Genomic DNA, 57,428 nt, shown 5'->3' on the forward strand with positions numbered 1-57,428 from the left:
GCTGAGTATTTTGGATCCAAGGTTTGGCGGAACATACGTAGTCCGTAGTGTCCTTCTTTAAAAGCTGGCAGCGTATATAACTGGCTCTCGTAGGTGTTTCGAATAACGTCTGCGGATTCTTTGTAGCTTTGTGGCGGAGATGCCATGACTGAGTGAGACAATACGATAGCAAAACACAATCCAATTAACTTTCTACGCATCCTAATAGCCCAATAAAACCCAATGAATATAACCATTAAGGTTAACAGATATTTTCATGGTCGATGTTATCTCTCGGTCAAATGTTAGTTTGTATGAGAGCCTACAAGCCATTAACGTGAGCTAGAAGTTGTTATGTCATTTGCCATAAACGCACTTGAACGTGGAGTGTATTCGGCGATGTGTGCCAATTTTTCCGCCTTGTTCGATAAAAATACTCTTATTGTCGATAATTTTATCGATTACCAATGAAAAAAAGGCCGATTTATTGTAACTTTTATATAACCAATACAAATAATAACAATACGAATAACAGGCTTTCTTTCTCGGGTATTACCCGGTGTTTTGTTGCATGAGTAGTTGTGGGGGGCGGATGGCCTTGAGTTCAGGCAGGCATTTTTATCTTAATGCTGTATGTTTGTTGGTTTTTGTTATCTCTATCGGATTGGTTGAGTCACTCGACCGTAGCCAAAAATCTTTCTTGCGCGACAGTTTGTTAGCTAAGTCGAAAGAAGAACTCTCAATTGTACGTTCAGAACTCGAATCGGCGATTGTGTCTGATATTTATGTGGTCAATGGGCTATCGGCACTGGTTGCGGCAAATCCTGAATTTGAATTTTCGGGATGGGATCTGATTGCTTCAAGTGTGATTCGTAGGAGTAGTCATGTGCAATTGCTAGGCTTAGCGCCAAATGATGTAATCCAGTATGTCTACCCCTTAAAAGGGAATGAAAAAGCTTTGGGTTTGGATTACCGAACTATTCCAAGCCAGTGGCGTACAGTAAAGAAAGCTCAAGATCTACAAGAAATCTTTATTGCAGGTCCTGTCAACTTAGTGCAGGGAGGGTTAGCCCTAATTGCACGTGTTCCTATTTTCCAAGATCCGCCTTATAACTCGCGCTATTGGGGAGTATGTAGTGTTGTTATTTCATTAGAGTCCTTATTCTTAGATGCTGGCGTTTCTGCGTTTGAAAACACTTACAATATTGCAATTAGAGGCAGAGACAGTGCGGGACTTGAAGGCGATATTTTCTATGGTTTGCAATCTACATTTGACAACGCTTTCGCGATAGAATCTGTCCACTTTCCTTACGGTAGTTGGGTTATCGCGGCCTCAACTAAGAAAGACTTGCTTGCCAGCAAGTCTTGGTATCAAGTTCATGCGGTTAGACTATTAGGTTATCCGATGATACTTATATTGGTAGTGGCCTTTGCGCTTACTTATCGGCTTTATACTGAAGCAAGCAAACGCTCTTTGCAGGATGAGTTAACCTTGTTACCTAATCGACGATATTTCATGTATACGCTGCGTGAACACTTTGATGCTGTTCGAAAGCGCCATGAGCAAGATCGCTTTGCCATTTTGAATATTGATCTCGATAAATTTAAAGCGATCAATGACACCTTCGGTCACGCAGCTGGTGACAAAGTCTTAATAGCTACTGCTGAGCGATTAAAGAGCGTGTTGAGAACATCTGATGTGGTTGCAAGAATCGGTGGGGACGAGTTCTTAATCCTGTTGCCACGAATTGAAAACTCCAATGATATCGACGTAATTAACATCGAATTGCAGAAGGCGATTTGCCATACCCCGGTCATATACGAACAGCACTTGATCAATTTACAGGTGAGTGTTGGCTATGCGATCTATAAGCCTGAATTCAATGACATAGACGACATGCTCAAGTTAGCTGATTCACGTATGTATCAAGAAAAACGCCGCCAGTTGCAAAGAACTATCACAAATTAGTCTTTATTGACGGCAGGGGATGTAAAGCCATGCTATAGAAATAATAGGATGATTTTACAGGCGAAAGAGTATGAAGGATCTCACTCAATGGCTCACTGAATACGGTGAAAGCCACCAAAATCCGATCAATCAAAAGATTCATAAAGTTGCCGTGCCGGGGATTTTCTTATCAGTAGTTGGACTGATTTGGTCAATACCACCACTTGAGCTATTTGGCTTAACTCTCAACTGGGTATGGATCGCTGCGTTGCCAGTGATGGTGTTCTATTTCCGGCTGTCACTCAGCGTATTTATTATGATGCTGGGGTTTACTCTTGCGTGTATTTCTCTGGTTTGGTCTATCGAAGTTATGCAGCTGTCGGTTTTGCTTGTCTCTTTGGTGTTGTTTGCTGTGCTGTGGCTGTTTCAGTTTATCGGTCATAAAATTGAAGGGAAAAAGCCCTCATTTTTCGAAGATGTTCAGTTCCTACTTATTGGCCCGATCTGGGTATTCAGAAAACGATAACAGATTCTGTGATCTAGCTAAGCGAGACTTTGATCACAGAGTCTGCTCTCGATGTTAATTCTTTTGGGTTAGTAAATAACAAATGTGACAATAGTCATAGTAAAACGTTATCTGTTACCGGTAACATCAGTTCTAACGTTACCGGTAACATAAAAATTAGAACCGGTAGTTTACCTAGGTCATATCGGCTAGATTGGAAACTGAAACAAATAAAGGATACCCCTACTATGAAAGCGATGACTAAAACTCTGCTTGCTGCCACGATTACCGGTCTTTTCTCCGCCTCAGCGTTAGCTGCAGATTTTAATCTAAAGATTCAATCATCAGATCCGTCTGGCGATCTCAACTACAAGGTTCAACAAAACTGGGCAGAGCGTGTTGAGAAAATGTCTAGCGGCCGCATCGAGATTACCAGTAGGTGCTGTGGTTAAACACACTGAAACCCTAGGCGCGATCAAAATGGGTATCCTAGATGGTCAAGTGACAGCGACCGGTTACTTCTCAGGTAAAGATCCAGCGTTCGGCCTTATCGGCAACATGGTAGGTGCTTGGTCAGATACAACACAGTTACTGCAATACATGAACTATGGCGGCGGTAACGAATTGATGACTGAGCTGTATGCGCCTTACGGTGTTAAGTTTGTTGGCGCTTCAACCACAGGTGTTGAATCCTTTATTTCTAAGAAGCCGATTGATGGTGTTGATGATCTAAAAGGTTTGAAGCTTCGTGCACCAGAAGGTCTGGTTCAACAAGTGTTTGCCGCGGCAGGGGCGACGCCTGTTAACTTGCCAGGTTCAGAAGTATTTACCGGTCTTAGCAAAGGTGTTATTGACGCAGCAGACTACACGGTTTTCTCAACCAACCAGAAAGCGGGCATGAACGATATCGCAACGCATCCTGTTCAACCTGGCTTCCACTCTTTGCCGCTAATCGATATCTCTATCTCGCAAAAGAAATGGGACAAGATGCCGGAAGATTTGCAAACCATTCTTCAGACTTCGGTACGCGACTTCTCTTACGATATGACGACTCAGCTAAAAATGGCTGACCAAGCTGCAGTGAAGGAAGCGCAAGCAAACCCAAATATCACCATTCACAACTGGTCTGACGAAGAGCGTAAGAAATTCCGCGAAATTGCCAAGACTCAATGGAAAGTATTTGCAGAGCGTTCTCCAAATGCACAAAAAGTGTATGACTCAGTAACAACATTCTTAGAAACCAATGGTCTTCTTTAAGCTATCCGTCCTTGTTTAGCTTCTCTCGGGAGGGCTAGCGCCCTCCTAATTTTTTGGGAACATTTTTTATGACTGATAACACACCCCATACGCCACCAGAGCCTGATGAACAGCCAAGAAACTTTTTGGACAGAATCATTATAAAAATCAGCAACCTGTTGAGCTGGCTCTTTATCGCGACAGTACTTATCTCATTTTACGAAGTTGTGATGCGTTATGTATTTGATGCACCGACGACTTGGGTTCACGAAACGGCGTCATTTATTGGTGGGTCTCTGTTCATTGTTGGAGGGATATACGCATTCGCCGCCAATAAGCATGTTCGTGTGGTGTTGATCTATGATGCGGTATCTTCTCAAACTCGCAAGTATCTGAATCTCGTTCACCATATTGTAGGATTAGCTTTCGCCGGGATGCTGGCCTATGCCGCGTATTTTCTAGCGCAGGAAGCTTGGTTTACTCCTTGGGGTGAGCTCAGATTAGAAACGTCTGGCTCGGTCTTGAACGCCCCTTATCCTGCATTACTCAAAGGTTTGATCTTTGTTGTTCTCAGTATTCTTGTTGTCCAGTTTGTATTGCACCTAATCCAAGAGATTATGGGGCTAAGGAAGAATGACGATGTTTGATCTCTCTTCAATTGGCATCGCATGGGGCAGCGTACTCATGCTAGTGATGATGATTGGCTTGCTGCTTACTGGCATGCAGCTCGCTTTTGTGACAGGTTTTGTCGCCATCTTCTTCACCTTATGTTGGTTTGGGCCAGATGCTCTACCTCTCATCGCGAGTCGTACCTATAGCTTCGCCTCTGGTTACGTGTTCTTAGCGGTTCCGATGTTTGTCTTAATGGCGGCATTGCTTGATCGTTCTGGTATCGCTAAAGACCTGTTTGATGCGATGAAATCAGTCGGTCGAAAGGTGCGCGGTGGTGTTGCCGTTCAGACACTATTGGTTGCCGTATTACTTGCTTCTATGTCTGGTGTTATCGGTGGTGAAACCGTATTACTTGGTATTCTCGCACTGCCTCAAATGTTGCGTTTAGGCTACGACCGTAAACTCGCTATTGGTACTACTTGTGCTGGTGGAGCGTTGGGAACCATGCTGCCTCCGAGCATTGTATTGATCATCTACGGTATGACAGCGAGTGTATCAATTGGTGACTTGTTTAAGGCGTCATTTTTGCCCGCATTTATCTTAGCTGGCTGCTACATCGCATACGTGTTGATTCGCTGTAAGCTGAACCCTTCTCTGGCACCGATTCCTAGCGATAGTGACGAGGAGGATGAACCACAAGTCAGCTACTTTAAGGCGTTGTTTTTCCCTCTACTCTCAGTCGCGGTTGTATTAGGCAGTATTTATACCGGTGTCGCATCGGTGACAGAAGCGTCGGCATTAGGCGTAGTTGGTATCATGCTCTCTGCGATCATTCGTGGCGAAATGAACTTCAAAATGCTCAAGGAAAGTGCCATCGCAACAATGCGTACCTGCGGCATGATTATGTGGATTGGTATCGGTGCAAGTGCATTGGTCGGTATCTACAACCTAATGGGCGGCATTGATTTTGTCGAAGAGGTGATTCTTGGTCTAAGTGGTGGTAGCGCGATTGGTACTCTATTGATCATGATGGTGATTCTATTGGTTCTGGGTATGTTCCTTGACTGGGTTGGCGTCGCGCTACTAACCATGCCTATCTTTGTGCCAATTATTACTGGCTTAGGTTTTGACCCAGTATGGTTCGGTGTCGTGTTCTGCTTGAACATGCAGGTTTCTTTCTTGTCACCACCGTTTGGGCCTGCTGCGTTCTACTTAAAATCCGTGGCACCGAAGGACATTAGCCTTGGAGAAATCTTCACTTCACTGCTGCCATTTATTGCATTGCAGGTGTTTGTACTTAGCTTAGTGATTATTTTCCCGGAATTAGCGATGTGGTGGAAATAACCACCTCATAAGCGAACGATTACACATTTTGAATTGGTGCACAGCCTTCGGTGAGAGTTGAAGGCTAAGGATAGTATTGTCCAATGAAAGCAAAGAAAATATTAGTGATGGGCGTATCAGGCTGCGGTAAGAGCTTGATTGGCAGCGAGATTGCGAAGTCCCTTAATTTACCCTTTTATGATGGTGATGATTACCACCCGCTAGCCAACGTTGAGAAGATGCGTCAAGGTACGCCGCTCACCGATGATGACCGAATTGGTTGGTTGCATACTTTAAATCGTCTCTACGTCGAGAATGAAGCAGCGGTTATCGCTTGCTCCGCGTTAAAACCTGAGTACCGCGACATCTTAAGGCTAGAAAACCAAGATCTAGTGATCGTGTTTCTTAAAGGCGATTTCGAAACCATTTGGTCTCGCCATCAAAAACGTGATAACCACTACTTCAATGGTGAAAGTATGTTGAGGAGTCAATTTGAAGCACTTCGAGAGCCAACACAGGAGGAAGCGCTACATATTGATATTCGCCATTCAGTGGAAGAGGTCGTTGAACAAGCTTTACAGGCGATTGAGGAGTCATATTCATGATTCAGTCAAATATTGCCATGATTGGCCTTGGAGTGATGGGGAAAAGCCTCGCGCTTAACCTGCTTGATAATGGTTTCAATGTTACTGGTTTCGATATCAATAAACAAAACCGTGAACGTGCCAATGAGGAAGGTGAACAGCTATCAACGCAACCAAACAAAGGCCGCCTACGTATCGTAGAAAACTTAACAGAATTGCTAGAAAGCCTAGAGAGCCCGCGAGTCATTGCTCTCTCTGTTCCGGCAGGAGATATTGTTGACTCAGTCATCGAAGATTTACTTAATGCAGGCTTAAGCCGTGAAGATATCGTTATCGATACTGGCAACAGTTTATGGACCGACAGTGAACGTCGTGAACAGCAGTTCTCGGGTAATTTACGATTCTTCAGTACCGCCGTTTCAGGCGGTGAAGTTGGGGCGCGTACTGGACCGTCATTAATGGCAAGTGGAGACCGTGAAGCGTGGAACTATGTCAAACCGATGTGGGAAGCGATCGCAGCAAAGGTTGATGCAAAAGGTCTTCCGGTCGCTCAGTTTGAATCTGGAGAGGCTTGCGCAGCCTATCTAGGACGAGCGGGGGCAGGGCACTACGTTAAAATGGTGCATAACGGTATTGAGTATGCGGATATGCAGCTGATCTGCGAGGCATACCATTTCATGTCGAGCGCGTTAAACATGCCCGCTTACGAGATTGGCGATGTATTTGAGACGTGGAACCAAGGCGTACTCAATAGCTACTTAATGGAAATCAGTGCAGAAATCTTGCGCACAGATGATCCGGTAACGGGGCGACCGTTTGTTGAAATCGTGTTAGATAAAGCTGGTCAAAAAGGAACAGGGCTCTGGACGGCGGTAAATGCTTTGCAGCAAGGAGCACCGGCTCCCACCATCGCACAAGCGGTATTTTCTCGTGCTCAGAGCAGTCAAAAAGAGACGCGAGGTTTAGCGTCTAGCGTTTTCAAGTCAGAACCGAACTCCGAAACCGAGTGGGATAAAGCGTCACTGCTCGCAGAGCTACACGACGCGCTCTATTGCTCAAAGCTCACGGTTTATGCTCAGGGTTTTGAACTACTCAAGACAACCTCAGACAAAGAAGAGTGGGCACTAGATTTTGCTAACATCGCTAAGATATGGCGAGCGGGATGCATTATCCGAGCAATCTTTTTGCAAGATATTACGCACGCTTATCAAGAGAACAAACAACTGGAGAACTTGCTTCTCGATCCTAAGTTTGTTGAGCAGCTAAATAATCGTTCTTCAGGTTGGCGAGGGTGCATTGCAAAAGCAGCGCTAACCGGCGTTCCAGTGCCCGCAATGAGCTCAGCGCTGAGCTACTTTGATGGGCTTCGCAGTGCGGTTTTGCCAGCGAACTTACTCCAAGCTCAGCGAGATTACTTTGGTTCACACAGTTATGCGAGAATCGATGAACCGGAGGAAGCTCGCTATCACTTGACTTGGAGCCGCGGGCAAAAACAACAGATTTCGGTATAAATCAGAGCGTTCACATCAATGTGAGCGCTTTTTTGTTAGGTTCAACAATAAAAAAGATTCAAATACTCGGTACTATGTTACCAGTAACACAAATAGAACAACGCAAAGTAAATCTTCATGGCGAACAAGAAAAAAAGACCAACGCTTCAAGATATTGCCGACAGAGTCGGCGTAACGAAGATGACCGTGAGTCGTTGCTTACGAGATCCTTCCCAAGTCTCTGAAGCGATCAAAGATAAAATTAACCAGGCAGTAGAAGAGCTCGGCTATATTCCCAATCGCGCCCCTGACATACTCTCAAATGCTAAATCGAATGCCATTGGTGTCTTGGTGCCGTCTTTAACCAACCAAGTCTTTGCTGAAGTCATGCGAGGTATTGAATCTGTCACTACCCCGGCAGGCTATCAAACTATGATTGCTCACTATGGTTATAGTTCAGAGCTCGAAGAGAAAAGTATCGCGTCGTTACTGTCTTATAATGTGGATGCGATTATCTTGTCTGAAAATTTCCACACAGATAAAGCGCGCAAGATGCTTGAAACCGCTTCAATCCCCATCGTAGAGATTATGGACTGTTTTTCTCCTCGGATTGAACAAGCCGTCGGCTTCGATAACGCAAAAGCATCACAAGCAATGACAGAGGCCATTTTGGCCAAAGGGCGCAAACGGATCGCTTACTTTGCTGCGAGAATGGATGAGCGGACTCGGTTAAAAATGCAGGGTTATCAAAACGCAATGGAGAGAGCTGGTTTTGAACCTATCAGCTTGCAAACGGAAGAAGCGTCTTCATTTACCCTTGGCGCTAAGTTACTAGGTGAACTTAAAGAGCGCCATCCCGATGTAGACGGCATAGTGTGTACGAACGACGATTTAGCCATCGGGGCGCTCTATGAATGCCAAAGGAGAGGGATTTTGGTTCCCGAGCAAATGGCGATTGCTGGTTTCCATGGTCACGATATCAGCCAAGCGATGATTCCTAAACTGGCAACTGTGGTGACGCCGCGTGAGGAGATTGGACGTGTTGCGGCCACTCAGCTGATAGACAGGCTGAAAGGCAAAACATCATGGAATGATTGTATCGATCTGGGTTATCAAATCGAAACAGGTGAAAGTATATAATTGCATTTTGCAAAACTTACATTTCCTATAATGCACTAAATTGCAAAATGAAAACCTGTTATGCGCATTGTTTTTGTGAAATGGGTTATAAATTAGCCATATTTAAGGGTTTTGAATGGTTTTAAAAGTTGGCACGCTTAATGCTTTATTACTAGTGACCCTTCTTAAGCCGAGGGTCACCTAGCCAACTGACGTTGTTAGTGAACCTAATTTGTTCACACTTATATGTAGCCAATCACGATTGTTGTGATTGGCTTTTTTTCTATCTGGGCTAGATAAACCTAAATTTGAATCGACGCTTCCTGGCAACCGTTGTAACAACTTGGTTTGCGTGGGCACACTGCACCTCGTGAACAGATAACTCTTGCATCAGTCTGTATGCCACGTTCAATCCAGTTAATATTAAGAATCTTAGCAATGGTCGTGAACTCTTTTTGCATGTAGCGAGGTATAGCGGCGCTGCCCCCGTTACTCACACACAGAGATTTAAGCTCTTCTGCCAATTCAATCGAATTTCCCCCCTGAGCATCGATAGCTGGGTTTAAGTCGATCCCCGCACAAAGAACACGATTGTTTCCAGCCGGGTCAGTCATATTGACTGATTCACAACAGTATATCCTTGGCTCATCCCCGACATTCAATATCGATATCTGTGCCGAACTACCTTGCTGGGGCTCCGACAATCTTCTAAACACTGCCCAATGCTGACAAGGGTCATTTACCTTTCTCATGTTTCCCCAAGGTAAAGGAATACCATTGCCACGATATACGGCTTTGAGTTTATTTTGACCGTAGGCATCAAAGTAGTGCCAGTGGGGGTAAGGAGAAACAACGGTCATACGCCTCATGGCAACAGAAGGAGAGACACCGGCTTTAAGGTGAACATCGATTTCATATCCACTGCGATCGAGTAACTGCCTAAAAGGAACTTTAGGGCACAGCAGCGCACCCGCGAAAAAGCTCGATTCGAAGTCTCGCCATGCTTGTAAAATGTCTTGGGAATTAAGCTCAGATGTAGGAGAGGCTTGGCTATTTTCCTCCCAGCTATTCGCGTGTCCAACTGAAAGAACGCTTTTTAGTCCTTCTTTACTATGCAACACGCAGTGACCTATATAGACCGCCAGATCGTATTTAAGACGCGTTGGGTACTGTTTCAGTACCTCATTTAGGTAGATGCTACCGGGAGGCTCAAAGAATGAGGTGACAATCTGTTTTGCACTTACTCCTAATTCGTCCACGACATCTTTCGGTGGTCGAGAAATCCAGCGAATGGTTAGCCCTAAGCTTCGCGCAATATCCATCAAATCTTCTGCCGACAGATTCAGCCTTTTTAATCCAACTTCTTCAGCCGCTCGCTCTAAATCTGGAAAGTGGTTTTGGTTGCTTTCTTGGTGAGCACGAATAAGAAGGTGTGCAAACTGGCGGCCAGTAATGCCAGTTTGTGACAACATCTCGGGTATCGCTATCTGCAAAATGTCATTGGAGAACAAAAAGCTTGGTTCCAGTGCCATTCCACTGATGCCGCCTCTATTGCCTTTGTCTGGTGTGATGTCTGCTTGTTCTGGTTCATCATCCAAAAACCAAGCAGGATCTTTTTGGAACACCTCTGCAATGACCTCCAGCATATCAATGCTTGGAACGCGCTTTCCGCGCTCTATCATGGATAGATAAGAGACAGAAGGGGCATACTCTGGATTGACGCGAATACAGCGTGCAGAGAGATCCTCCATAGTTAAATGGTTGCGTTTCCTAAGGTTTCTAATCTTAGTACCTAAAAAATGAGACTGACGAATAAGGCTTTTTGACACTGGCATTTTGTAAAATTCACACTGTAAAATTTTTGTTGTGAAATTGTAGTCAAAAATTCACTAGTATACAAAGTAAGCAAAGTCACAAATTCGCAAATCAATGAAACGCCAGTTTGGAATATTTGCTCTAGGACATAAAAGTTGTGAAATATCCGCGAGGGAAACGCTATGAACATGCTGACATTCGATAAGACTGAAATCCAAAAACAAAATAAGCCATTTATCGCTGAAGCAGTCTTCGCGGTAGAAACTATCAACGCAAGCCAAGCCAGTGAGAAGCAAGTAAAAGCAAAACAGTTGCTTGACCGTCTGTTCCCACTAGAAAATGGTTCTCATAAAGAAGTGACCGCTTATGTTATCGATTACCGCCATGTGATGGCTTACTTTAAAGATGGTAGCCACAGTGGATTGAAGCATCCTAAACACTTTGTCGCTTACATGGGCGAAAAAGAAGACCCTACGTCAATTCTGTTTAGAGATGGTACAGGAAGCCACGTTGAGGTGACCTTTGGTAATCATAAAGGGACAGGTTGTATTGAACTGATAGATATCGAAGATATTCAGTTAGAGACTTGTACGACCTTCCCGCAAGAAATGGCAGAAATGGCGGCGATGCGCCACTGGATTAGCCTAGTGAAAGGCGATGAAAAAGGTAAGCCAAGAGCCAATACAGAAGAAAAAGAGTACACCGCTAAAAACGGCGATGACTATCAATTAGAGTGCTGCTATACAATGAAATAAGTGAGATTGTGTAAAACGAAAAAGGGATCGTGGGTATCCCTTTCTTTTTAAAGCAATCTATTGATTAAAAGTGCAATTGAATAACAGATGTCACAACAGCACCTGGGCGACGAACGCCTTCAATCTCGACTTTGATTTCCCGTTCGATTTCTAAGCCTTTACGGATTGGCGTTACCTTAGACAAGGTACTTACCGCACGCACTTTGTTATTTGCTTTAACAGGATAAGGGAAACGCACTTGGTTTAAGCCAATGTTGACGACCATCTTCGCTGTAGGGAAGAGGTTGTTGTCAGGATCAACGCTATCAGTCAGCTTTGGTAATAAAGCTAACGTCAGAAAGCCGTGAGCAATCGTCGTTTTGAATGGAGATTCTGCTTCTGCACGCTCTGGATCGGTATGGATCCACTGCATGTCTTCAGTTACTTGGCCAAACTGGTTAATTCGTTCTTGAGAAACGTCTAACCACTCACCAGTATGGATCACTTCACCTAGCTTTGCTTGCAGCTCTAGATAGAGTTTTTGCGCTTCAGGCTTTAACTCGATAGGTTTAGGCTGCTGAACCAGAGGCTGAACTGCATCATTAACAGCAGGAGCCTGAAAATCACGCAGACGAGTAAACAGGTGGCGGTTATGAGCCTTGTTAACAATCTCTCCCCAGTACTCTTTTACAGTTGGAGTCATCCACTGCATAAACTCAGAATGCTGCTTAGTAATTGTTTCACCACGATGTTTAAATAAGTCAGCGACTTTCATAAAAACCTCTGAAATAGACGATGTTACTCAGTTAATTCCGTAATTTTGAATTAGTTCACACTATTGTGCAATCACTTTCGGGCGTACACGTGTTGTGTCAAAGTGTGTTTTCTTATATTTATCAGTTAGATATAAATAAAACACTATTTTATTATCATTTATGATTTAGAGTACTTAACCCATTAAATGGTCACTCTATGAGCGTAAAGTCACGAAAATATATGAAATGGTTGTCTAGATTATCAACACTTGAAACATCGAAGGTAAATTAGTGCTTTACAAGCCAGAGACCAATACCTAATATACGCACCGCAACGGAGAGATGGCTGAGTGGTTGAAAGCACCGGTCTTGAAAACCGGCATACGTTAATAGCGTATCTAGGGTTCAAATCCCTATCTCTCCGCCACATTTGAAAAGCCCGCTGACTTCAGCGGGCTTTTTGCATTCTACGCCCCCTGATACTAACCTGTTGCTACACTCTATGCCTGTTCTGATCGAGTATTTGCGTGCAACATTCTGATTACCTATTTATTCGGATTGGTATTGAGCTAGCCAAGTTATCATTTCCGCCTCGTCTTTATCAGTTTCTTAATGCTAAAGGGATGTTTCTCTGTAGTATAATTGAAGTCAATGATTACGATTGTTGTGTAGTCACTCAATGTATACACCATGTCCTAGATAGTGATCTTGGGTACGAATAGAGGATCAGAGAGCTTGGCCGTATCAAATGTTAATTCTGTTCGCCAAAAGCTAACATTGTACGGTGTTTCCTTGCTCTGTCTGCTGTCTCCAATCTCATACAGCAAAGAAGAGCTGGTGGTAGCCCGAGGTGATGGTAACTGGCCGCCATACGAAATGGTTGTTAATGGTGAACTGACGGGCTTTCACATCGACTTGATTAAAGCGGTTGCTGAACATATTGACGTAGATGTCACTTTCAAGCCCTTTCCTTGGAAGCGGGCGGTGAAGATGGTTGCATCAGGCAAAGTCGACGCAATTAGCTATATAGCGAAATCTCCTGAACGCACAGAGTTCGTCTATTTCTCTGAAGACAATGTACTTTCTGGAACAGAACACTTCCTTGTAAAACACAAAGCGAGATCAGACATTCAATACGATGGCCTAATCGACAACCTAGCCCCGTATTCGATCGTTTATATCTCAGGTTACACTTTGGGTAAGTCGTTCGATGAAGCAAATCATATCGATAAGAATGGTGTTGAGTCTGGTGAGCTGGTGGTTCAATTGATAGCGAAACAAAGATATGACTTGGGAATAGTGAGCGATTCTGATCTCGAAGGAGTCGAGTTACCCAACCTGATGAACCAAATCGAGTATTTGTCTCCCGCTTTCTATTCAACCAAGGTGTATCTCGGATTTAGCAAGAATCATGAGTTAACCCCGGTTGTTGAAGAGTTTACTACCGCAATGAGACTGTTTAAGCAAACTGACCAATATAAATGGCTCAAGCAAAAATATGGATTGAAGTAAGCCGCGGTAGGTTAGCGATTTTGACGCGGTATTCAACTTCAGTGTAGAGCCAGTTAGGGATAGCACAGGTTTAGGTGAATGTGCTAATGAGCTCTGGTGGCTCGGGATATCCAGAAACAGCCAGCCAAATTGTACTGCCTACCGAAAGGTCAACATTGGTTGACTGTTCCCCCCTTTGTTGTCAATTGTTTGATAGTCGGCTATGAATACTTATCGCTTCTCATTGGCTTAGTATTTTCTAACCTTAGCAGCTTACTCTCTAGGACTTACAGTCATGTCAAAGTCGTTATTATCTGAGTTATAGGTTGTGCAACTAGAATCTGTTGCCGATCTTGACAGGTTGTCTTTCGTAGTGTGTCGCTAGCTACAATGTTATGCACCTAATTGGTATCAGACTGTTCGGTTAGATTGGAGTTAGTGCTTGGTTTAGAGGGATTGAAGTATCCGTTTTCATAATCGTAACAAGTGTTATTGTATAACTGAGATGTATAAGCACTCTGTCCCCAAAAGCAGATTTGGTTAGACGAGCCGCTAAATTTTAGTTTAAATTTCTCAACTTCAGAAGCACCTATAAAGTCATCGGGAAAAGCAACAAACTCTGAGCGTGATGAATCATAGATACTTCCACATATTGCGCCCCCTCCGCAGGGGTAAGTTAGGACAAAATCTTCAGAGTTGAAGTTAGGACCTTTTGCATAAACTTCACGAAAAGTACGTTCAAACTCGGGAGTAAAGCCTTGCCCTTCAAGGTTAGGAATTGAAGTCTCCGAATTCGCTAAACTACAACTGTTAAGGAAACTTACTAAAAGGCACTGATAGGCTAGTTTTTTCATTTGTTCAATTCCATCTTGGAGTTTATGAGTACAGCTTTCATTTTTTCAGGAGAAATGTGTGCTTTATTAAAGCCATCTCCCGAGTAATATGACTCACCACCTTGTGCCAAAGACCCATTACGCAATTTTTTGCCTTTTTCTACGCCAGCAGATGCAAATTCTTGTGCCCAAGCATAAAGTGCATGTTCTAAGGAGCCAGTAGACTCCAAGTATGAGACTATTTGTGGGCGCTTTCTACTAATAAGATAGCGATTGAAAATCATATCCTGTGTTTTTTTATCAAACAAATTTGATTTATCTAAAGACAGGAAGCGGACTGCGTCAGATAAAGTCGAGGGGATTACTTGAAATCGACCAACCGCAAATGCCTTTCGACTACGCTGTAGATTTTGAACCTCCTGAATCGTCATACTACTTAGCTCAGTGTTGTAAAATGCTTTTAGTCCACCTTTGGTTTTATTGTATGCAGAATAGTCGTTATTCGATTCTACTTGCCCAAGTAGTTTACCAAACTCGCTATCCGCCCAATTAACAGCCTTATTTTCATAAATCCAACCCTCAACAAGCGCCTCATCTAACCCTAATAGTGTGCCTTGCCCTACAATTCCATCAACGGAACCCACTTCATAAGCGAGGTGCGTTTTGTTTGTTTCTTTGTACTCTTTTTGGAACAGTTCGACTTGGCGTTTAGTCGTTGGACCGAAATCACCATCCGCACCTGCATTTCCAAGATCGAAGCCAAGTTTTATCAGAGCTTGCTGTATATATTCAACTTCTTCTCCACTTGAGCCACTTTTATATGCATGAGACTCACGATTCGCAAGTTTATCTAGAGTAAGAGATTGCTTGAGAAGTGGTGACTTTAATCTGAGTGCTTTGTCATCAGTTTGAGATTCCGATTCCGATTTCGACTCCGCTTCACCTGAACTTTTTGAAGTACTTGAGCTAGGAGCAGCTGTGGACGCGGAGTTGTTTGGAGAGGAGCTTTGTGTTTCGTAAACCATTTCTTCAGGTGCATTAAACTCGGTAATCACATTCGAGCTCGCGCTTTGTTGGTTGGCTGTAACACTGTTCTTTTCTAACTCTGCGACAGCTATTTCATTGTTTAAGATATTAGGTAGCTCAGCGACTTGCCCAGAATAACCACTGCCGCTTCCTGCGCTACCACCTGAGTTCAAGTTAACGCCTGCACCCACTAGGTGAACCCCTGCAGGGTCGACTTTCAGGAAGCTTCCTGCTGCTTTGAGGGTAATCTCGCTACCTGCTTCAATCACAACCTTGTTGCCAGCTTTGACGTGAATCTCCGAGCCAGAGTCGTTTACCCAAACACTTCCAGTCTTCACATGTAGTGAACCTTCTACAATCAGCGTTTTATCCTGGGTTACTTGGCTACGGCTCTCACCTTCAACGGTTTGGTTGGTATTGTTCTTAATATGAGTGAACTCGCTGTTCTCGATGACAACATGCTGGTCATGCTTTACATGCTCTATGTGGTCGTTGTTGATTTCTGAATCCCAGTCTTTTTGAGCGTGGATAAATATCTGTTCGTTCTGACTTTGATCTTCGAAACTGAGTTCGTTGTAACCTTCGCCCTGATGTGTTTCGCTGCGTATCACGGTTTTGGTTTTATGCTCAGGAAGCGAATAGGGTGGGGTATTGGTTGCGTGGTATGCTCTGCCTGTAATAATGGGCTGGTCGGGATCACCATTAAGGAACTCGACAATTACTTCATGTCCTATGCGCGGGATTGCTATTATACCATACTGGCTGCCTGCCCAACCTTGTGATACGCGCACCCAGCAAGAGCTGTGCTCATCTCCTTGTGAGTAGCGATCCCACGGAAATTGAATTTTAACTCGGCCAAACTCATCGCAGTAGATCTCTTCCCCTTCAGGACCAACCACGAGCGCAATCATAGGGCCATCAACAAGTGGTTTTAGTGATGGCTCTGGTTGCCAGTTATATTGACTAGGGATGACCTTAAACTTATTGGAGTAGGTGGTTGCGCCCGCCCCCGCTTCTTCCTCTAGGGCTTGAGGCTGTGTGCCTTGATGCTCAACAGAGACAATTAACCATTCTCTATTTAGCTCTTTGTCTAAGTGCTCGTCTAAGCAAAATTTTATGCCGGCTTGGAGGTAAGGAACGTCACTGTTCCCGGTAGCGACATGCGAGTCTCGTCTTAGATACTCTAATCGAACTTGGTTGATTGAGTTGCCAGTTTGATCGGATTTAAATCGCCCGGGAGCGTCAAAGTGTTGGTAGTCTTGGCGCTGATAATCAAGATCGGTACCCAAAGCATCTTGCTGAAAGTCATACGCTGGTTGCTTGAAGCTGTAATCTTTTAATGCCGCTTGATTTGGTTGAGTGGTAGTCACGACATTGAAAGCGGAAATATAACAGCGATTAGCATGACCACCACTAAGCGAGTTGTAGGGAATCGGTGATGGAAGGCTTGTTCGGTTAGCACTCGCATCACTGAAAATAAGTGTATGCGTACCTTTCTCGAAAGAGAAGCTATAGGTTAATCCTTCCTCAGCGGCGAGTCGATGGAGGAAGTCTAAGTCTGTTTCACGGTATTGAACGCAAAATTCTCGTTGAGCGTATTCGCGCTGAAGTGAAAAGGCGTAATCCTCGATATCCATTTCCTTTAGAAGGATAGAAATGATTTCAGGAACCGTTTTCAACTGAAAGATGCGGCTGTTGTGTCTTAGTGAAAGCCTCTCTAATGCAGGCACAAGCGTTAATGCATAGAAAGTGTGATGATGACCTGTATCTCCCTTACTAAACGAGCGTACGATGCCAGATATTGTCTGAACCCGCTCTTGGTTACGATAGATGTTGAGTTCGACAGATTTGTCGACGACATCTTCAGCGGAAACTCTTGCGCTTCGGCTCGCGAGTTGAATATCAAACTTGTAACCGTTGCAAAGCTTTCCCTGATCGTGTTCAAGTTGGGAGATAGACTCTTGCCCTTTAAACTCCCTGACAACAAAGGTATTGGATTCAAGCCCTTCGACAGTAAGTGTGAAGTTGAGAGTGGTCATAAATCTGGTCCTACTTAGTCGTTAAAACCCTAATCAAGAAACAGTCGTGACTATGTCTTGATTAGGGTTATAAATAGCCCACCTTTCGGTGGGCTAACGAAGAGCGTAATCTTACGCTTCGACAGGCTTACGCCAGTCGTCAGAACCTGAAGTACCAGCGTTAACGTGGTCCCAAGTGATCTTACGGTAAGACATTGATACAGTTAGGTTTTGAGTGAAATCAGACATCGCAGGATCTTGACAGTGTGGCATTTCACATTGAATGTCTACGATAGATGCGTTCTCTAGTTTTGTAGTGAAGAAGTTTTCTTGCTTGCCTTCAATAGACGTGCGGTACCATTTTAGTTCCACAGTCTTCATCTTTTCACCAGAAGATAGCGCGTTGTAAAGTAGAGGAACGGCTTTGTTTAGTGAAACAGTAAACTGGAATGGCTTGTGAACACGTTGACCAGAAGGCTGACCAGATTGAGGATCAGTTGGTACAGTTACAACGTGGTCGAACTTTTGAACTAGCATCTCATCTTCGTGACCTTCTACATAAGAATCACCGATAGAATCAGCAGTACATGCGCCAGCAGTGATTAGACCCTGAGTTTCGCCGTCAATTGAGATATAACATGGAGTTGGCATAACAATCCTTTCCTTTAGTGTGTTTGATTAACATGTGAATGTGTTTACTAAAGGGCAATTGTTATGCCTGTTTTATTATTCTATATAAAACAATGGCTTATGTTTTTTGGTTGAGCTGGCTGAGCAAATATTTACCTAGCGTAAGCAAAAAGCTGTTGAATCATGAGCAACATGTTGATTTTATCGGTTTGACGCCAATGGCTTCAGTAGCCGTTTACCGAAGACGTTAATCAGCGCTCCCGTAACGATCAAACTTCCCCCCAGATAAGTCCAAACGGAAGGAACTTCGTTAAATAGCCATACGCCAAGTAATGCGGAAAACACAATTTGGATGTAGGAGTAAGCAGACGCTTTTCCTGCAGCTTGTGTTTGCATAGCTTTAGTTAAACCGTATTGCCCGACTTGGGTAAATATTCCGACCAATACCAAAATCAGTGTGAGATAGAAACTTGGCCAAACAAACTCGTTCCATACCAAGAAAAGCGAAGTGGGCAGAGCGACGAGAGGAAAATAGAAAATGATAACGGAGCTATCCTCAGTTTGGCTTAGCTTTCTAACGATCACGTAAGCAATTGAACTGCCGAAAGCTCCAAGTAATGCCGTGACGACGCTAAACAAAGGTAAATCTGAGCTTTGTCCACCACTCATGGTGGGCTGAACCATGACCCACAACCCAGCCAAGCAAAAAGCAATACAGATCATCGTTGAGGTCTGAATGCGCTCTTTCAAGAACAGTACGCCGAGCAGGGCGGTAAACACTGGATGAACGTACTGTAAGATGGTTGCCTCGGCAAGAGGAAGCGTTGTAACCGCATAGTAAACACACATCAATGCCACGGTGCCGACAGTCCCTCGAACCAAGAGTAAGGGCCTGTTATTGCCCCAAACCGAGATCCCTTTTCGTTTGACATCTAGGTAGCTAATGACCAAAGAAACCAAAGCTCGCGCCGCAACGATCTCAAACACTGGAATCCCATGATTACTGACGTACTTTACGCACGCAGACATTAGAGCAAAGCCGAGTGCGGAAAGAAGCATGAAGCGAACCCCTACAGGGATTTGATTGAGTGTATTGTTTAGCATGGTATCTAGAATGGATGATTAAAATAAGGGTGACTAGCGCCACCCTTGGGTAAAATTAAAGTCGTTGCTTGAACTTACTTGTTAATGGCTAGATAAGTTCCTGCAGCAATCATAATACCGCCCGCACCGCGATTGAGTTTTTGTTGCGCTTTCGGCGTCTTGATCACTTTGGCTAACCTACCTGCTCCTATCGCGACACTCATTAACCCAGTCATCAAAGCAATCATTGTGAGTATAACGGCAAGGGTAATATCTTGGCTGCTGAGAGAAGTGAGATCCATAAATGTTGGCAGGAATGAAATGTAGAACAAAATCACTTTAGGGTTAGACGCTGAAATGAGAAACCCTTGTACAAAGCCAGACAAATTGGACTGCTTGTGAATTTCTGCACCTTGTTCAAGCGCTTCGCTCGCTTGGGGCAACGCTTTGATCATCTTATAACCTAAATAGATGAGGTAAGCGGCACCAACGTATCGGATCGCGACAAATAATGTCGCCCAGTTTTCGGCGATGGCGGCAAGGCCGAAACAAGCAAGAAGAAAGTAGATAACATCACTGACAACCATTCCCGCAGAAAGAGCAACGCAATTGCGCGCTCCTGACACCATAGCGCGAGCAATAATGGCAAAGACACCAGGACCAGGTGTAACGCTGAAGATCAGCATTGCAATAAAAAAGGTAATAGCACTTTCAAAACTCATACGCTGATGCTCCGGTTGTCATTGATTTATTGCACACTAACACCTTTTGCTGTGAGTGAAAATGACTAATGTTGTAGCGAGAAGTTTTGATTAGTGCCTGCTGGTAGCTGGCTATAAATTGGACGTGATAATGAAAAATGCACGTCACCGAGAGATTTAGGAAAGCGAATTCCAATTTCTTGTGGAGCCTGAAAAGGGTGCGTGGCTGAGAATCGAAATTCTACGACGTGGCTATGCTGTGATTCCGCAGTTCTAATTGGTGAAAGTGGAATTGTCTTTCCGTCTATAGTGAGTTCCACGCCATTCTCCAGAAGTTTGTAAAGTTCAACGTTCAGGCGGCTCGATGTAAGTTGTGGTGCAGTAAGTAGAACTTCGGTGTCTCCTAGTAACCAAGCTTGAGGGTCTTGTAAATTCATCAACCACTTATCTATATCAATATGAATACTGAGCTCCGCGTGACCCTCTTTAATAATTAGCTTAGAAGTGGTTTGGGACAGGGTGTGACTTGATACTATCGGTACCATTAGGTAAAGAACAATAGTTAAAACCAAGCGTTGAGTATTTATTGTCATGACCAAAACTTAACAATTATCGGTGAAACTGAACTCTGGTTTTACCAGACTAAAATAGAGCTCTGGCATGTGCTGAGACGTCCTATAAGAGTATATACCTCAAATAGTAGAAGGAGATCTTAGCTGTTCAAGGTAACCTGAGTTTAAATGCTACTTTGTTCATATTCTCAACGACTTAAACTACCGATATTCCGAAACTAACATCGCACGTGTATTCGGTTCTAATGCCTCAAAGACATGGGCTTGGTCACCCGGGTAGGTAATGTAGTCGCCTTCGCCTAGTTCATGCTGATCGGATAATAGGCCTAATCTAGCCCTGCCTTTAACAATGATCATGTGCTCAATCACCCCTCGATTGTGAGGTTCTGAATGAAAAGGTTCCCCAGGTTCGACTTCTAGCCAATAAATGTCGCGACTGACACTCGGAGGGCATGCCGCCAGCAAGGTTGCTTTGTAATCTTCATTCTTCGAGAAAACAGATACGCCTTCACCGTAACGGATCACCTTGGTTTTTGCGGACGGTTCTTCAATTAAACGAGAGAAGGGGATATCCAATACCACACAAATTGACCATAGGGTTTCGATACTTGGATTTCCAGAGCCATTTTCAAGCTGAGAAAGCGTAGATTTCGCGATATTGGCACGCCTTGCGACCTCAGCGATGCTTAAGCCTGAGCGCTGTCTTTCGGTATTGAGTGTGGCTGCGATCTGGGCAATCGGCGCTTTGTTCATAGTCATAGGGCGAAAGGATTCCTTTACTCTGTTTTGTTCATTATAAAAAACGAATGTACGGTTTGACAAACAATAATTGACTGTTCAATATATAATCTTATCGTTCAATAAATCGACTGTCTGATTGAGGGTTTGCTGTACGCAATTAAACCAGAACAAAAGAGGAAGTTTGTTGTGGAGTATCTACTATCTGTCGCCTTGTTCGCTATTTCGTCTTCGGTAACGCCAGGGCCTAACAATATTATGGTGATGACATCAGGAGTAAACTTTGGTGTTAAAAAATCCATGCCCCTGCTGCTTGGGATATGCGTAGGCTTTACCATTATGTTGCTATTGGTTGGGCTCGGGTTTGGCCAGCTGTTTAATCTGTTTCCCCAATTAGACGTTGTCATCAAAACACTCGGGACGGCTTATTTACTTTATCTTGCATGGCAAATTGCTCAGTCTGGCAACGTCTCAGCGTCAGGTGGTCAATCTAAACCGCTGAGCTTTATGAAAGGAGCACTGTTTCAATGGGTAAATGGCAAAGCTTGGGTGGTAGCGATTGGCGCTATCTCTGCCTTTACAACCGTCGGTGATACCTACATGTCGCAAAACCTAACGATTGCGATGACTTTCTTTGTCGCTTCTTTCCCCTGCGTTGGGCTTTGGTTGATGTTCGGCTCGTTACTTAGCCGTTACTTGCAAACAGCGATTTACCTAAGATTGTTTAATCTCACCATGGCGCTACTGCTGGTTGCTTCTGTGTTCCCCATTGTGAAAGAACTATTAACCCAACTGACTGGTTTTTGAAGAGACAATGATAACGAGCAGATACGGTTTAAATACTTGATTTGACGCGTTTACGCTTAAGGAAGAACAAGTTACATTGATGGAAAGCAGATTTAAGGATGGAATCATGAGTGCTCATCTAAAACAACTATGTCACATACACCTTCCAGGTAACAAAGAAGATTCACCCGCCGAGCATTTTAAAAAAATGGCTAAATGGTGCGAAGACAACCAAGTGAGCCATGATGTTTATGGTGAGGGGGAAACTATCCAAGCTTTCGAGCAGAAGGTGGCGGAGTTACTGGGTTACGAAGCCGGGTTGTTTGTTGTCACTGGTACCATGACACAACCTACAGTCTTGGAATTGGTGATAAAACAAAAACGAAACCCTAATGTCGGTATGCACCCATCGAGTCATATTTATGTTCATGAGAGACAAGGCTACCAACTTCAGAATCGATTCAACATCTTGCCAATAGGCAATCCATTCCAAACATGGAAGCTCGAAGATCTTAAAGCGTGGCCCGACGAATTGGCGGCGGTTTTGTATGAACTACCTATGCGTGAAATAGGTGGTCAGCTACCTTCTTGGCAAGAACTTGAAGAGATAAAAAGCTACTGCGCGGATAATAGTATTCATCTCCACATGGATGGGGCGCGATTATGGGAGGCGGCTGCTTACTACCAGAAAGAGTACAGAGAAATCGCGCAAGGTTTTGATACAACCTATGTATCCCTTTACAAAGGGATTAATGGGCTTGGCGGTTCTATGCTCCTTGGTTCTAAAGCGTTTATTGAGCTAGCCTCAATTTGGATGAAGCGCCAAGGGGGTAACCTCTATCATCGCACGCCATATATTGTCTCAGCTGCGATGCAGTTTGACCAAAGGCTGGCCATTTTGCCGACATTGTTTGAACGTACGCAGCAGATCTACAAAATTATTGAAGAGTTTCCTGCGTTGTCAGTGAACCCGACGCAACCTCAATCTAATATGCTGCACTTAATCCTGCCATTTAGCTGTGAAGAAGCAAAAGAGATACAGCAGGCTTTTGCGACCGAAAAGGGCATTTGGTTTGGCAATCCGCAAGTGACAGCCAACCCAAATCAGTCAGTGGTCGAGTGGTATGTCGGCGACAGCCTGCTCGATTTTGACGATCAAGAGCTAAGGTCTTTCTTCAGCGAGTTATTGAGATAGCTGAAAATAGTCGTCACGTATTGTTCAATCTGAGAGTGCGCTAACACGCCCAACGTTAAGCTTGATGTATTCTGGATGGAGTCAGGAAAGAGGAATCTATTAATGTCAAAAAGCTCCAAGCTTCACAATGAAGATAAACTAGTCAAGAAGGCACTAGAAATCGGTGAGAAAATGGCGAAGATGCAAGGCTTCGATTTGCCTAAATCGCCACAGCCTGTCAGAGTGAAAGCGGTTTATCTATTTTTGGTTGATGCCAAACAAATTACCCCGTTACCTGACAGTAAACTCGATGGTGCCAATATCAAACACAGACTCGCACTTTGGATTCATAGTGCACTGCCAGACAACGATCCTTTAAAGTAATCCCTTCAAAATAAAAAAGGCGAACCATTTGGTTCGCCTTTGACTTACTGTAAGGAAACTTAGTCTTCGTAGCTGTCGATGCTTGGGCAAGAACAGATTAGGTTACGGTCACCGTATACGTTGTCTACGCGGTTTACTGTTGGCCAGTACTTCCAAGACTTGGTAGCAGGTGATGGGAAGCAGCCTAGTTCGCGAGAGTATGGGCGATCCCATTCATCTTTCGCTAGGTCTACTTGCGTGTGCGGTGCGTTGACTAGAGGGTTGTTCTCTAGTGGCCACTCACCGTTCTTAACCTTGGTCATTTCCTCGCGGATAGCAATCATCGCATCGCAGAAACGATCGATCTCTTCTAGATCTTCAGATTCCGTTGGTTCAACCATCAGCGTGCCCGCAACTGGGAACGACATGGTTGGTGCGTGGAAACCATAGTCCATTAGACGCTTGGCGATATCTTCTTCGCTGATACCTGTTTCTTCTTTCAGTGGACGAATATCAATAATACATTCATGAGCCACACGGCCGTTAGTACCACGGTAAAGAACAGGGTAGTGAGGGCGTAGACGCTCCATCATGTAGTTGGCGTTCAGGATAGCGACTTTAGTTGCTTCTGTTAAACCCGCTTCACCCATCATTGCGATGTAAGCCCAAGAGATTGGCAGAATAGACGCACTACCAAGGTCTGCCGCTGATACCGCAAAGTCTTCACCTTCGACACCGTTTTCGATGTGACCTGGTAGGAAAGGCGCTAGGTGAGATTTAACACCGATAGGACCCATACCCGGACCGCCACCACCGTGTGGAATACAGAAGGTTTTGTGCAGGTTAAGGTGAGAAACGTCAGAACCAATCAGGCCAGGAGAGGTTAGACCAACCTGAGCGTTCATGTTCGCGCCGTCTAGGTAAACCTGACCGCCAGCCGCATGAACCATTTCACACACTTCTTTCACTTGCTCTTCGTATACGCCGTGCGTAGAAGGGTAAGTGATCATGATGCTTGAAAGATTGTCAGCATGCTTTTCAATCTTAGCTGCAAGGTCAGACATATCGATGTTACCGTCGTCGTCACACTTAACGACAACGACTTTCATTGACACCATAGATGCCGTCGCTGGGTTAGTGCCGTGTGCTGAGCTTGGGATCAGACAGACGTTACGGTGACCTTCGCCACGGCTATCGTGGTAGCGTTGAATCGCGATAAGACCTGCGTATTCACCAGATGCTCCAGAGTTAGGCTGTAGTGAGAAATCATCGTATCCCGTGATTTCACACAGCTTCTCTTTAAGATCTTTCGCTAGTGCAGAGTAACCTGCCGCTTGCTCGATTGGCGCGAATGGGTGGATAGAACCAAATTCTGGCCAAGTCACTGGGATCATTTCAGCGGCTGCGTTAAGTTTCATTGTACAGCTGCCTAGTGGGATCATACCGTGAGTCAGCGAGAAGTCTTTATTCTCAAGCTGTTTCAGGTAACGCATCATCTGCGTTTCACTGTGGTGAGTATTGAACACTGGGTGAGTAAGGTACTCAGAAGTGCGGCGAAGTGCTTCAGGAATCGCTGCAAACTCGTTGCCTGCAATCTCTGAAGATAGCGCGCTAACTTCTTCTTTCACACCAAAGACAGCGAATAGCGCTGCAATATCATCCGTTGTTGTTGTTTCGTCTAAGCTCACACCTAGTTTGCCTTGAAGTAGGCGTAGGTTGATATCAGCCGCTTGCGCTTTTGCGTATAGCGCTTCAGTATTATCAGCACTATTGATAGTGATGGTATCGAAGAAGCTGTTGTGAGCGAGCTCGAAACCAGACTTAGTTAAGCCTGCCGCTAAAATCGCAGTCATATGATGTGTGCGACGTGCAATCGTACGTAATCCTTCTGCGCCGTGGTAAACCGCGTAGAATGACGCCATGTTGGCTAATAGTGCCTGAGCAGTACAGATGTTAGATGTCGCTTTCTCGCGGCGGATGTGCTGCTCACGAGTCTGCATTGCCATACGCAGAGCTTGGTTACCGTTAGTATCGATAGAGACACCGATAACACGACCAGGCATAGTACGCTTGTGCTTATCGCGTGTTGCCATGAATGCAGCGTGTGGACCGCCGTAACCCATAGGAACGCCAAAGCGCTGAGCTGAGCCGATAACTACGTCTGCGCCCATTTCACCAGCAGGTTTCAGTAGCGCAGATGCAAGAAGATCAGTTGCTACAGTAACCAGTGTTTTGTTTGCTTGCGCTTTTGCAATGATATCCGTTAAGTCGCGAACTTCACCTGTTGTACCTGGGTACTGAACAAGTGCACCAAACACGTCTTGCTCAGGTAGAGACTCTAGCGAGCCGACTTGAACATCAAAGCCGATGTATTTAGCACGAGTTTTTACAACTTCCAGCGTTTGAGGGTGAACATCGTCTGCTACAAAGAAGACTTTACTCTTGCTCTTACCCGCACGCTTACATAGCGTCATCGCTTCGCCAGCCGCTGTTGCTTCGTCAAGAAGTGATGCGTTAGCAATGTCCATTGCTGTTAGATCCATCACCATCTGTTGGAAGTTAAGTAGCGCTTCTAGACGACCTTGAGAAATTTCTGGTTGGTAAGGCGTGTATGCGGTGTACCAACCTGGGTTTTCAAGTACGTTACGTAAGATAACGTTCGGCGTGAAGGTGTTGTAGTAACCTTGACCGATGAAAGTACGCTTAATTTGGTTTTGGTCGGCAAATTCACGCATCGCAACCAACATGTCTGCTTCGCTTTTTGCTTCCGCAAGAGTCATTGGTTTTTCTAGGCGAATTTGCGCTGGAACGGTTTCTTCAATCAACGTATCTAGGTTTGCTACGTTGATTGCTTCCAACATTTTCTGTTGGTCTGATTTGTTTGGGCCGTTGTGGCGAGCAACGAACTCGTTTTGTGTGCTGAGGCTTTGAAGTAATTCAGTCATTGTCCTTTACCTACTCCGTAGTCCGGGTAATGGATATCATTACTGATATATCTAATTATACGTCCGAACTTAGAAAAAAAGCTGCCACCCGAGTCGGGGGCAGCTTTCTGCATCTTCCTAATTACTCGTCTTCGATTGAGTTTAGGTACTCTTCTGCGTCTTTAAGGTTGTCTAGCTCAGATGCGTCAGACATCTTCACTTTAACAATCCAGCCGCCTTCAAAAGGTTCTTCGTTAATAAGCTCTGGGCTATCTTCTAGTTCTTCGTTGATCTCTACTATTTCACCTGTGATTGGCGCGTAGATGTCTGAAGCTGCTTTTACAGACTCAACCAGAGAGAAGCTATCGCCTGCTTCGATTTCATCTTCTACTTCAGGTAGGTCAACGAATACTACGTCACCTAGCATTTCTTGAGCGTGCTCTGAAATACCGATAGTTACTGTGCCGTCACCGTTGTCACGTACCCACTCGTGGCTATCTGCAAACTTCAGTGTTTTGTCCATTGCTTAATCTCCAAAAAATAACTTTGATTAATTTGTTTATTGGTAAAGTGGGAAGCGAGCACACAGTGTTTTCACTTCTTTGCGAACGCGTTGTTCTACTTCTGCGTTACCTTCAGGGTTATCAACTAGCCCATCTAGTACGTCGCCAATCCAATTACCGATGAGTTTGAATTCTTCAGCGCCAAAGCCGCGGCTTGTACCCGCAGGCGTACCCAAACGGATGCCCGATGTAATCATAGGCTTCTCTGAATCGAATGGGATGCCATTTTTGTTACATGTGATCCCTGCACGCTCTAATGCTTCTTCAGCTTTGTTACCTTTCAAGCCCTTAGGACGAAGGTCAACCAACATTAGGTGCGTATCTGTTCCGCCAGTCACAATGTCACAACCGCGAGTTTGCAACACTTCAGCAAGAACTTTTGCGTTATTGATCACTGAATCGATATAAGTTGAAAATTCAGGACCTAATGCCTCACCGAATGCAACTGCTTTTGCTGCGATAACGTGCATTAGAGGGCCGCCTTGTAGGCCAGGGAATACTGCTGAGTTGATTTTCTTGATGATGTCTTCGTGGTTAGTCAGAATCATACCGCCACGAGGGCCGCGCAGTGTTTTGTGCGTTGTTGTCGTGACAACATGCGCATGTGGAATTGGGCTAGGGTGTGCACCTGTCGCGATAAGACCAGCAATGTGCGCCATATCTACCATTAGGATGGCATCAACTTCATCGGCGATTTCACGGAACTTAGCGAAATCGATAGTGCGAGGAATAGCACTACCACCTGCGATGATCATTTTCGGCTTATGCTCAACAGCAAGCGCACGAACATCTTCGTAGTTGATTTCCAGAGTTTCACGGTCAACGCCATATTGAACTGCATTAAACCATTTACCTGATAGGGCAGGGCGCGCACCGTGAGTAAGGTGACCACCCGCATCAAGAGACATACCTAAAATGGTATCACCAGGTTGAAGTAGAGCCAGTTTCACAGCGCCATTCGCTTGCGCGCCTGAGTGTGGCTGAACGTTTACATATTCACATTTGAACAGTTGCTTAGCGCGTTCGATTGCAATCGCTTCAACTGTATCGACGTGTTCACAGCCACCGTAATAGCGACGGCCTGGGTAGCCTTCTGCGTACTTGTTGGTTAGGCAAGTGCCTTGAGCTTGCATTACCGCTTTAGAAACAATGTTTTCAGAAGCGATAAGTTCAATTTGTTCGTTTTGACGGGTGAATTCCGCTTGGATTCCAGCGAAGACAGCGTCGTCAGTAGCAGCAAGGTTAGTAGAGAAAAAGTTCTCTAGGCTGTGATTTTGAAACGGTTTGTTCATGGTAGATGACCTTCCATTCATGCCAACGAGATTCTTATGTTGTTCATTATTCTCGTTAGTTCTACTTCTATTACTACTCTTCACAAGGTAAGAGCAGGGTGAATTTCCAACCCCAAAATAGTGGGGAAAACCGAAACTGAGCGTTAAAACAGTCAAACACTGAGCTCGGAAATAACATCTCTACAACTAACAAGTTGGTAACATAGCGGTTGTAGCAACAACAATCAACCAAAAATTTCCTATTGGAAACAAGGTTTCTAATTTTGTTAACGAGAGCACGGTTTATTTCTTGTTCGGCGCTTTCTTCCACTATCTGCTTCGTGCACAATGAAAATGAAACAGGAAGTCGCAGTAATAAGTAGAGGGAAGCATGCCCGAAGATATCTATGATGAGTATCCATCTTTGACTCTTGCGAAAGAGTCAGTGGACGAGAATATTGAGCCATTAAAGCTCGGCCAGAGAATTAAAGACATTCGTAGCAAGCTTGGGATAACGTTAGAAGAAGCCAGTCAGCGCACAGGATTAGCGCGTTCTACGTTAAGCAAGATAGAGAACGAGCAGATTTCGCCGACCTTCCAAGCAATGCAAAAATTAGCGTTGGGCTTACAGATAGATATGCCGCAACTATTTGAGCCACCTAGAAAAAAGGTTGCAACAGGTCGCCGGGATATTACCAAGGCGAATCAGGGCAAACCCCATCCAACCCCAACTTATGAACATGAGCTATTGGCGACGCAGCTGTCCAACAAAAAGATGATGCCCTTTAAGAGCCAGGTTCATGCGCGCAACTTTGAAGAGTATGGAGATTGGGTCAGACATGACGGAGAAGAGTTCCTTCTTATCTTATCTGGTTCAGTGATGTTTTACTCTGAATTTTACGAGCCCGTAGAAATGAACGAAGGTGATAGTGTTTATTATGATGCGAACATGGGTCATATGTTGATATCGACCAGTGAGCAAGATGCGCACATTCTTTGGGTCACTGCGAAATAATGTAAATTCGATGTGAATTTCTTATAGTGAATGCAACCGTTTGCTTTTGTTTTGTTAGAGTATGCTTTAGCGCCATTTTGGATGGTTTATATCCGAAATGGCGTTTTTGTTTTTTCTGTTTGTTGTGAATATGATGTTAAATGTCACATTTTGAATGTTCATCGTTAGGTTAAGAGTGCAAAAAATCCTCACTCATGTTTATTATTGGAAACAAGGTTTCCTCGAACGGAAAACGAACCTGATTAAATGGAGACAACAATGACTCAAGAACTACTTAAAACCCCTCTACACGCACTGCACGTTGAAGCTGGTGCGAAGATGGTTCCTTTCGCTGGCTACGATATGCCTGTTCAATACAAGCTTGGTGTTAAGAAAGAGCATTTACATACGCGTGATGCAGCGGGTCTGTTCGATGTTTCGCACATGGGGCAACTGCGCTTACACGGTGAGGGCGCTGCAGCATTTCTTGAGTCATTAGTTCCTGTCGACATTGTTGATTTGCCACAAGGCAACCAGCGCTATGCTTTCTTTACCAATGACCAAGGCGGCATCATGGATGACTTAATGGTGGCTAATCTAGGCGACCATCTATTTGTTGTTGTCAATGCAGCATGTAAAGAGCAAGACATCAATCATCTAGAAGCGCATTTACCATCAGGTGTTGAACTAGAGATTATTGATGACCGCGCTCTGTTAGCACTACAAGGCCCTAAAGCGGTAGATGTACTCAAGCGTTTCAATGCTGAAGTCGCTGACATGCTGTTTATGGATGTTAAGAAGCTAGAGATCTTAGGTGTAGAGTGCATCGTTAGCCGCAGTGGCTACACTGGTGAAGATGGCTATGAAATCTCAGTACCAGATTCACATGCGCAAGAGTTGGCGCAAAAGCTAACTGGCGAAGAAGAAGTTGAATGGATTGGCCTAGGCGCACGTGATTCGCTTCGCCTTGAATGCGGTCTATGTCTATATGGTCACGATCTTGATACGACGACTACTCCTGTTGAAGCAAGCCTTCTTTGGGGTATTCAGAAAATTCGTCGTACAGATGGTGAGCGCGCTGGTGGTTTCCCAGGTGCGGATATCATCCTTAAGCAGATTGAAACTAAAGATGTTTCACGCAAGCGTGTTGGTCTAGTAGGCCAGACGAAAGCGCCAGTACGTGAAGGTGCTGAACTGTTTGATGCAGATGACAATAAAGTCGGTGTAGTAACCAGTGGTACAGCAGGCCCTAATGCAGGTAAGCCAGTATCAATGGCGTACGTACGTGCTGACCTTGCTGCGATTGGTACAGAACTGTTTGCCGATGTGCGTGGTAAGAAACTACCAATGACGATAGAAAAAATGCCATTTGTGCCACAGCGTTATTATCGTGGCTAAAAATAGTATGACATGATACGTATGCTGTGCTAAAACCTCTCTTAGGAGAGGTTTTTTTATGTCGATTGAACGATATAATTAAATGGATTTAATGAATAGGATAAGTTATGAGAAAGATCTCGATAGTACTTTCTTGTCTATGGGCTACAAGTGCTTATAGTGCGAGCGTATCGCCATTTATTGTCAACGGAAATGACGTCAATGTGAGTGTTCATCCCTCATTTGCTAGTTTGTTTTACGATCGGATTAATTATGATGGTCGTTATGGCTCTGGACCTTATTGCGGAGCAACCTTGTTAAATAGCCAATACGTGTTGACTGCTGCGCATTGTATTTATGGATCTACGCAAAATCAGTTGTTTACTTCTGTTGTGCCACAACTACAAAATGAAACGGATTTCCCTAACTCAGTAGTACAACGTGTGATGGTTAATGAGTTTTACTATCCAAGTAGTTACAATAACAGTACCTTGGCGAATGACATTGCGATACTGAAACTCGCATCACCAATTACCGCTGTTACAAGTTATGCAACGCTAGGTACGACAGGCGATGAAGGCACTTATAGACAGACTAGCCCAGTTCAAGTGTTTTATGCGGTTGGCCACGGTAATACTCAAACCAATATCGACGCAAGTAATAACTTGCAAAGAACCCAGTTGCAGTATGTTCCCAATGCGAGCTGCAATGGCGTTTACAATGTAGACACCAGCGCGAACCTTTGCATGACAGGCGCAGCAACGGTCGTTTATGATAATGCAACCTGCCAAGGTGACTCTGGTGGTCCTTTATATTGGGATAACTCAGGTACCTTTGTTCAAGTGGGAATAACCAGTTTTGGTCCTGAAACATGTGGAAATCCTTCAGTAACGCCAAACTCGATATTTACAGAAGTGTCTGATCATTCAGCTTGGATTGCATCTGTGCTGGCTGGAAACGAAACTCCTAAGGTGACCGTAACAGACGCTCAGCGAAATGCGTATCTTAACCCTAGCTCTGGGGATTCTGGCGGCGGCTCTTTAGGTCTCGCCTTTCTAACACTATTAGGCTTGGTTGGTTGGAGACGCAGTAAATAACTCTCCAATGATCTGACCCACTTTCTACATCGTAATCTAAACTTAAAGGGTGGTTACGATGTAGGAAGAAAGCATGAAAGCATCAATTCGTTTAATTTGCCTGCTTTTGATCGCCAAGTTGAGCTATGCCGTTGAAGTTACCCCCTATATCGTTAACGGCAGTGACGCTAATATTGTCAATTATCCTTCCTTCGCCAGTCTTTTCTTTCGCAACGGTAACTTATATAGCTCATCATCTTATTGCGGAGCAACGATGATTAACTCGCAGTTCGTGCTAACTGCTGCTCACTGTATTTACGATGACGACAATTTGATGCTGTATACCGTTGTGGCCCCACAGTTGGATGATGAAAGTAACTTTCTCTCTAATCAACAGGCCAAAGCTTTAGAGTTTTACTACCCAGATACTTATATTGATTCATCTGCAGAGCTGTGGCCTGATGATATTGCCATCATTAAGTTAGAAACACCGTTGGCCATTTCCGACTACTCCTCACTGATAAACACAATGGTCAACAACACGTTTTTAGTTAGTGATACCTTTAAGGCAATAGGGCATGGACTGATTGAAGGAAATGTATCGGGCGGAACGAACCTTTTGGAAACGACTCTTACTTATGTCACGACATCGGATTGTCAAGTTGAATACGGTAGCAAGCTTACCTCAAGCCATCTTTGTTTCAGTGGACCAATCAGCGGCGGTTATCGAAACTCAACTTGTAACGGGGATTCTGGCGGGCCTGTCTATTGGTATAATGGATCTCAGTACATTCAAATTGGCATAACGAGTTTCGGACCAAGTACGTGTGGTGATACTAGCCGCAATGTGACTTCAGTTTTTACCGATGTGCATGATTACCAAGCTTGGATATCTCGCGTTATCAATGGTCTTGAAACCCCGAAAGCTTATGTCGCAACCGTTAATGGTGTGCGCACATTAGTGAAAGGAACGTCATCACCACCTGTGACAACAACCAGTGGAGACAGCGGTGGTGGGACTACAAGCCCGCTGGTACTTCTCTATCTTCTACTAGTACTTTTAGGCCGCTTCAGGTCGATATTCTCGATGCGCATATCCAATTTACGCGCTTCTCACAAATGAGAATGTTCGGTTAATGTGATGAAATTTAATGATATTTCCTGCGTTGTTTAAGGCTGTTTATGATTTGTTAGGTTGACTATTTGCCACTAAACGATAGTTTTAACTTATCGATAAATAGAGCAGGAATTACCATGATGAATAATGATATTTATAAAATTACTCTTGTTTCTGATGTCACTATGCAATCGAAACTGCTGAAAGATTCTTTGGAAAAAGGGCTGGATCTCCAAGTAACCATGGTTACTTCTGAGGCGCTAGAAGAAATGGAAGAGGGGAGTTCATTACTTGGCAATCTTGTTCTTATCGATTACCACTATCTGGATGAAAGTAAGTTTGAAGCGTACAACCAAGCCAAAATGGTTAGCCAATACACGGTCAAAGAAATAGTGTTTAATTGCCCTAATGAAGCGCCTTCAAGCCATCTGTTTAAGTGGCGTAATTTAGTCGGAGTTTTCTACGTTGATGATGAGGTTTCTTTACTGCTCAAAGGAATGGAAAAGATCATGAATGATGAAATGTGGCTATCACGCAAGGTCGCTCAAGACTACATCGAGCATTTCCGCTGCGCGAATACCGTTACAACTTCTCAAGCCTATGCGAACCTAACTAAGCGCGAAAAAGAAATTATGCGTTTGCTCGGGCACGGTGCGTCCAATATTCAAATTGCAGAAGAATTGTTTGTCAGTGAAAACACGGTGAAAACGCACTTGCATAATATTTTTAAGAAAATTAATGCCAAGAACCGCCTCCAAGCGCTGTTGTGGGCAAATAATAACATCGCTTTAGAAGAGCGGGTTTAATCGCCTAAGTTACAAGTTGTCTTTATTTGGCCAAGCTTAATCGCTTGGCCATTATATTTAAGGCAGGCACTAAATTTGTCATCACACTTGAAAACCGGATTGAACCGGAAGGAAGAGCATCTGCATAATTGTAAATGCTCTTTAGATATCGATTAGAATACACAATGCTTGGCGTAACTCGTTGCGTCGTTCGCACTCCAGTCGCCTTTTGGCTTGTCTTCTAAATCACTACACCAGCCTTCACTTCCGACAGCGTCTTGCAGCACACAGTGCTTAGCATAATCAACAGCGCCTTGGGCATTCCATTCGCTTTTAGGCTTCTCTGACATCTCGTCACACCAGGCTTGTGTGCCCACTTCTGTTTGGCAGGCACTTAGCGTTAGCAGCGCAACGAAAGAAAATGCAATCTTTTTCATCTCAATTTCCAAATCTTCTTGATGCCCCACACTATACCTTAAAAGATCCGCTGCTCCGCTTAATCGAGCAAATAAATATAGAAAATGGCATATCGAAACGTTTCGATGGGTGATCTCAATCACTTTGATAAGAGAATAGTCACTAGCAAAGCGGATCAATTTCACACTCTATAGAATCGAGTCTCGAATTTCTGAAGTGACGGACTATTATGTCATCGAAACGTTTCGATGAGTATTTTCTCAATAACAAGCATGACAGAGAAAATAAAGCTTGCCGTACGATAAACGTATTTTTGAAAGGTCGATGAGATGAAGAAAAGTACCCTTATAAATTCAGAACTTTCTTACTTGGTGGCGACATTAGGTCACACCGATGAGATTACCGTTTGTGATGCAGGCTTACCTATTCCTGATGAAGTGCAACGTATCGATTTAGCACTAACACATGGTGTTCCTTCATTTCTAGAAACAGTACGAGTGCTATTAAGTGAGTCTCAGATTGAAGGCGTCATTATTGCTGAAGAATTTGCCAAAGTGAGCCCGGCTCATCATGAAGCTTTAGTCAAAGAGCTTGCGACAGAAAGCGAGTTAAGCGGTAAGAAAATTGAAGTGACGTATGTGTCTCATGAAGACTTCAAAGCTCGTACTCAGCAGAGTAGAGCAGTAGTTCGTACTGGTGAATGCACACCATATGCGAACGTTATATTTCAAGCAGGTGTGGTTTTTTAAGCCGCGCGATCGTAGGGAAGAATTATGACTCAAGCCATTCTTCAGCTGAGCTCTATTGAAAAGGCTTTCCCAGGTGTTAAAGCTCTGGACAAAGCAAGCCTAAATGTTTACCCCGGACGTGTCATGGCACTGATGGGAGAAAACGGAGCAGGTAAGTCGACTTTGATGAAAGTGCTTACGGGCATTTACACCAAAGACAGCGGCAGCATTCAGTATCAAGGTGAAACCGCAGCTTTTAAAGGTCCAAGAGATTCTCAAGAAGCTGGGATCAGCATTATTCACCAAGAGTTAAACCTGATTCCGGAACTGACTATTGCCGAAAACATTTTCCTTGGTCGAGAGTTTACCAGCGCATTTGGTGGCATTCAGTGGGGAAAAATGTATGACGAATCGGACAAATTGCTGGCACGCTTGAACGTCAAACACAGTTCTAAGACCTTGCTGGGCGACCTGAGCCTGGGTGAGCAGCAAATGGTTGAGATTGCGAAAGCACTGTCGTTCGAATCTAAGGTCATCATTATGGATGAGCCTACGGACGCCTTAACCGACACCGAGACTGAATCATTATTTAAAGTGATCAACGAGCTTCGTGCTCAAGGTTGCGGCATTGTTTACATCTCTCATCGCCTTAAAGAAATTTTCGAAATTTGCGACGACATTACCGTTCTTCGTGATGGCAAATTTATCGGTGAATGCCAAGTTTCTGATACCGATGAAGATGGCCTAATTGAGATGATGGTTGGTCGTAAGCTTGATGAGCAGTATCCGCGCATCGATGTCCGTCATGGTGAAACCTGTCTAGAAGTGATTGGTTTAACAGGTTCTGGAGTCCAAGACGTCACTTTTACTCTTAAACGGGGCGAGATTTTGGGTGTGTCTGGCTTAATGGGCGCAGGTCGCACTGAGCTAATGAAAGTCATCTACGGCGCACTGCCGAGTGAACGTGGTGTGATTAACCTCGACAACAAAACGATTAACCCCGTTAGCCCGCAAGATGGACTTGCGAATGGTATCGCCTATATCTCTGAGGACCGAAAAGGGGATGGCTTGGTACTAGGGCTTTCGGTTAAAGAGAACATGTCTCTTTGCGCGTTAGATAAGCTGACCAAGGGTGGTCGTATTCAGCACAGTGATGAAGTGGTCGCTGTTGAAGACTTCATCAAGCTTTTCAACATCAAAACTCCGACTAGAGATCAAATCATAGGCAACCTATCTGGCGGTAACCAGCAGAAAGTAGCGATCGCTAAAGGGTTAATGACCAAACCTAAAGTGTTGATCTTGGATGAGCCGACTCGTGGTGTTGACGTCGGTGCGAAGAAAGAGATCTACCAACTTATCAACAAATTTAAAGCCGATGGCATGAGCATCATTCTTGTCTCATCGGAAATGCCCGAAGTGTTAGGCATGAGCGACCGCATCCTCGTTATGCACGAAGGTCGAATCAGCGGCGAGTTTGATGCAAAAGACGCCGACCAAGAAAAACTACTCGCCTGTGCCGTAGGCAAAAAGATTAATGAGGAAGCAGCATGAGTACCAATACCATGAGCAAACCAACGGAAACAAACAGCAAAAAACTGTTTAGCAAAGAGTGGTTGATTGAACAGAAATCACTGATTGCACTCTTGTTTTTGATTGTTGTCGTATCATTCTTAAATCCGAACTTTTTTACGGTCGATAACATTCTCAACATCCTCCGCCAGACATCGGTTAACGCCATCATCGCCGTCGGTATGACTTTGGTCATCTTGACCGCGGGTATCGATTTGAGCGTTGGCTCAGTATTGGCCCTATGTGGTGCCTTCGCTGCGAGCTTAATCGCGATGGAAGTGCCTGTCTTGATCGCAGTTCCAACCGCACTGTTCGCTGGTGCTGCACTAGGTGCGATTAGCGGCATTATTATCGCTAAAGGTAAGGTTCAAGCCTTTATTGCTACCTTGGTGACTATGACGCTGCTACGAGGCGTGACCATGGTGTATACCGACGGTCGACCAATTTCTACAGGCTTCACTGACACGGCAGATGCATTCGCTTGGTTTGGTACTGGCTACGCATTAGGTATCCCTGTTCCAGTTTGGCTAATGGTTATTGTATTTGCAGCCGCTTGGTACCTACTTAACCACACTCGCTTTGGTCGCTATGTCTACGCCCTAGGTGGTAATGAATCTGCGACTCGCCTATCTGGTATCAACGTTGACCGCGTGAAGATTGGTGTTTACGCCATCTGTGGTCTGCTTGCTGCGCTAGCTGGCATCATCGTTACATCACGACTTTCATCTGCACAACCGACTGCGGGTATGGGTTACGAGCTAGACGCGATTGCCGCAGTTGTGTTGGGTGGTACTAGCCTAATGGGTGGTAAGGGCCGCATCATGGGCACACTGATCGGTGCGCTGATTATCGGCTTCCTAAACAACGCCCTAAACCTACTCGACGTATCCTCCTACTACCAAATGATCGCTAAAGCAGTGGTAATTCTACTTGCGGTACTGGTAGACAACAAAAACAAGTAAATCATAACTAAATCGAGCCAAGTGACGTGTCTTGGCTCACCCTACACAAGGACTGAGAAAATGAAAAAACTAACGACTCTTATCTCTGCTGCACTACTTTCGTCAACCGTTTCTGTTTCAGCGCAAGCTCAGGACACGATGGCAATCGTACTGTCTACGCTGAACAACCCTTTCTTCGTTACGATGAAAGATGGTGCTGAAGCAAAGGCAAAAGAGTTAGGTTATGACCTAATCGTACTAGACTCGCAAAATGACCCAAGCAAAGAGCTGTCAAACATTGAAGATCTGACTATCCGCGGTGTTAAGGCGATTCTAATCAACCCAACGGATTCAGATGCAGTGTCTAATGCGATTCGTATGGCAAACCGTTCTAACATCCCAGTACTGACTCTAGACCGTGGTGCGAGCCGTGGTGAAGTGGTGAGCCACATTGCTTCTGACAACGTTGTTGGCGGTGAAATGGCGGGTAACTACATCGTTGAAAAAGTGGGTATGAAAGCGAAAGTTATTCAACTGGAAGGCATTGCAGGTACTTCAGCGGCACGCGAGCGTGGTGAAGGCTTTATGAATGCGGTTAAAGGCAGTGAAATGGACGTTCTTGCGAGCCAACCTGCAGACTTCGACCGTACTAAAGGTCTTAACGTAATGGAAAACCTGCTAGCGGCTAACCCAGATGTGCAAGCGGTATTTGCTCAGAATGATGAGATGGCTCTAGGTGCTCTGCGCGCGGTTCAAGCATCAGGTAAAGATGTAATGATCGTTGGCTTCGATGGCACAGATGACGGCATCGCAGCGGTTAACCGCGGCAAGCTATCTGCAACTATCGCTCAGCAGCCAGATCTTATCGGCGCACTTGGTATCGAAACCGCTGACAAAGTACTGAAAGGTTCTCAAGTAGAAGAGTACATCCCAGTACCACTGAAAGTTATCACTAAGTAATGAGTTAACTAATTTTGTCCTTCTCCCCGCTTATATCTGTCGTTTAGGGGAGAAGGGCGAATAGCCATGCGCTTTACCCTAGAGCTCATCGCTATTACTCCTGTTCACATATAAGTGGCTCTAGCGAGCCGAGGATTACCTTATGAATAAGTTAGTGGTTTTAGGTAGTGTTAACGCTGACCATGTTCTTCAAGTGCCTTCTTTCCCTCGCCCTGGCGAGACGTTGCATGGTCGAAACTATCAAGTTATTCCTGGTGGTAAAGGGGCAAACCAAGCCGTAGCGGCTGCACGATTAAATGCGGATATCGGCTTTATTGCTTGTGTCGGTGATGATGCGTTTGGCATTAACATTCGCGAAAACTTCAAGATGGATAACATCAACATTGCTGGCGTTAAAATGGAGCCAAACTGCCCGACGGGTATTGCAATGATTCAGGTCGCCGATAGCGGTGAAAACAGTATTTGTATTTCCGCAGAAGCGAATGCAAAACTGACCGCTGATGCTATTGAGTCAGATTTAGAGCAGATTCGATCGGCCAAATACCTGCTGACGCAATTGGAAACGCCGATTTGTGGCATCGAAAAAGTGGCCAAAGTGGCCAAAGAAGCGCGCACCAATGTCATTTTAAATCCTGCGCCAGCGCGTCCACTTTCGGATGAACTGCTTGCCTGTGTCGATGTTATCACGCCAAATGAAACGGAAGCGGAAGTGCTTACTGGGATTACCGTGACGGATAACGATAGCGCGCAAGAAGCAGCGAACGAACTGCATCGTAAAGGGATCGAAATCGTCATGATTACCCTTGGCGCGAAAGGGGTATGGCTTAGTCAAAATGGCCGCGGAGAGCTAATTCCTGGTTTTAAGGTTGATGCTACAGACACAACCGCAGCAGGAGATACCTTTAATGGGGCATTGGTCACTGGTCTGCTCGAAGATTTACCTTTAGAATCAGCGATCAAATTTGCTCATGCAGCAGCGGCTATCTCTGTGACGCGTTTTGGTGCTCAGACATCCATCCCATCAAGAGAAGAAGTCGATGCTTTCTTAGCGGAGCAAAGCTAACGTCTAGCCACAAGCAAGGAGAGAATGACATGGCGACAATGAAAGATATCGCAAGAGTTGCGGGTGTATCGACCTCTACGGTGAGCCATGTCATCAATAAATCTCGTTTCGTCAGTGAAGAGATCTCTGAGCGCGTCAATAATGCCGCTCGTGAGCTTAATTACCGTCCGTCTGCATTAGCTCGCAGCCTTAAAGTCAATCGCACTAAAACCATAGGTATGCTGGTGACCACCTCAACTAACCCGTTTTTCGGTGAAGTAGTAAAAGGGGTCGAGCGCAGTTGCTATCAGCAAGGTTATAGCCTGATTCTGTGTAATACCGAGGGCGACCACGAACGGATGCGCGAGTCGATCAATACCTTGCTGCAAAAACGTGTCGATGGCTTAATCTTGATGTGTTCTTCGCTTGAAGGTGAGCGTTTAGAAGTGTTTGAGCAATACCAAGACATTCCAGTCGTTGTTATGGATTGGGGGCCGATGCTGTTTACCAGTGACAAGATCCAAGACAACTCATTGCGCGGTGGTTATCTGGCAGCGAAGCACTTAATCGAATCTGGTCATAAAAAGATTGGTTGTATCACCGGACCATTGGTCAAGCACCAAGCTCAAATGCGTTATGAGGGGTATAAAAGAGCGCTGAACGAACATAGCTTGGAGTTCAAAGCTAATTGGATCATCGAGTCTGACTTTGAGTGTGAAGGTGGCTACGAAGCGTTCAATAAAATGGTTGCTAAAGGACCGCTGCCAAGTGCACTTTTTGTCTGTAATGACATGATGGCGATGGGGGTGATCAATGCCGCAAACGAGAAAGGTATTCGGATTCCGGAAGAGTTGTCTATCATTGGCTACGATGACATTCATATCGCAAAATTTATGAGCCCTTCGCTGACGACGATTCACCAGCCGAAATACCGCTTAGGTAAAGCGGCGGTTGAAGCACTGCTTAAAAAATTAGAAGGTGAATCAACAGATACTCAGGTGGTTCAGCTAGAGCCTACCCTAGTGAGCCGAGCCACTGTCCGCCAACTTGTATAGCTCAACAAGTCACTGTTTACTTGCTTGAACCGCAACACTGTTTTGCTTAATGAGTAAGTAGTAAATATCTGCAAATATGTGCTAAACCTAAAGAATGAACTCGTTTTCGATATTAGGTGCTACATGGAGCTGTTTGCCGATCAAAGAAAGCAAGAAAGTCCTGAGGATAACTCACTAAGTGACGTTGTTCCTTCCGTTCCTTGGACAGTGCTGCTGGTAGACGACGACGCTCAAATGCACCAAGTGACACGCTTGGCCTTGTCTGGTTTTACCTTTGAAGGCCGCAAACTCAATCTGATCTCTGCTCACTCGGCACAAGAAGCCAAAGTTATCTGTCAGCAAAATAGTGATATTGCTCTGGCGCTGGTGGATGTGGTGATGGAGACAGAGCATGCAGGTTTGGAGCTGGTAAAGTTTATTCGTGAGGAGCTAGGTAACAATCTTATTCGCGTAGTACTGCGCACCGGACAAGCTGGGCAAGCCCCAGAAGACGTAGTCATTCGCGAGTATGAAATTGACGATTACAAAGAGAAGACAGAGCTGACGACACAAAAGCTTAAAACCCTTCTCTACTCTATGCTACGCTCCTATCGAGATTTATGTCTTATTAGCCAACAGAAGTCAGGGCTTAAGAAAGTGATTGAGTTTTCCGCAAAAGTTCAAAATACCACCACTTTGCAAGCCTATGCCGCCTCGGTTCTGGAACAGCTAACTTCGTTGCTTCAGTTGGAAAAATCAGCTTTTTACTGTGTTGTTAAACCACGCCCTAATGGTGAGGTAACACGAGCATTGACTTTAGCGGCGACGGGTGAATATGTGGATTGCTACAGTGAGTGTGCATTTAATAGGTTACCACAAGAGGTCGCCAATCGTTGCCAACAAGTCCTTGAGCAAGGTTATTCACAGCACTTTGGCGACGCCTTTATTCTCTATACCAGTGATGAGCAGGGTGTCGATAGCCTCTTATATGTCAATTTCCATAAAGACCTCTCCGAGTTGGATGTCCAGCTGCTGGAAATTTACATGCAGAATATCGGTCTGACCTTCGAGAACCTGAGCTTGCTACTGGATATCAAAGAAACATCGAAAGAGCTGGTCTATAACCTCGCCAACGCTGTAGAGGCACGTAGCCGAGAGACTGGAGCGCACGTTCAACGAGTCTCGCTTATCTGCGAAAAGCTGGCACTCCTTTATGGCTTGAATGAGCATGAAGCCAGTATGATTAAGCACGCCTCGCCCTTGCATGACGTGGGCAAAGTTGCCGTGCCTGACTCGATTCTTCATAAGCCCGGTAAGCTCAATGCTGAGGAATGGGAGATCATGAAAAAGCACGTAGATTATGGCGTGGAGATTTTAAGCCGCTCTAAACGTCGCTTGATCGTTATGGCTAAAGAGATTGCGGCTTATCACCATGAAAAGTGGGACGGCTCGGGCTATCCGAATGGGTTAAAAGGCGACGAGATCCCCATCAGCGGACGTATTGCCGCGCTTGCTGATGTGTTTGATGCTCTCGGCGCCAAAAGAAGTTACAAAGAGCCATGGAGCGATGAGGATATTCGCGCAGAGATTCTCAAGCAGAAAGGGGCACACTTTGAGCCGCAATTGGTCGATTTGCTCATCAATCACTGGGAAGAGTTCATCGAAATCCGTAACTCTCTGCCTGACTAGATGTTGTAATCTAAATGGTGGTCAGGAGAATCACTAGTAGGCAGATTCCTTGGTAGCCTGAGTTCGAAACGTACTCCTTGGCCGACTTCAGATTCAAATATCAGTTCACCTTTCAGTTTCTGTTTTACCAGATTAAATACCAAGTTCAGCCCCAAGCCAGAGCCGCCTTTGCCTCTTTTGGTTGTGTAGAAGGGCTCGAAAATCTTCTGGTGCAATGACGCCTCTATGCCACTGCCGTTGTCGCGATACTCAAACACCATTGTCTCTGCATCTTGATGGAAACGGATTGATATTTGTGGCGTGTTCTGTTCGTGAAAAGCGTGATTGATGCTGTTCATAATCAGATTGGAAATAACCTGGGTTAACACACCAGGTAGGCTGTTCATGGTTAAACTGGAATCGCCTTCAAGAACAGGCACTACCGGGAGTTTGCGTGTCTCTGGGTGTAAGCTGGCAATTAGAGCATCCAACACTTGGTGCACCTGAAATTGACTACGGCTTTCTGACACTTGGTCAACCGCGGTCTGTTTAAAATCTCGAATCAATTTAGCGGCTCTATTGAGGTTGTGTTCGAGCATAGTGCTGCTGTCAGACATTCGCTCCATAATTGATTTAAATTGATCTGTTGTGAGAGTTTGATTGGCAAAAGCTTGATTCGCTTCGTTGGTCACATCGCGTATGACAGAAGTCGCCGTCACCGCAATCCCAAGTGGAGTATTGACCTCATGGGCGACTCCTGCGACAAGTCCCCCAAGAGCGGCGAGCTTTTCTGATTCAACAAGCTGCTCTTGAGTATGTTTGAGCTGCTCCATACTTTGTTTCAAATCTAGGGTTCGAGTCGCCACTGTGTGTTCTAGGTTTTGATTTAGCTCTTCAAGTTCAATTTGTGTCAGCTTTAACTCGGTAATGTTGATGGCAGTGCCGCGGAAACCTAAGAAACGGTCATTTTCGTAACGTGCCTTGGCTTGAAACAGTAAGTATTGGGTAATACAGTTTAAGGTGATGGTCTCTTCACACATTGAGAAAGTACTCCGTTGGCGAAGCTTTTCATGCAGTGAAGCACAATGCTCTAAAGCCGATAACCGATTCATTACTGGTTTACTAAGGTTGTCTATACCAAGCGCTTCTCTCATACTGTCTGAGCAATAGACAAGATGACCTAACTCGTCAGTCTCCCATAGCCAATCTGAAGAAACATGGGCGAACTCTTTGAGGCGCTCTTGCTCTTGCTTGATATTGTCATAAAGACGGGTGACATTACTGGTGATTTTATTCGCTTCTTCGGCAAGCCAATCCAGTTCGTCATCCTTTTCAGAGATCCAAGCTTGATGTTCAAGTTCCAGAGGATCCGCGGGATGACGTGGGTTGTATTGGCGAAGGTATTTAGCAATTGCGAAGATCCTTTGATTGACACTGCGATGAAACACCATCAACACGAGATAACACACCAGTAAAGTTTTACCTGCATTGAGAAGTAGGGTGTAAACCGCTTGCCAGATTAGGTAGTCGTAGATCTCTTGGGCATCAGACTGAACGTAAATATGACCGATTTCCTCCACGCGAGATGTGTTTGGGTGCCTGTAGATCAGTGGGTACTTTTTAGTAAGTGCGTTTTCCATCACTTCTGTACCAGCTTCAAAAGTATAGCCACCACTTTCGACTCTGAGATAGTCCACTCTCGGCAAATTTACCAAGCCATCGATTTCTTGCTGCAAAACGAGTAGATCAAAATCCCACACTGACGACGCAATTAGAGGAGCGTGTATATCGCGTATTTCTAATTGGCGCTGTTTGACGGTATCGAACTCTTTTCGGTAGTCCCATGATAGTTGCAGTAATGTGGTAAACACGGTAATCAAGCCACTAAGCAGTACCATAATCAGGATAATACGTCGCCCGATCCTGCTATAGAATGGGCTGCTTTGGCTTTCTTCGATGTCTTTACTACGCGTCATGGTATTAATTCAAAAGTTTATTTTTGATTATAGACGTTCAAATACGATTTGAAGTGGAATGCCAGTGGAGACTTGAGCTAAGGCAACTACACTAATAGAAAAGCAAGAGGAAAAACTCATGCGTTGGATATTACTTTGCTTAGTTTTTTCTTCCCAGGTATTTGCAACTAAAGTATTGCTTATTGAAAGCTATCACTCTGAGTACCCTTGGGATAAAAGTTATGTGGAAGGCATACAGGCTACGTTAGTCGACACGGTAGAGCTAGAAACTTTCCAAATGGATACCAAACGTATCCCTAAAACAGAGTATGCGGGAAAATCGATAGAAGCGTTTGCCAAGTATAAGAGTTTTAAGCCAGATATTGTCATTCTCGGCGATGACAATGCTTTATCCTATATGCTACCGATGTTATTTGATGAGCCAATTTCGATTGTGTTTTTAGGGATTAACTCGAACCCTAGAAAGCTATTGTCGAAGTATCGCGGCCAGGCAAAGGTAACGGGTGTTCTAGAACGGCCGCTTTTTACTAAGTCACTAGGTGAGCTTAGAAAGCTATTTGATGATCAAAACTTCAAAGTAAAGGTGCTATTTGATTCAGGCGTGACGTCTCAAATCGCTAAGAGTTATATAGATAAACAATACACCTTGATTAGAGACAACCTTGGGATCGATGTTGATGTTCAAGCTTTAGCGACCAAAAATGAGTGGCGAAGCCAAGTCAGCGAGGCAAAACATCAAGGCTTTACAGTCATCATTGTTGGTCTTTATCAAACGCTGGTGGATGAACAGGGTAATAATGTCCCAGCCGAGCAAGTCATTAATTGGACCAATCAACACTCTGAGTTGCCGATTTTTGCATTTTGGGACTTTGCCGTTGGTGCAAAGAAAGCGGTAGGTGGTGTGGTGCTGTTCGGCCACAGTCAAGGAGAACAGGCGGCGAGCTTGGTGAATCAAATTATCAACACTGGGCACAGTAAACCGATTCCTATTGTGACAGGCAATCAAGGTAAAGCGATTTATTCAGAACCAGAACGAGCAAGGTGGAGTCTAGAAATGCCTTCGCATTGGCGTTCAATTGATTAAATTATCACTTGCTAAGGTGCTGATATAGAGAAGTTTGAACTATGTCGAAGCAATTGATTTACAATTCACGGGATTACAGATAAAAAGAGCAAAAGAATTTGTAATTGATGACGATAATATAAAGTGATCAAACTAAGAAAGTAGAATTATGAGCGGATCAACCAGTACGATTTTAACGGAAAGTGGTACCAATGAACTTGAGATTATCGAGTTCCATTTGGTTAAGGAGCTGCCAGATGGTAGCAAGAAGACGTGCTATTACGGTATCAACGTCGCTAAGGTGAGAGAGGTCATCCAAGTACCGGAAACAACTGATTATCCAAACGCGCAACCGCATATGGTGGGCGTATTCTCATCTCGTGATATTTTAACTCCGTTGGTCGATCTCGCTGGATGGTTGGGTGTACCAACCGCCAAAGATCTCCAGAAAAAATTCGTTATCGTCACCGACTTCAACAATATGACTAATGGTTTCTTGATTGACAGCATTAGTCGAATTCACCGAATCTCATGGAATGATGTTGAGTCGCCAAGCCAATTCCTTGAAGCCGGTGAGCAAGACTGCGTGGTCGCAGTGGTGCGTAAAGATGGCAACTTGATCATGATCTTAGACTTCGAAAAAATTATTGCCGATATCAACCCTGAGCTGAGTATGGAAAAATACGATGTCACGGTTGATAGAAGCGTTGATCTCAACCAACGTATGGTCACCAAACGTAATGCTAAAACAGTGATGGTGGTGGATGATTCGGCGTTTATTCGCTCATTGATTCAAGATACATTGAGCTCTGCGGGGTACAACATCATCTCATGTAAAGATGGTGGTGAAGCGCACGAGAAACTCATGAGTTTAATTGACGTTGCCAAAGAAGAAGGCTTACCGGTAAGTGAGCTGATTGATGGTGTGGTGACGGATGTAGAGATGCCGCGTATGGATGGCATGCATTTAGTTAAGCGTCTGCGTGATAGTGATTCTTATGCCTCTATGCCAATCGTCATGTTCTCATCTCTAATGAGTGAAGATAACCGAGCTAAGGCATTGGCACTCGGTGCTAACGATACCATTACCAAACCGGAAATTGGTAAGATGGTCTCTATGATGGATAAGTACATCTTCGGTAAGAACGCTTAGAACGCTCCCGTTCATTTCTCAGCTATAAGGCACGCATTGCGTGCCTTTTGTCGTTAATCCCCTGCACTCATAAGATCCTTTTCGTCTTAACTGTTGTGGTTTGATATTAAATCTAATAAACTAGTTTAAATTCAAACTAAAATGCAGTGCTATGAAACCAACAGACACGATAGGCGGATTGGTCGGCTTGGCTTCTCGGGTTTTAACCAACGAACTTGAGGCGCAATTTAGCCAAAATGGGCTTAATTTAACCCGTGAGCAATGGATATTCTTGATGACAGTCATCGAGGCAGAGCGCATTACGCCGCTCGAACTGTCACAACGGTTGTTAAAAAATCGAGGCTCGGTGACTAGCCTGATTAAAGGATTGGAAAAGCGCGAGTTGATACGTCGTCTAACATCTGAAACTGACGGAAGAAGCTATTCGATTGTCGCGACACCAGAAGCAATTGCACTGGTTGAGTCCTCGAAACACGTCGCCTTTGGTGTGTTAGGTAAAGCACTGCACAACTTTGATAGCCAACAACAGCAACAACTTCACGAATTGCTCAACATGTTTGTGGAGAACTTATTAGGAGAAAATAATGGATAAACCATTCGAAGACCACGGCCTGTTTAGCTGGTGTGAACTGATGACGACTGATTTTGAGAAGTCTCTAGAGTTCTACACTAATGTATTGGGCTGGACGCTAAGAGAAGTACCTGGACGAAACCAGTCGCGTTATGCCTTGGTTATGAACGAAAACAGCTCTGAGCCATTTGCAGGTATTCTGACGATGCCGGAGCCATTAAAAGAGCGCGGCGTCCCAAGTTTTTGGCAAGCCTATGTAACCGTAGAGGATGTGGATGCAACGCTTGAAAAAGCGCTAGAAAACGGTGCGCAAGTAGTGGTTGAGCCGATGGATATTGAGCGTATTGGCCGTATTGCTTCATTTCGTGACCCGCTCGGCAGCGTATTGTCGGTAATCAAATACGCGCGAAAGTGATACGAGAAGAGGCTCTTTAAGAGCCTCTTTTGAACAGTACGATAATTACACTTTAAAGAATCCAAGCTGCTGCTTTTGATTTTCAGCTAAGTTAGACAACTCTTGGCTTGCGGCCGCTGACTGGGTAATCCCAGTCACGTTTTGGCTAACAAGCTCGTAGATGTTGCCAAGGTTCTTATTAATGTCAGAGGTCACTTGACCTTGCTCTTCTGAAGCAACAGCCACTTGCGCATTAAGCGTGGTGAGTTCAGATATTGAAGAACTAATGTTACTCAGAGCTTCGCTGACTTGCGCTGCTTGTTGCTGGTTTTGAGAAAGCATTTCTAAGCTAGAGTTCATGCTGTCGTTAGCGCTGCCTGACTGTCGCTGAAGCTCCTCGATGATGGTTTGAATCTCTTTGGTCGATTCTTGTGTACGTGCGGCAAGCATACGTACTTCATCGGCAACCACCGCAAAACCACGGCCGCTTTCACCAGCTCGCGCCGCTTCAATCGCAGCGTTTAGCGCCAGAAGATTAGTTTGCTCTGAAATACTCTCGATAACTTCAATCACCTTACCAATCTGCTCAGATTGATCTTTTAGCGTGTTTACGACACTCGCAGCTTGAGTCAGTTGATCAGCCATTTTGGCGCTTTCACGAGTGTTTTGTTCGAAGATCGCTAGGCTTTCTCGCGCAAGTTTATCGGCGCTGCTGGACGCTTGATCGGCAAGGTTGGCATTCTGAGTGACTTCAGATGCGGTACTTTCCATCTGGTTGATGGCAGAAGCCACTTGCTCAACCTCGTTCTTCTCTTGATCTGAGTTGGCTGTTGACTGAGTCATAACCGCTGCAAGCTCGGTTGAAGCCGAAGCAACGTCGACGCTGATTCGAACGAGCGAGTCGACGGTTGTTTTAAGCTGTGCCACAGTAGAGTTGAAGTCTATTGATAGGGCAGTGATTTCATTGTTGCCTTGCTCTTCAACGCTCACTTTAAGGTTGCCCTGAGCGAGTTCTTGCATCGCTTTTTGTAGCTTTCTGATTGGTGTAACGATAATCCCTGCGAGCACCCAGCTAATGGCAAATGCGCCAAGTAAAACAAAACCTAAACCAATGATAGATTTGGTCATTACGCCAGAGTGAATTTCACCATTATGTTCAACTTCCGCTAAAGCCAGTAGGTTTAGCTTGCTCGATAAATCTTCAATCGCTTGAACCATTAGATTGCCTTTATCGCGGTAAAGGGCAGAGGCTTGGTCATATTTACGTTGGAATTCGCTAGATACCGCAGATTGGCTGTGTTTGGTGTTTAAAAGTGGCACCATGGTGTTGATCGAGTAACTCACATAGCCTTCAATCGCATCTTCCATCTGTTTTACTTCTCGCTGTAAGCCGTCGATATCACGCAGCGAGTCGAGAAGGCGCAAATTGTCATTCTGTTTTGCAAGTAATGTTGACTGAAGTTGAGCAACGTCTTCGGGACGAAATAGGCTGTAAATCGCCTTAATACGCATACCATAAGTATTGTCGATGATTTTTGTCAGTTCGTCTTTATGCTTAACCACATCCTCGGTAGATATCGTAACCTGATTAAAAGCATGCTTTAAGCTGGTGGTGCTGTAAGTAATACCGACAATGAGTAGTAATAAGGTGAATATTACAGGCACGACGACCTGTAACTTAATTGATAAGCCGTTTAGTAACTGGCGCATTTAAAGTCCTCTTCGATGAAATATTAATAGTTTTATAATTGTTATAATGAGAGTGATTCTAATTCCTTTGATGTATAAATCAATGGTGAAGTGATTAAGCTATTTACAAAGTTTGAACAGGCATTATGCAACTGAATTTATTATATTTTTCATTAGGTTAAAATCTGTTCAGTTGCGTTCTCTAAACCATCACTAACGCAAAGGAAACAACGAAACTAATGACTAGGTTTTAGAGTGAGAGGGCGAAAAAGAAAAATTTAATCTGTCATACAGGCTTCAACGAAGTGAAACACAACTGTCATATTTGAGTCCTAAAGTGGGCACCGTTCAAGTGAAACACAACGGCAATAAAGCCACTTAAGGAAATTGTGATGAAAAAGACAGTAATCGGTGCAATCGCACTTCTAGGCGCAATGGCAGTGACTTCAGTTTCTGCTAAAGAAACTATCTCTGCAGTGGGCTCTAGCAGCGTAACTCCACTGATGGAAGTTTTCTCTGAAACATACATGAAGACACACAACAACGTGTTTATCGAAGTTCAAGGCCCTGGTTCTTCTGCTGGTGTAAAAGCAGCGAAAAACGGCAGTGCTGACCTTGGTATGTCTTCACGTAACCTGAAAGATTCTGAAAAAGAGCCTGCTCTTAAAGAACTAACAGTTGCACTAGACGGTATCGCTGTTGTTGTTAACCCAAAAAATGGTTTAGACAAGCTAACGGCTGAACAAGTAACTGCGATTTACAAAGGCGACATCACTAACTGGAAAGATGTTGGTGGTGCTGATAAGCCAATCGTAGCAATCACTCGTGACACAGCTTCTGGTACTCGTGGTGCATTCGAAGACATCATGAAGCTTAAGAAGAAAATCTCTGGTAAAAAAGTTTCTGCAATCTCTCAACGTGCTCAAGTTGCAAACGGTAACGGCGCACTGAAAACAATGGTTGCTTCAAACCCTTACGCTATCGGCTACATCTCTCTAGGTACAGTTGATAACTCTGTAAACGCGCTTTCAATCGATGGTGTAGCAGCGAATGTAGACAACGTGAAGAACGGCTCTTACAAAGTTGCTCGTCCATTCCTAGTTCTTTACAAAGAAGGTAAGCCATCTGCTGAAACTCAGAAATTCCTAGACTGGATGGTTTCTGATGAAGCACAAGCTCTTGTTGATAACAAAGGCTACATCTCAGTTAACTAATAACAGTTAACCCCATCTATTAAATTTGCTCAGCCCACCTTTTCGGGCTGAGCGTTTTCAATCCATTTCGACTCTGCTTTGCAGCTCGAACTGTGAGATTTTCATATGACCATCGCAAATAGTGAAAAGCTTATGAATACTGAAGCGACTCAACTAAACAAGTCAGGTCTGCGTGCCCAAAAACGTGTAGATTGGAAAGAAAGAATCTTCCATGGCCTGTTTTTAACCAGTGCGGTTATCGGTATTGTCTCTCTAGCGGTTATCGCTTACTTCATTGTTAAAGAAAGTATCCCAGCGTTCCAAGAAGCGGGTGTTTCTGGCATCGTCCTAGGCCAAGATTGGCTACCGCCAGCGCTTTACGGCGTTGCTACCATGATTGTTGCCTCTGTGGTATCCACCTTAGGTGCGGTTGTGGTTGGTGTGCCAGTTGGTGTTCTAACGGCAATCTATATTGCTGAAATCGCGCCTAAACGTGTTGCTGATATTATTCGCCCTGCGGTGGAGCTTTTGGCAGGTATCCCTTCGGTCGTTTACGGCTTCTTCGGTTTGGTAATCATCGTTCCTCTGATTCAAGAAATCTTCAACGTTCCGGCAGGTAACACGATTCTAGCGGGTATCATCGTGCTAGGTGTGATGATTCTTCCCACAGTTATTACGGTATCTGAAACGTCGATTCGCGCAGTACCAAGAACCTACAAAGAAGGCTCATTGGCGTTAGGTGCTTCGAAGATCTTTACTATTTTCAAACTGTTAGTGCCTGCTGCTCGAAGCGGTATCATGACAGGTGTGATTCTGGGTATCGGTCGCGCGCTTGGTGAAACCATGGCCATCATTATGGTTATGGGTAATGCGCCAGCGATGCCAGAGGGTATCCTTGACTCTGCTCGTACTCTAACGGCGAACATTGCGATTGAAATGTCTTACGCAAGTGGTGTCCACGCGAACGCACTTTACGCAACCGGTGTTGTTCTACTGGTGTTTATTATGTCTCTGAATGCGGTTCTGCTTTACCTTAACCGTGAAAAAGCGAAGTAATGACTATGTCTCAAGTAAATCAATCACCTATTAAGACAAAGGCGTCGCAAATGGATACAGCAAAACTTAAGAAGGCTCGTCAGACCAAAGACAATATCCTAAATGCCTTCATTTGGGCCGCAGCGGCACTCACGGTCGGATTCCTGTTCTGGATTATCTGGTACATTCTTTCCAATGGCCTCAAGCACGTGGATTGGGCGTTCATTACCGATAACTACACCGCGACTGGCGAAGAAAAGGGTATTTTCCCGATGATCGTATCGACCATTTACATGGTTATTGCATCGATCGCGGTTGCGGCGCCACTCGGCATTATGACGGCTATCTACCTAACTGAGTATGCGAAGGTGGGCAGTCGCTTAGTTAAAGTTATTCGTTTCTGTACTGAGTCATTGGCCGGTATTCCTTCGATTATCTTTGGTCTATTTGGTATGACCTTCTTCGTTGCGATTCTTGGTCTTGGCTTCTCGATTCTATCGGGTGCTTTAACTCTGAGTATTCTTATTCTGCCAGTCATTATCCGTACTACGGAAGAGGCGTTGATGGCAGTACCACAAACATACCGTGAAGGCTCTTATGCACTGGGCTCTTCAAAAATCTATACTATCTGGCGTCTTATTCTACCGAGCGCGACACCAGGTATCTTAACTTCGGTCATTCTAAGTATTGGTCGTGTAATTGGTGAATCCGCACCTGTGTTTCTAACAGCAGGTATGGTTGCGCGAGTTCCAGATTCTCTTCTCGACTCAGGACGCACACTAACGGTTCACCTTTATAAGCTAACTACCGAGCTGTTCACTATTGAAGAGTGGAATCAAGCATACGGTACAGCAACAGTGCTGATTGTCGTGGTCTTATTGATCAATATGACAACCAAATTGATCGCTAGTCGCTTTAACAAAGCAACCTACTAAAGCTAGCCCAAGTCAGCATAGTTAGACACGAATTACAGAATTTAAGAGATTAAGACAATGAACAAATTTGATATTGAAAATCTAGATCTATTTTACGGCGAAAACCAAGCACTGAAATCAATCAACCTTCCAGTACCAGAGCGTCAAGTTACGGCACTGATTGGTCCATCTGGCTGTGGTAAGTCAACACTATTGCGTTGCCTGAACCGCATGAACGACCTGATTGAAGGTGTAAAAATAACCGGTCGATTAGAGATGGATGGCGATGACATCTATGGCAACATTGATGTCGCAGATCTGCGTATCAAAGTAGGTATGGTGTTCCAAAAGCCAAACCCATTCCCGATGAGCATCTACGAGAACGTAGCATATGGTCTTCGAGCTCAAGGCATTAAAGACAAAAAGCACATCGACCAAGTTGTAGAGCAATCTCTACGTGGTGCTGCGCTTTGGGATGAAGTGAAAGACCGTTTGAAATCTCACGCATTCGGTTTGTCGGGTGGTCAGCAGCAGCGCTTATGTATCGCGCGCACCATTGCGATGGAGCCTGATGTCATCTTGATGGATGAACCAACGTCAGCACTTGACCCAATCGCAACTCATAAGATCGAAGAGTTAATGGAAGAGCTGAAAAAGAACTATACGATCGTTATCGTGACGCACTCCATGCAGCAAGCACGCCGTATTTCTGACCGTACTGCTTTCTTCCTAATGGGAGAGTTGGTAGAACACAATGATACTCAAGTGATTTTTAGCGATCCTCAAGACGACCGAACTCGTGGTTATGTAAACGGTGACTTTGGTTGATATCAAATACTGGCAAGACAAAATTATAACTATAAGCGATGGTACTTTGCCCCTCTCTATGAGGGGCTTTTTTGTCTCTGTTGCTTTGACTTAGCGGGTTAATTGTCTAAGTTGGCAATCTTGATCGAGAGAGAATCGCGTTGAGTTTTCGGGTGTTGTAATCTCAAGAGTTAACGGGAAATCTGAGGCCATAAAATGAAACCCTAGACGGGAGTTGGCTGTTAGAGAAGTTTGTACCGAGTTAGCTCCACTGATTTTAATTTTGCTGTTTTCGGGGGTGTTTGAGTGACTCGAAATAACTAGCTGAACGCCTGACGTGTGGACTTCACACACAAGTCGGGCATAGTCGGTAATGGTATACATAGAACCGCTACTTCCCTTGGCACTGGTATGGAGAGGAAAGATCAATAAAGCGGTGCATAGCAGCACCGCAATTTTCATATCGTACCCATTCATTCGTTTAGTTCTGAATGATGTTTACAGTGTTATGATTTGAGGCGAACCCCGTCACGCTTGCAGAGTCATGGGCATTTTGCCAAACCGTAACATCGTTATTGCTAGAGTAGGTTAGGCTCACCAACGCATTAGAGCTATGAGAGGTTTGGTCGATATCAACTTCATTATCGCTGCTGTAAGCATTTGCGTAGACGCGCGCTCGGTTATTGTAGTCTTGATCAATATCAACATCGTTATCATTGCTGTATCCACTTACATAGACACGTGCTTGGTTACGATCATCTTGGTTGATATCAATATCATTACCATCGCTACCCCAGTAGACGCTAACACTGGCGTAATTTCGGTTATCTTGAGTCACATCAACCTCATTGAGATCTGAACCACCTCTTACATTGACATACGCTCGGCTGAAATCGCCATTTTGAGTGGTGTTAATAGTGTTAGAGTCACTGTTTGAAACGGTGACATGTGCGTCATTTCGGTATCCATTGTTCACCGCACTATTCACTTTGTTATTGTCACCATTCACAATGCGCGTTTGGATATGGTTTCTGTCAGCACTAGCACCATTGAAACTGGCGACTGTCATATTGCCGTTACCTTGAACACTCACGTCAGCATCGTTGTAATCACCCGATGTCACGAAGATCTTCGAGTCATTGTTATCGCCTGTTTGAACGATGTCGAGATCGTTATAGCGGTTATAGACGCCCTGAGTTTTGATTTTAGCTTTGTTTTTGTCACCTGTTTGAGTGATGTCAAAGTCAGAACGCTGAGCGTGAGTTGCGTCGACCGTCGCTGTGTTTTGATCGCCTGTTTGTAGAATAACCGTGTCATTCTTGTAGGTTGATGTCATATAAACAAAAGCGTCATTACCAAGTGACGGGTTTGCATGGGTAGTGTTTTGGGTGATCTGGACATCATCGCCATACGCATATTGAAGTTGAGTGGTTGCTTCGTTACCCGCGTATACTGCACCAGATGCTAGAATAGCCGAGATAGTAATCGCTAACTTTTTCATGAATAGATCCTTTTTGTATATTTGTATTGATTTTCATCCTCTACGCCTTAATTACTGCTTAACGTAAATACCGCGATTCATATTGCTAAAAATTACGATGGAGTCGCCCCCATCCTGTTGTATGCCGTAGCTAGAGTTTCCTCTATCTACGACGAGTGCGAAGTTATCGTCATTGTTTTGAACTATGCTGATATCACTCGCGTGATCAGTTTGAGAACAATCGAACCCTTTGCATTGCCTTAAATAGGCGATATTGTCACTGCCGTATTGGCTGATATAGCTATTGTGACCGTTACCAGCCTGCTTGATTTCCGCGTAATTGTTATCTCCTTCTTTTTGTTCAATGACGGCGAGGTTATTCACCCCTGTCTGCGTAATCGCTGCTTTATTTCTAGTTACGTTGGTTTGGACAACCTTTGCTTTATTTGTCCCGCTACCTAAACTGACTTGATTGATCAATACCTCCGAATCGTGAGCATTATTTAAAACAACTTCAGCGTAGTTGCTATAAGGTAAGATCCGGTCTTCTAATTCAGCATAAATAGCCGACTCATCATAAAATTCACCAAGCTCCTGAGCCATCTCGTTTAATTGAGAAAAATCAGTATTATTGGCTAGCCCAAATTTTGAATAACAAGCTGAAAAGACAACAAAATAAAGTATTACCTTTTGCTGTTTATTCACTTATACCTCCTTGTAACTCCGGTGTTTGCGGGAGTTGAGGTAATTATGAGTTTCATTGAACCAAATACAATCAACTTATAATTGATTATATTAATAGCGTACGGGGTATTAGTATGAATTGATTCTTAAGTTTGACACATGATAGTTTAATTTTTGATACGCCATTATTAACCATAAAGTTTATGTAGATTTATAAGTTGTTGATAATATGTGTTTTATTGAGTTTGTATTTGTTAGTTGTTTTACTTTTACGAAATAAAATTGGTGTAGTTAAAATGAGAAATGCACTGTATTAATAATGAGAATATACTATTCAATGCTTTTAATATGTTTTAAGAGGAGCGTAATTGATATAAGTTGTAATAATTAATGTCTGTCTTAGAGGGTAGAGATGAAATTGGCATATAACATGGTGTGTTATTTATTAATAGCCACTTCTTTTACCTCTTTTGCTAATGTTGATAATGAGATTAAAAGTTCGACTCCCGCCAATGATGAAAATTTATTAATAGAAAATGAAGTTAATGGATTGATAATTGATAGAACAATGACACGCCTTGGTGATGATTTTTATTTCTATTTCAGTCAATTAGTTAATGAGCGTCACGGTTCACTAAAAGAGAACCTAACCGTTAAAGAGCGTCCAACGGCTCTCTCGGGCAGCATTATTAGTATTTTTCACCGAGGAAAAATTATTTATAGAACAGCACTTTCTCCAGGAAGAAAGCATGCTGAAGACAAAGCTAGAGAAGCATTGAATATATTAACGTCGTATTTGATTCGATGGAAATCTCAATTGGCTTATCAGGATACGTTTGATCTAGAACGTGATGAGTTTTAGGAGGAAACAATGAAAGGCAAATTCTCAGTCTGGGCAATGTGTTGCTTTGCAATCGGTGCGCATGCTACCGAGCTTGTTTATACACCGGTAAACCCAAGCTTTGGTGGTAATGCACTTAACAGCGCTCATTTGTTCGGCGTCGCTAATGCAATTAATGATTACAAGGCACCCGATGATGGCTCTTCCATTGAGGGGGAATCGTCCCTAGAAAGATTGGCGAATAGTTTGCAATCACGCTTAATTAGTCAGTTGCTTGCTGATGTGGGTAATGGCAACACAGGTCAGTTGGAAACGGATGAGTTTTTCCTGAACATTGTTGATAACAATGGTGCCTTGATTGTTCAAATCGTCGATAAGGTCTCGGGTGAATCGACAGAAATTAAAGTGGCTGGCCTTAAACCGGATCAATAGAAAGGGAACAAGATGAAAACACTAATACTTCTTTTAGGGTCTCTTTCGTTGTTCGGTTGTAGTTACTCGATGGATATGCCTGATGCAAATGAGGCTCCGACACTGATGCCACGTGGTTCTTCATACCAAGACTTGGTAAGCTTGCCTCTGCCTAAGGGAAAAATCTTGGTGTCGGTGTATGACTTCCGAGACCAAACAGGGCAGTACAAGCCACAGCCTAACAGTAATTTCTCTACCGCTGTCCCTCAAGGCGGAACGGCTTTGCTCACTGCTTCTTTACTTGATTCAAAATGGTTTGTTCCCCTAGAAAGAGAGGGGTTACAAAATCTACTTACAGAGCGGAAAATCATTCGTGCTGCGCAAAAGAAAGGGCAAGGCGCGGCCAATCATGGTGATGATTTATCGGCCTTGAGTTCGGCCAATGTGATGATTGAAGGCGGGATAGTTGCTTACGATTCCAATATCAAAACTGGTGGTGCTGGTGCGCGTTATCTTGGGATTGGAGGCTCGGGGCAATATAGAACGGATCAAGTTACCGTTAATCTGAGGGCGGTTAACGTGAGAACTGGTCAAATCCTGCTTAGCGTGACAACAAGTAAAACCATCTACTCTCATGAGCTAACCGCTGGATCGTTTCGATTTGTCGACTACAAAGATCTGTTAGAAATCGAGTTAGGTTATACCAATAATGAACCTGTTAATGTCGCCGTCATGTCAGCAATTGATGCGGCAGTTATCCATATGATTGTTGGTGGAATTGGGCGAGGTTTATGGCAACCGCAAAGCGACAAAGATGTTAAGCATGAGATATTGCAAAAATACGCGAGACAAACTCATCAAGTTCTTTAACCCACAGAGTTTGAGATATCGATATCGCGAGAAGTGTGTTTTTCGCGGTACATATTGCTATCAGCGATAAGCATCAAATCATGAAGGTCGTCTGAATCATGAGGGAAATGAGCACTGCCTACACTCGTGCTGACATGAATCACTGTACCGTCAGTGACGAGTAGGGCTTCTTGCATTCGTTGGTGAATATTATGGGCAAACAGCGAAACGTTTTGTGACTCGATATTAGTTGTGATGATGGCGAACTCATCGCCGCCAATACGATAGCATTCGGCATCTAACAGGCTGAGTCGCTTAGAAAAGGCGATAAGTACTCGGTCTCCAGCCTGATGACCAAACCGATCATTGACCTCTTTGAACCCATTG

General features: G+C 44.3%; 54 protein-coding genes, 1 tRNA gene and 1 pseudogene (2 of these 56 only partly in view). 37 read left to right on the forward strand and 19 right to left on the reverse strand.

Features of this window, described 5'->3' with window-relative positions:
- Positions 1-200: the 5' end (the start) of a DUF3541 domain-containing protein gene (locus tag LYZ37_RS17070; RefSeq protein WP_420794635.1), read on the reverse strand. The gene continues 868 nt to the left of window position 1, outside the view; only the first 200 of its 1,068 coding nucleotides appear in the window; the start codon lies at positions 198-200; its stop codon lies beyond the left edge, outside the window.
- Between the two features lie 371 nt (positions 201-571).
- On the opposite strand from LYZ37_RS17070, the gene LYZ37_RS17075 reads away from it, so the two are divergent.
- From LYZ37_RS17075 to gntR, 8 genes and pseudogenes are all read left to right on the forward strand, one after another.
- Positions 572-1,948, forward strand: coding sequence for a diguanylate cyclase (locus LYZ37_RS17075; RefSeq protein WP_272788061.1), 1,377 nt, complete (start codon positions 572-574; stop codon positions 1,946-1,948).
- A gap of 70 nt (positions 1,949-2,018) precedes the next feature.
- Positions 2,019-2,453, forward strand: coding sequence for an Mpo1 family 2-hydroxy fatty acid dioxygenase (locus LYZ37_RS17080; protein WP_272788062.1), 435 nt, complete (start codon positions 2,019-2,021; stop codon positions 2,451-2,453).
- A 227-nt stretch (positions 2,454-2,680) separates the two neighbouring features.
- Positions 2,681-3,689, forward strand: a pseudogene (locus LYZ37_RS17085) (TRAP transporter substrate-binding protein).
- A 68-nt stretch (positions 3,690-3,757) separates the two neighbouring features.
- Entirely contained in the window at positions 3,758-4,315 is a 558-nt protein-coding gene (locus LYZ37_RS17090) for a TRAP transporter small permease subunit (RefSeq protein WP_272788063.1), read from the forward strand.
- Positions 4,308-5,624, forward strand: coding sequence for a TRAP transporter large permease (locus LYZ37_RS17095; RefSeq protein ID WP_272788064.1), 1,317 nt, complete (start codon positions 4,308-4,310; stop codon positions 5,622-5,624). Before LYZ37_RS17090 ends, LYZ37_RS17095 begins: the two co-directional genes overlap by 8 nt.
- 83 nt (positions 5,625-5,707) lie before the next feature.
- Complete coding sequence (locus LYZ37_RS17100; RefSeq protein ID WP_272788065.1) at positions 5,708-6,208, forward strand: gluconokinase; 501 nt, start codon at positions 5,708-5,710, stop codon at positions 6,206-6,208.
- Positions 6,199-7,698 carry an NADP-dependent phosphogluconate dehydrogenase gene (gene gndA, locus LYZ37_RS17105; RefSeq protein ID WP_272788380.1) on the forward strand — a complete coding sequence of 500 codons (1,500 nt, stop codon included), beginning with the start codon at positions 6,199-6,201 and terminating at the stop codon, positions 7,696-7,698. Before LYZ37_RS17100 ends, gndA begins: the two co-directional genes overlap by 10 nt.
- 117 nt (positions 7,699-7,815) lie before the next feature.
- A complete protein-coding gene (gene gntR, locus LYZ37_RS17110) occupies positions 7,816-8,817 on the forward strand; it encodes a gluconate operon transcriptional repressor GntR (RefSeq protein WP_272788066.1) in 1,002 nt (333 codons plus the stop codon).
- A gap of 281 nt (positions 8,818-9,098) precedes the next feature.
- Here the strand turns inward: gntR and LYZ37_RS17115 are convergent, their stop codons facing one another.
- Positions 9,099-10,631 carry a DUF3612 domain-containing protein gene (locus tag LYZ37_RS17115; protein ID WP_071881318.1) on the reverse strand — a complete coding sequence of 511 codons (1,533 nt, stop codon included), beginning with the start codon at positions 10,629-10,631 and terminating at the stop codon, positions 9,099-9,101.
- A 162-nt stretch (positions 10,632-10,793) separates the two neighbouring features.
- Between LYZ37_RS17115 and LYZ37_RS17120 the strand changes: the two genes are divergently transcribed.
- Positions 10,794-11,366, forward strand: a complete 573-nt coding sequence (locus LYZ37_RS17120; RefSeq protein ID WP_171320695.1) for a hypothetical protein — start codon at positions 10,794-10,796, stop codon at positions 11,364-11,366.
- 64 nt (positions 11,367-11,430) lie between these two features.
- Here the strand turns inward: LYZ37_RS17120 and LYZ37_RS17125 are convergent, their stop codons facing one another.
- Positions 11,431-12,120 (reverse strand): MaoC family dehydratase, encoded by a 690-nt coding sequence (locus LYZ37_RS17125; RefSeq protein WP_272788067.1) that lies wholly within the window; start codon positions 12,118-12,120, stop codon positions 11,431-11,433.
- Between the two features lie 316 nt (positions 12,121-12,436).
- Between LYZ37_RS17125 and LYZ37_RS17130 the strand changes: the two genes are divergently transcribed.
- Positions 12,437-12,527 (forward strand) — tRNA-Ser (locus LYZ37_RS17130).
- Positions 12,528-12,835: 308 nt separating this feature from the next.
- Positions 12,836-13,612, forward strand: a complete 777-nt coding sequence (locus LYZ37_RS17135; protein ID WP_272788068.1) for a substrate-binding periplasmic protein — start codon at positions 12,836-12,838, stop codon at positions 13,610-13,612.
- 380 nt (positions 13,613-13,992) lie between these two features.
- On the opposite strand, the gene LYZ37_RS17140 is transcribed toward LYZ37_RS17135, so the two are convergent.
- The 7 genes from LYZ37_RS17140 to LYZ37_RS17170 form a co-directional block, all read right to left on the reverse strand.
- The gene (locus LYZ37_RS17140; protein WP_272788069.1) at positions 13,993-14,445 is read right to left on the reverse strand and encodes a hypothetical protein; all 453 of its coding nucleotides are present in this window, start codon (positions 14,443-14,445) and stop codon (positions 13,993-13,995) included.
- Positions 14,442-17,489 (reverse strand): type VI secretion system tip protein TssI/VgrG, encoded by a 3,048-nt coding sequence (gene tssI, locus LYZ37_RS17145; protein WP_272788070.1) that lies wholly within the window; start codon positions 17,487-17,489, stop codon positions 14,442-14,444. Before tssI ends, LYZ37_RS17140 begins: the two co-directional genes overlap by 4 nt.
- Positions 17,490-17,600: 111 nt before the next feature.
- Positions 17,601-18,119, reverse strand: a complete 519-nt coding sequence (locus tag LYZ37_RS17150) for an Hcp family type VI secretion system effector (RefSeq protein ID WP_069669095.1) — start codon at positions 18,117-18,119, stop codon at positions 17,601-17,603.
- Between the two features lie 180 nt (positions 18,120-18,299).
- Positions 18,300-19,202, reverse strand: coding sequence for a DMT family transporter (locus LYZ37_RS17155; RefSeq protein ID WP_272788071.1), 903 nt, complete (start codon positions 19,200-19,202; stop codon positions 18,300-18,302).
- A 74-nt stretch (positions 19,203-19,276) separates the two neighbouring features.
- Complete coding sequence (locus LYZ37_RS17160; RefSeq protein ID WP_272788072.1) at positions 19,277-19,903, reverse strand: LysE family translocator; 627 nt, start codon at positions 19,901-19,903, stop codon at positions 19,277-19,279.
- A 65-nt stretch (positions 19,904-19,968) separates the two neighbouring features.
- Positions 19,969-20,475 carry a hypothetical protein gene (locus LYZ37_RS17165; protein ID WP_272788073.1) on the reverse strand — a complete coding sequence of 169 codons (507 nt, stop codon included), beginning with the start codon at positions 20,473-20,475 and terminating at the stop codon, positions 19,969-19,971.
- A 180-nt stretch (positions 20,476-20,655) separates the two neighbouring features.
- Complete coding sequence (locus LYZ37_RS17170) at positions 20,656-21,213, reverse strand: helix-turn-helix domain-containing protein (RefSeq protein WP_272788074.1); 558 nt, start codon at positions 21,211-21,213, stop codon at positions 20,656-20,658.
- A 168-nt stretch (positions 21,214-21,381) separates the two neighbouring features.
- On the opposite strand from LYZ37_RS17170, the gene LYZ37_RS17175 reads away from it, so the two are divergent.
- From LYZ37_RS17175 to LYZ37_RS17185, 3 genes are all read left to right on the forward strand, one after another.
- Positions 21,382-21,999, forward strand: a complete 618-nt coding sequence (locus LYZ37_RS17175) for a LysE family translocator (protein WP_272788075.1) — start codon at positions 21,382-21,384, stop codon at positions 21,997-21,999.
- Positions 22,000-22,105: 106 nt separating this feature from the next.
- Entirely contained in the window at positions 22,106-23,173 is a 1,068-nt protein-coding gene (locus LYZ37_RS17180; protein WP_272788076.1) for a threonine aldolase family protein, read from the forward strand.
- Between the two features lie 102 nt (positions 23,174-23,275).
- Positions 23,276-23,536 (forward strand): DUF5062 family protein, encoded by a 261-nt coding sequence (locus LYZ37_RS17185; RefSeq protein ID WP_004744021.1) that lies wholly within the window; start codon positions 23,276-23,278, stop codon positions 23,534-23,536.
- Between the two features lie 59 nt (positions 23,537-23,595).
- On the opposite strand, the gene gcvP is transcribed toward LYZ37_RS17185, so the two are convergent.
- The 3 genes from gcvP to LYZ37_RS17200 form a co-directional block, all read right to left on the reverse strand.
- Positions 23,596-26,460 (reverse strand): aminomethyl-transferring glycine dehydrogenase, encoded by a 2,865-nt coding sequence (gene gcvP / locus LYZ37_RS17190; protein WP_272788077.1) that lies wholly within the window; start codon positions 26,458-26,460, stop codon positions 23,596-23,598.
- Positions 26,461-26,581: 121 nt separating this feature from the next.
- A complete protein-coding gene (gene gcvH / locus LYZ37_RS17195) occupies positions 26,582-26,962 on the reverse strand; it encodes a glycine cleavage system protein GcvH (RefSeq protein WP_004744041.1) in 381 nt (126 codons plus the stop codon).
- Positions 26,963-26,998: 36 nt separating this feature from the next.
- Positions 26,999-28,294, reverse strand: coding sequence for a serine hydroxymethyltransferase (locus LYZ37_RS17200; RefSeq protein ID WP_239824186.1), 1,296 nt, complete (start codon positions 28,292-28,294; stop codon positions 26,999-27,001).
- Between the two features lie 370 nt (positions 28,295-28,664).
- On the opposite strand from LYZ37_RS17200, the gene LYZ37_RS17205 reads away from it, so the two are divergent.
- The 5 genes from LYZ37_RS17205 (at position 28,665) to LYZ37_RS17225 (ending at position 33,643) form a co-directional block, all read left to right on the forward strand.
- Complete coding sequence (locus LYZ37_RS17205) at positions 28,665-29,288, forward strand: helix-turn-helix domain-containing protein (RefSeq protein WP_171320711.1); 624 nt, start codon at positions 28,665-28,667, stop codon at positions 29,286-29,288.
- Between the two features lie 258 nt (positions 29,289-29,546).
- Positions 29,547-30,665 carry a glycine cleavage system aminomethyltransferase GcvT gene (gene gcvT, locus LYZ37_RS17210; RefSeq protein WP_272788078.1) on the forward strand — a complete coding sequence of 373 codons (1,119 nt, stop codon included), beginning with the start codon at positions 29,547-29,549 and terminating at the stop codon, positions 30,663-30,665.
- Positions 30,666-30,772: 107 nt separating this feature from the next.
- On the forward strand, positions 30,773-31,741 hold the full coding sequence (locus LYZ37_RS17215) for a S1 family peptidase (protein WP_272788079.1): 969 nt from the start codon (positions 30,773-30,775) through the stop codon (positions 31,739-31,741).
- 73 nt (positions 31,742-31,814) lie between these two features.
- Positions 31,815-32,843 carry a S1 family peptidase gene (locus LYZ37_RS17220; RefSeq protein WP_272788080.1) on the forward strand — a complete coding sequence of 343 codons (1,029 nt, stop codon included), beginning with the start codon at positions 31,815-31,817 and terminating at the stop codon, positions 32,841-32,843.
- A gap of 131 nt (positions 32,844-32,974) precedes the next feature.
- Positions 32,975-33,643: a LuxR C-terminal-related transcriptional regulator gene (locus tag LYZ37_RS17225; RefSeq protein ID WP_171381237.1), complete on the forward strand. Its 669-nt coding sequence runs from the start codon at positions 32,975-32,977 to the stop codon at positions 33,641-33,643.
- Between the two features lie 152 nt (positions 33,644-33,795).
- On the opposite strand, the gene LYZ37_RS17230 is transcribed toward LYZ37_RS17225, so the two are convergent.
- On the reverse strand, positions 33,796-34,059 hold the full coding sequence (locus LYZ37_RS17230) for a DUF3012 domain-containing protein (protein ID WP_272788081.1): 264 nt from the start codon (positions 34,057-34,059) through the stop codon (positions 33,796-33,798).
- A 309-nt stretch (positions 34,060-34,368) separates the two neighbouring features.
- Between LYZ37_RS17230 and rbsD the strand changes: the two genes are divergently transcribed.
- The 7 genes from rbsD to LYZ37_RS17265 all read left to right on the forward strand — a co-directional run bounded on the left by rbsD (position 34,369) and on the right by LYZ37_RS17265 (position 42,002).
- On the forward strand, positions 34,369-34,788 hold the full coding sequence (gene rbsD, locus LYZ37_RS17235) for a D-ribose pyranase (RefSeq protein WP_272788082.1): 420 nt from the start codon (positions 34,369-34,371) through the stop codon (positions 34,786-34,788).
- A gap of 24 nt (positions 34,789-34,812) precedes the next feature.
- Positions 34,813-36,318, forward strand: coding sequence for a ribose ABC transporter ATP-binding protein RbsA (rbsA, locus tag LYZ37_RS17240; protein ID WP_272788083.1), 1,506 nt, complete (start codon positions 34,813-34,815; stop codon positions 36,316-36,318).
- Positions 36,315-37,298 carry a ribose ABC transporter permease gene (gene rbsC / locus LYZ37_RS17245; RefSeq protein ID WP_004745593.1) on the forward strand — a complete coding sequence of 328 codons (984 nt, stop codon included), beginning with the start codon at positions 36,315-36,317 and terminating at the stop codon, positions 37,296-37,298. The genes rbsA and rbsC overlap by 4 nt, the downstream gene beginning before the upstream one ends.
- A gap of 60 nt (positions 37,299-37,358) precedes the next feature.
- A complete protein-coding gene (gene rbsB / locus LYZ37_RS17250) occupies positions 37,359-38,237 on the forward strand; it encodes a ribose ABC transporter substrate-binding protein RbsB (RefSeq protein WP_004745594.1) in 879 nt (292 codons plus the stop codon).
- Positions 38,238-38,379: 142 nt separating this feature from the next.
- Positions 38,380-39,300 carry a ribokinase gene (gene rbsK, locus LYZ37_RS17255; protein WP_272788085.1) on the forward strand — a complete coding sequence of 307 codons (921 nt, stop codon included), beginning with the start codon at positions 38,380-38,382 and terminating at the stop codon, positions 39,298-39,300.
- Between the two features lie 29 nt (positions 39,301-39,329).
- A complete protein-coding gene (locus tag LYZ37_RS17260; RefSeq protein WP_272788086.1) occupies positions 39,330-40,334 on the forward strand; it encodes a substrate-binding domain-containing protein in 1,005 nt (334 codons plus the stop codon).
- Positions 40,335-40,457: 123 nt separating this feature from the next.
- A complete protein-coding gene (locus LYZ37_RS17265) occupies positions 40,458-42,002 on the forward strand; it encodes a DUF3369 domain-containing protein (RefSeq protein ID WP_272788087.1) in 1,545 nt (514 codons plus the stop codon).
- Here the strand turns inward: LYZ37_RS17265 and LYZ37_RS17270 are convergent.
- Positions 41,999-43,957 (reverse strand): PAS domain-containing sensor histidine kinase, encoded by a 1,959-nt coding sequence (locus LYZ37_RS17270; RefSeq protein ID WP_272788088.1) that lies wholly within the window; start codon positions 43,955-43,957, stop codon positions 41,999-42,001. The genes LYZ37_RS17265 and LYZ37_RS17270 overlap by 4 nt on opposite strands.
- A gap of 118 nt (positions 43,958-44,075) precedes the next feature.
- Between LYZ37_RS17270 and LYZ37_RS17275 the strand changes: the two genes are divergently transcribed.
- From LYZ37_RS17275 to LYZ37_RS17290, 4 genes are all read left to right on the forward strand, one after another.
- On the forward strand, positions 44,076-45,041 hold the full coding sequence (locus LYZ37_RS17275) for an ABC transporter substrate-binding protein (protein ID WP_272788089.1): 966 nt from the start codon (positions 44,076-44,078) through the stop codon (positions 45,039-45,041).
- A gap of 148 nt (positions 45,042-45,189) precedes the next feature.
- Positions 45,190-46,173 (forward strand): chemotaxis protein, encoded by a 984-nt coding sequence (locus LYZ37_RS17280; RefSeq protein WP_272788090.1) that lies wholly within the window; start codon positions 45,190-45,192, stop codon positions 46,171-46,173.
- A gap of 151 nt (positions 46,174-46,324) precedes the next feature.
- Positions 46,325-46,765 (forward strand): MarR family winged helix-turn-helix transcriptional regulator, encoded by a 441-nt coding sequence (locus LYZ37_RS17285; protein ID WP_272788091.1) that lies wholly within the window; start codon positions 46,325-46,327, stop codon positions 46,763-46,765.
- Entirely contained in the window at positions 46,758-47,159 is a 402-nt protein-coding gene (locus LYZ37_RS17290; RefSeq protein ID WP_272788092.1) for a VOC family protein, read from the forward strand. The genes LYZ37_RS17285 and LYZ37_RS17290 overlap by 8 nt, the downstream gene beginning before the upstream one ends.
- Positions 47,160-47,204: 45 nt before the next feature.
- Here the strand turns inward: LYZ37_RS17290 and LYZ37_RS17295 are convergent, their stop codons facing one another.
- Positions 47,205-48,848, reverse strand: a complete 1,644-nt coding sequence (locus LYZ37_RS17295) for a methyl-accepting chemotaxis protein (RefSeq protein WP_272788093.1) — start codon at positions 48,846-48,848, stop codon at positions 47,205-47,207.
- Between the two features lie 371 nt (positions 48,849-49,219).
- Here LYZ37_RS17295 and LYZ37_RS17300 point away from each other — a divergent pair, with 371 nt between their 5' ends.
- The 4 genes from LYZ37_RS17300 to pstB all read left to right on the forward strand — a co-directional run bounded on the left by LYZ37_RS17300 (position 49,220) and on the right by pstB (position 52,797).
- Positions 49,220-50,041: a phosphate ABC transporter substrate-binding protein gene (locus LYZ37_RS17300; RefSeq protein ID WP_272788094.1), complete on the forward strand. Its 822-nt coding sequence runs from the start codon at positions 49,220-49,222 to the stop codon at positions 50,039-50,041.
- Positions 50,042-50,146: 105 nt separating this feature from the next.
- Positions 50,147-51,076, forward strand: coding sequence for a phosphate ABC transporter permease subunit PstC (gene pstC, locus LYZ37_RS17305; protein WP_272788095.1), 930 nt, complete (start codon positions 50,147-50,149; stop codon positions 51,074-51,076).
- A gap of 50 nt (positions 51,077-51,126) precedes the next feature.
- Complete coding sequence (gene pstA, locus LYZ37_RS17310; protein WP_272788096.1) at positions 51,127-51,990, forward strand: phosphate ABC transporter permease PstA; 864 nt, start codon at positions 51,127-51,129, stop codon at positions 51,988-51,990.
- A 57-nt stretch (positions 51,991-52,047) separates the two neighbouring features.
- Positions 52,048-52,797, forward strand: a complete 750-nt coding sequence (gene pstB / locus LYZ37_RS17315) for a phosphate ABC transporter ATP-binding protein PstB (RefSeq protein ID WP_004745607.1) — start codon at positions 52,048-52,050, stop codon at positions 52,795-52,797.
- Positions 52,798-53,257: 460 nt separating this feature from the next.
- Here pstB and LYZ37_RS17320 read toward each other — a convergent pair whose 3' ends face one another.
- Together LYZ37_RS17320 and LYZ37_RS17325 are read right to left on the reverse strand one after the other, a co-directional pair.
- Entirely contained in the window at positions 53,258-54,277 is a 1,020-nt protein-coding gene (locus LYZ37_RS17320) for a curlin (RefSeq protein WP_272788097.1), read from the reverse strand.
- Between the two features lie 51 nt (positions 54,278-54,328).
- Positions 54,329-54,961, reverse strand: a complete 633-nt coding sequence (locus LYZ37_RS17325) for a curlin repeat-containing protein (protein WP_272788098.1) — start codon at positions 54,959-54,961, stop codon at positions 54,329-54,331.
- A 391-nt stretch (positions 54,962-55,352) separates the two neighbouring features.
- Between LYZ37_RS17325 and LYZ37_RS17330 the strand changes: the two genes are divergently transcribed.
- The 3 genes from LYZ37_RS17330 to LYZ37_RS17340 are packed head-to-tail and all read left to right on the forward strand — an operon-like array spanning position 55,353 to position 57,062.
- A complete protein-coding gene (locus LYZ37_RS17330) occupies positions 55,353-55,802 on the forward strand; it encodes a curli production assembly/transport protein CsgE (RefSeq protein ID WP_420794636.1) in 450 nt (149 codons plus the stop codon).
- 9 nt (positions 55,803-55,811) lie between these two features.
- On the forward strand, positions 55,812-56,213 hold the full coding sequence (locus LYZ37_RS17335) for a curli assembly protein CsgF (protein WP_069669134.1): 402 nt from the start codon (positions 55,812-55,814) through the stop codon (positions 56,211-56,213).
- 12 nt (positions 56,214-56,225) lie between these two features.
- Positions 56,226-57,062 carry a CsgG/HfaB family protein gene (locus tag LYZ37_RS17340; protein ID WP_171320729.1) on the forward strand — a complete coding sequence of 279 codons (837 nt, stop codon included), beginning with the start codon at positions 56,226-56,228 and terminating at the stop codon, positions 57,060-57,062.
- Here the strand turns inward: LYZ37_RS17340 and LYZ37_RS17345 are convergent.
- Positions 57,059-57,428 carry the end of a GGDEF domain-containing protein gene (locus LYZ37_RS17345; RefSeq protein WP_272788100.1) on the reverse strand. Its footprint extends 740 nt past the window's final position, so the window shows 370 of its 1,110 coding nt (coding positions 741-1,110); the start codon falls outside the window, past its right edge — the gene reads right to left on this strand; its stop codon occupies positions 57,059-57,061. The genes LYZ37_RS17340 and LYZ37_RS17345 overlap by 4 nt on opposite strands.

It is taken from the genome of Vibrio tubiashii (genome assembly GCF_028551255.1).
Lineage (GTDB): Bacteria > Pseudomonadota > Gammaproteobacteria > Enterobacterales > Vibrionaceae > Vibrio > Vibrio tubiashii_B.

What these genes read in the sequence shown, in the direction of transcription:
- LYZ37_RS17330 (WP_420794636.1), top strand. Translation starts at nt 55,353, where the DNA reads ATGAAATTGGCATATAACATGGTGTGTTATTTATTAATAGCCACTTCT.
- gntR (WP_272788066.1), top strand. Translation starts at nt 7,816, where the DNA reads ATGGCGAACAAGAAAAAAAGACCAACGCTTCAAGATATTGCCGACAGA.
- LYZ37_RS17225 (WP_171381237.1), top strand. Translation starts at nt 32,975, where the DNA reads ATGATGAATAATGATATTTATAAAATTACTCTTGTTTCTGATGTCACT.
- LYZ37_RS17165 (WP_272788073.1), bottom strand. Translation starts at nt 20,475, where the DNA reads ATGACAATAAATACTCAACGCTTGGTTTTAACTATTGTTCTTTACCTA.
- gcvP (WP_272788077.1), bottom strand. Translation starts at nt 26,460, where the DNA reads ATGACTGAATTACTTCAAAGCCTCAGCACACAAAACGAGTTCGTTGCT.
- LYZ37_RS17205 (WP_171320711.1), top strand. Translation starts at nt 28,665, where the DNA reads ATGCCCGAAGATATCTATGATGAGTATCCATCTTTGACTCTTGCGAAA.
- LYZ37_RS17170 (WP_272788074.1), bottom strand. Translation starts at nt 21,213, where the DNA reads ATGACTATGAACAAAGCGCCGATTGCCCAGATCGCAGCCACACTCAAT.
- gcvT (WP_272788078.1), top strand. Translation starts at nt 29,547, where the DNA reads ATGACTCAAGAACTACTTAAAACCCCTCTACACGCACTGCACGTTGAA.
- LYZ37_RS17230 (WP_272788081.1), bottom strand. Translation starts at nt 34,059, where the DNA reads ATGAAAAAGATTGCATTTTCTTTCGTTGCGCTGCTAACGCTAAGTGCC.
- LYZ37_RS17185 (WP_004744021.1), top strand. Translation starts at nt 23,276, where the DNA reads ATGTCAAAAAGCTCCAAGCTTCACAATGAAGATAAACTAGTCAAGAAG.
- LYZ37_RS17285 (WP_272788091.1), top strand. Translation starts at nt 46,325, where the DNA reads ATGAAACCAACAGACACGATAGGCGGATTGGTCGGCTTGGCTTCTCGG.
- LYZ37_RS17320 (WP_272788097.1), bottom strand. Translation starts at nt 54,277, where the DNA reads ATGAAAAAGTTAGCGATTACTATCTCGGCTATTCTAGCATCTGGTGCA.
- LYZ37_RS17215 (WP_272788079.1), top strand. Translation starts at nt 30,773, where the DNA reads ATGAGAAAGATCTCGATAGTACTTTCTTGTCTATGGGCTACAAGTGCT.
- pstA (WP_272788096.1), top strand. Translation starts at nt 51,127, where the DNA reads ATGGATACAGCAAAACTTAAGAAGGCTCGTCAGACCAAAGACAATATC.
- rbsD (WP_272788082.1), top strand. Translation starts at nt 34,369, where the DNA reads ATGAAGAAAAGTACCCTTATAAATTCAGAACTTTCTTACTTGGTGGCG.
- LYZ37_RS17270 (WP_272788088.1), bottom strand. Translation starts at nt 43,957, where the DNA reads ATGACGCGTAGTAAAGACATCGAAGAAAGCCAAAGCAGCCCATTCTAT.
- LYZ37_RS17200 (WP_239824186.1), bottom strand. Translation starts at nt 28,294, where the DNA reads ATGAACAAACCGTTTCAAAATCACAGCCTAGAGAACTTTTTCTCTACT.
- LYZ37_RS17095 (WP_272788064.1), top strand. Translation starts at nt 4,308, where the DNA reads ATGTTTGATCTCTCTTCAATTGGCATCGCATGGGGCAGCGTACTCATG.
- tssI (WP_272788070.1), bottom strand. Translation starts at nt 17,489, where the DNA reads ATGACCACTCTCAACTTCACACTTACTGTCGAAGGGCTTGAATCCAAT.
- LYZ37_RS17155 (WP_272788071.1), bottom strand. Translation starts at nt 19,202, where the DNA reads ATGCTAAACAATACACTCAATCAAATCCCTGTAGGGGTTCGCTTCATG.
- pstC (WP_272788095.1), top strand. Translation starts at nt 50,147, where the DNA reads ATGACCATCGCAAATAGTGAAAAGCTTATGAATACTGAAGCGACTCAA.
- LYZ37_RS17335 (WP_069669134.1), top strand. Translation starts at nt 55,812, where the DNA reads ATGAAAGGCAAATTCTCAGTCTGGGCAATGTGTTGCTTTGCAATCGGT.
- LYZ37_RS17275 (WP_272788089.1), top strand. Translation starts at nt 44,076, where the DNA reads ATGCGTTGGATATTACTTTGCTTAGTTTTTTCTTCCCAGGTATTTGCA.
- LYZ37_RS17160 (WP_272788072.1), bottom strand. Translation starts at nt 19,903, where the DNA reads ATGAGTTTTGAAAGTGCTATTACCTTTTTTATTGCAATGCTGATCTTC.
- rbsK (WP_272788085.1), top strand. Translation starts at nt 38,380, where the DNA reads ATGAATAAGTTAGTGGTTTTAGGTAGTGTTAACGCTGACCATGTTCTT.
- LYZ37_RS17220 (WP_272788080.1), top strand. Translation starts at nt 31,815, where the DNA reads ATGAAAGCATCAATTCGTTTAATTTGCCTGCTTTTGATCGCCAAGTTG.
- LYZ37_RS17115 (WP_071881318.1), bottom strand. Translation starts at nt 10,631, where the DNA reads ATGCCAGTGTCAAAAAGCCTTATTCGTCAGTCTCATTTTTTAGGTACT.
- LYZ37_RS17125 (WP_272788067.1), bottom strand. Translation starts at nt 12,120, where the DNA reads ATGAAAGTCGCTGACTTATTTAAACATCGTGGTGAAACAATTACTAAG.
- LYZ37_RS17150 (WP_069669095.1), bottom strand. Translation starts at nt 18,119, where the DNA reads ATGCCAACTCCATGTTATATCTCAATTGACGGCGAAACTCAGGGTCTA.
- rbsC (WP_004745593.1), top strand. Translation starts at nt 36,315, where the DNA reads ATGAGTACCAATACCATGAGCAAACCAACGGAAACAAACAGCAAAAAA.
- LYZ37_RS17290 (WP_272788092.1), top strand. Translation starts at nt 46,758, where the DNA reads ATGGATAAACCATTCGAAGACCACGGCCTGTTTAGCTGGTGTGAACTG.
- LYZ37_RS17295 (WP_272788093.1), bottom strand. Translation starts at nt 48,848, where the DNA reads ATGCGCCAGTTACTAAACGGCTTATCAATTAAGTTACAGGTCGTCGTG.
- pstB (WP_004745607.1), top strand. Translation starts at nt 52,048, where the DNA reads ATGAACAAATTTGATATTGAAAATCTAGATCTATTTTACGGCGAAAAC.
- LYZ37_RS17075 (WP_272788061.1), top strand. Translation starts at nt 572, where the DNA reads ATGGCCTTGAGTTCAGGCAGGCATTTTTATCTTAATGCTGTATGTTTG.
- LYZ37_RS17100 (WP_272788065.1), top strand. Translation starts at nt 5,708, where the DNA reads ATGAAAGCAAAGAAAATATTAGTGATGGGCGTATCAGGCTGCGGTAAG.
- LYZ37_RS17120 (WP_171320695.1), top strand. Translation starts at nt 10,794, where the DNA reads ATGAACATGCTGACATTCGATAAGACTGAAATCCAAAAACAAAATAAG.
- LYZ37_RS17090 (WP_272788063.1), top strand. Translation starts at nt 3,758, where the DNA reads ATGACTGATAACACACCCCATACGCCACCAGAGCCTGATGAACAGCCA.
- gcvH (WP_004744041.1), bottom strand. Translation starts at nt 26,962, where the DNA reads ATGGACAAAACACTGAAGTTTGCAGATAGCCACGAGTGGGTACGTGAC.
- LYZ37_RS17180 (WP_272788076.1), top strand. Translation starts at nt 22,106, where the DNA reads ATGAGTGCTCATCTAAAACAACTATGTCACATACACCTTCCAGGTAAC.
- LYZ37_RS17300 (WP_272788094.1), top strand. Translation starts at nt 49,220, where the DNA reads ATGAAAAAGACAGTAATCGGTGCAATCGCACTTCTAGGCGCAATGGCA.
- rbsA (WP_272788083.1), top strand. Translation starts at nt 34,813, where the DNA reads ATGACTCAAGCCATTCTTCAGCTGAGCTCTATTGAAAAGGCTTTCCCA.
- LYZ37_RS17260 (WP_272788086.1), top strand. Translation starts at nt 39,330, where the DNA reads ATGGCGACAATGAAAGATATCGCAAGAGTTGCGGGTGTATCGACCTCT.
- LYZ37_RS17280 (WP_272788090.1), top strand. Translation starts at nt 45,190, where the DNA reads ATGAGCGGATCAACCAGTACGATTTTAACGGAAAGTGGTACCAATGAA.
- LYZ37_RS17140 (WP_272788069.1), bottom strand. Translation starts at nt 14,445, where the DNA reads ATGAAAAAACTAGCCTATCAGTGCCTTTTAGTAAGTTTCCTTAACAGT.
- rbsB (WP_004745594.1), top strand. Translation starts at nt 37,359, where the DNA reads ATGAAAAAACTAACGACTCTTATCTCTGCTGCACTACTTTCGTCAACC.
- LYZ37_RS17340 (WP_171320729.1), top strand. Translation starts at nt 56,226, where the DNA reads ATGAAAACACTAATACTTCTTTTAGGGTCTCTTTCGTTGTTCGGTTGT.
- LYZ37_RS17080 (WP_272788062.1), top strand. Translation starts at nt 2,019, where the DNA reads ATGAAGGATCTCACTCAATGGCTCACTGAATACGGTGAAAGCCACCAA.
- LYZ37_RS17265 (WP_272788087.1), top strand. Translation starts at nt 40,458, where the DNA reads ATGGAGCTGTTTGCCGATCAAAGAAAGCAAGAAAGTCCTGAGGATAAC.